This window comes from Arthrobacter sp. StoSoilB13 (assembly GCF_019977255.1).
Taxonomy (GTDB): domain Bacteria; phylum Actinomycetota; class Actinomycetes; order Actinomycetales; family Micrococcaceae; genus Arthrobacter.
Genome location: NZ_AP024649.1, coordinates 172660 through 229102 on the forward strand (window position 1 = coordinate 172660; position 56443 = coordinate 229102).

56 protein-coding genes, 1 tRNA gene and 3 pseudogenes (2 of these 60 running past the window's edge) are annotated in these 56443 nt (G+C 62.2%); 36 read left to right on the plus strand and 24 right to left on the minus strand.

Annotation, left to right across the window (positions count from 1 at the left end):
* The 4 genes from pstS to pstB all read left to right on the plus strand — a co-directional run.
* Nucleotides 1-950, plus strand: the 3' portion of a protein-coding gene (gene pstS, locus LDP01_RS19295; RefSeq protein ID WP_224094649.1) for a phosphate ABC transporter substrate-binding protein PstS. 172 nt of this gene lie to the left of the window's left edge; 950 of the gene's 1122 nt are visible here — the last part of the coding sequence; the start codon falls outside the window, past its left edge; it ends in the stop codon at nt 948-950.
* Nucleotides 951-1086: 136 nt separating this feature from the next.
* Nucleotides 1087-2019 (plus strand): phosphate ABC transporter permease subunit PstC, encoded by a 933-nt coding sequence (gene pstC, locus LDP01_RS19300; RefSeq protein ID WP_224094651.1) that lies wholly within the window; start codon nt 1087-1089, stop codon nt 2017-2019.
* The gene (gene pstA / locus LDP01_RS19305) at nt 2020-3123 is read left to right on the plus strand and encodes a phosphate ABC transporter permease PstA (RefSeq protein ID WP_224094653.1); all 1104 of its coding nucleotides are present in this window, start codon (nt 2020-2022) and stop codon (nt 3121-3123) included. It abuts the gene before it with no gap.
* A gap of 62 nt (nt 3124-3185) precedes the next feature.
* On the plus strand, nt 3186-3965 hold the full coding sequence (gene pstB, locus LDP01_RS19310; protein ID WP_224094655.1) for a phosphate ABC transporter ATP-binding protein PstB: 780 nt from the start codon (nt 3186-3188) through the stop codon (nt 3963-3965).
* Nucleotides 3966-4120: 155 nt separating this feature from the next.
* On the opposite strand, the gene LDP01_RS19315 is transcribed toward pstB, so the two are convergent.
* The 3 genes from LDP01_RS19315 to LDP01_RS19325 form a co-directional block, all read right to left on the minus strand.
* Nucleotides 4121-5137: an inorganic phosphate transporter gene (locus tag LDP01_RS19315; RefSeq protein WP_224094657.1), complete on the minus strand. Its 1017-nt coding sequence runs from the start codon at nt 5135-5137 to the stop codon at nt 4121-4123.
* Between the two features lies 1 nt (nt 5138).
* Nucleotides 5139-5756, minus strand: coding sequence for a DUF47 domain-containing protein (locus tag LDP01_RS19320; protein WP_224094658.1), 618 nt, complete (start codon nt 5754-5756; stop codon nt 5139-5141).
* 333 nt (nt 5757-6089) lie between these two features.
* A complete protein-coding gene (locus LDP01_RS19325) occupies nt 6090-6749 on the minus strand; it encodes a hypothetical protein (RefSeq protein WP_216922681.1) in 660 nt (219 codons plus the stop codon).
* 239 nt (nt 6750-6988) lie between these two features.
* Here LDP01_RS19325 and LDP01_RS19330 point away from each other — a divergent pair.
* Nucleotides 6989-7061: transfer RNA gene (locus LDP01_RS19330), tRNA-Lys, on the plus strand.
* Nucleotides 7062-7149: 88 nt separating this feature from the next.
* Here the strand turns inward: LDP01_RS19330 and LDP01_RS19335 are convergent.
* The 5 genes from LDP01_RS19335 to LDP01_RS19360 all read right to left on the minus strand — a co-directional run bounded on the left by LDP01_RS19335 (nt 7150) and on the right by LDP01_RS19360 (nt 10672).
* Nucleotides 7150-7539, minus strand: a complete 390-nt coding sequence (locus tag LDP01_RS19335) for a hypothetical protein (RefSeq protein WP_224094660.1) — start codon at nt 7537-7539, stop codon at nt 7150-7152.
* Nucleotides 7540-7650: 111 nt separating this feature from the next.
* Nucleotides 7651-8736 (minus strand): GAF domain-containing protein, encoded by a 1086-nt coding sequence (locus LDP01_RS24010; protein WP_527249106.1) that lies wholly within the window; start codon nt 8734-8736, stop codon nt 7651-7653.
* A gap of 127 nt (nt 8737-8863) precedes the next feature.
* Complete coding sequence (locus LDP01_RS19350) at nt 8864-9205, minus strand: ANTAR domain-containing response regulator (protein ID WP_224094662.1); 342 nt, start codon at nt 9203-9205, stop codon at nt 8864-8866.
* Between the two features lie 446 nt (nt 9206-9651).
* Complete coding sequence (locus LDP01_RS19355; RefSeq protein ID WP_224094663.1) at nt 9652-9894, minus strand: hypothetical protein; 243 nt, start codon at nt 9892-9894, stop codon at nt 9652-9654.
* A 58-nt stretch (nt 9895-9952) separates the two neighbouring features.
* On the minus strand, nt 9953-10672 hold the full coding sequence (locus LDP01_RS19360) for a GAF and ANTAR domain-containing protein (RefSeq protein WP_224094664.1): 720 nt from the start codon (nt 10670-10672) through the stop codon (nt 9953-9955).
* A 229-nt stretch (nt 10673-10901) separates the two neighbouring features.
* Between LDP01_RS19360 and LDP01_RS19365 the strand changes: the two genes are divergently transcribed.
* A complete protein-coding gene (locus tag LDP01_RS19365; RefSeq protein ID WP_224094665.1) occupies nt 10902-12005 on the plus strand; it encodes a D-TA family PLP-dependent enzyme in 1104 nt (367 codons plus the stop codon).
* Between the two features lie 62 nt (nt 12006-12067).
* Here the strand turns inward: LDP01_RS19365 and LDP01_RS19370 are convergent.
* Both LDP01_RS19370 and LDP01_RS19375 read right to left on the minus strand, forming a co-directional pair.
* Nucleotides 12068-13028, minus strand: a pseudogene (locus LDP01_RS19370) (2-hydroxyacid dehydrogenase).
* The gene (locus LDP01_RS19375; RefSeq protein ID WP_224094666.1) at nt 13025-14224 is read right to left on the minus strand and encodes a pyridoxal phosphate-dependent aminotransferase; all 1200 of its coding nucleotides are present in this window, start codon (nt 14222-14224) and stop codon (nt 13025-13027) included. The pseudogene LDP01_RS19370 and the gene LDP01_RS19375 overlap by 4 nt, the downstream one beginning before the upstream one ends.
* Before the next feature lie 157 nt (nt 14225-14381).
* Between LDP01_RS19375 and LDP01_RS19380 the strand changes: the two genes are divergently transcribed.
* From LDP01_RS19380 to LDP01_RS19420, 9 genes are all read left to right on the plus strand, one after another.
* Nucleotides 14382-15002 (plus strand): DedA family protein, encoded by a 621-nt coding sequence (locus LDP01_RS19380; RefSeq protein ID WP_224094667.1) that lies wholly within the window; start codon nt 14382-14384, stop codon nt 15000-15002.
* A gap of 95 nt (nt 15003-15097) precedes the next feature.
* The gene (locus tag LDP01_RS19385; RefSeq protein WP_224094669.1) at nt 15098-15400 is read left to right on the plus strand and encodes an urease subunit gamma; all 303 of its coding nucleotides are present in this window, start codon (nt 15098-15100) and stop codon (nt 15398-15400) included.
* A gap of 9 nt (nt 15401-15409) precedes the next feature.
* Nucleotides 15410-15778: an urease subunit beta gene (locus LDP01_RS19390; protein ID WP_224094672.1), complete on the plus strand. Its 369-nt coding sequence runs from the start codon at nt 15410-15412 to the stop codon at nt 15776-15778.
* Entirely contained in the window at nt 15775-17505 is a 1731-nt protein-coding gene (ureC, locus tag LDP01_RS19395; protein ID WP_224094674.1) for an urease subunit alpha, read from the plus strand. The genes LDP01_RS19390 and ureC overlap by 4 nt, the downstream gene beginning before the upstream one ends.
* Nucleotides 17506-17512: 7 nt before the next feature.
* Nucleotides 17513-17986: an urease accessory protein UreE gene (ureE, locus tag LDP01_RS19400; RefSeq protein WP_224094676.1), complete on the plus strand. Its 474-nt coding sequence runs from the start codon at nt 17513-17515 to the stop codon at nt 17984-17986.
* A gap of 142 nt (nt 17987-18128) precedes the next feature.
* Nucleotides 18129-18800: an urease accessory protein UreF gene (locus LDP01_RS19405; RefSeq protein ID WP_224094679.1), complete on the plus strand. Its 672-nt coding sequence runs from the start codon at nt 18129-18131 to the stop codon at nt 18798-18800.
* Nucleotides 18801-18815: 15 nt separating this feature from the next.
* The gene (gene ureG, locus LDP01_RS19410; RefSeq protein WP_224094681.1) at nt 18816-19433 is read left to right on the plus strand and encodes an urease accessory protein UreG; all 618 of its coding nucleotides are present in this window, start codon (nt 18816-18818) and stop codon (nt 19431-19433) included.
* Nucleotides 19430-20335, plus strand: coding sequence for an urease accessory protein UreD (locus tag LDP01_RS19415; RefSeq protein ID WP_224094683.1), 906 nt, complete (start codon nt 19430-19432; stop codon nt 20333-20335). The genes ureG and LDP01_RS19415 overlap by 4 nt, the downstream gene beginning before the upstream one ends.
* Nucleotides 20335-21444, plus strand: a complete 1110-nt coding sequence (locus tag LDP01_RS19420; RefSeq protein ID WP_224094685.1) for a HoxN/HupN/NixA family nickel/cobalt transporter — start codon at nt 20335-20337, stop codon at nt 21442-21444. Before LDP01_RS19415 ends, LDP01_RS19420 begins: the two co-directional genes overlap by 1 nt.
* On the opposite strand, the gene LDP01_RS19425 is transcribed toward LDP01_RS19420, so the two are convergent.
* Nucleotides 21422-22399 (minus strand): serine hydrolase domain-containing protein, encoded by a 978-nt coding sequence (locus LDP01_RS19425; protein WP_224094687.1) that lies wholly within the window; start codon nt 22397-22399, stop codon nt 21422-21424. The genes LDP01_RS19420 and LDP01_RS19425 overlap by 23 nt on opposite strands.
* Before the next feature lie 137 nt (nt 22400-22536).
* On the opposite strand from LDP01_RS19425, the gene LDP01_RS19430 reads away from it, so the two are divergent.
* Complete coding sequence (locus LDP01_RS19430; protein WP_224094688.1) at nt 22537-23046, plus strand: RNA polymerase sigma factor; 510 nt, start codon at nt 22537-22539, stop codon at nt 23044-23046.
* A 1-nt stretch (nt 23047) separates the two neighbouring features.
* On the plus strand, nt 23048-23995 hold the full coding sequence (locus tag LDP01_RS19435; protein ID WP_224095174.1) for a hypothetical protein: 948 nt from the start codon (nt 23048-23050) through the stop codon (nt 23993-23995).
* Between the two features lie 119 nt (nt 23996-24114).
* On the opposite strand, the gene LDP01_RS19440 is transcribed toward LDP01_RS19435, so the two are convergent.
* Nucleotides 24115-26880 (minus strand): alpha-amylase family glycosyl hydrolase, encoded by a 2766-nt coding sequence (locus LDP01_RS19440; RefSeq protein ID WP_224094689.1) that lies wholly within the window; start codon nt 26878-26880, stop codon nt 24115-24117.
* A 321-nt stretch (nt 26881-27201) separates the two neighbouring features.
* Between LDP01_RS19440 and LDP01_RS19445 the strand changes: the two genes are divergently transcribed.
* Together LDP01_RS19445 and LDP01_RS19450 are read left to right on the plus strand one after the other, a co-directional pair.
* Nucleotides 27202-27399: a hypothetical protein gene (locus LDP01_RS19445; RefSeq protein ID WP_224094690.1), complete on the plus strand. Its 198-nt coding sequence runs from the start codon at nt 27202-27204 to the stop codon at nt 27397-27399.
* On the plus strand, nt 27396-27626 hold the full coding sequence (locus tag LDP01_RS19450; protein ID WP_224094691.1) for a hypothetical protein: 231 nt from the start codon (nt 27396-27398) through the stop codon (nt 27624-27626). Before LDP01_RS19445 ends, LDP01_RS19450 begins: the two co-directional genes overlap by 4 nt.
* Here the strand turns inward: LDP01_RS19450 and LDP01_RS19455 are convergent.
* The 5 genes and pseudogenes from LDP01_RS19455 to LDP01_RS19475 form a co-directional block, all read right to left on the minus strand.
* Nucleotides 27623-28673: pseudogene (locus tag LDP01_RS19455) on the minus strand (lactonase family protein). The gene LDP01_RS19450 and the pseudogene LDP01_RS19455 sit on opposite strands and share 4 nt — an antisense overlap.
* A gap of 33 nt (nt 28674-28706) precedes the next feature.
* Nucleotides 28707-29537 carry an aldo/keto reductase gene (locus LDP01_RS19460; protein ID WP_224094692.1) on the minus strand — a complete coding sequence of 277 codons (831 nt, stop codon included), beginning with the start codon at nt 29535-29537 and terminating at the stop codon, nt 28707-28709.
* A 115-nt stretch (nt 29538-29652) separates the two neighbouring features.
* A complete protein-coding gene (locus tag LDP01_RS19465) occupies nt 29653-30687 on the minus strand; it encodes an NAD-dependent epimerase/dehydratase family protein (RefSeq protein ID WP_224094693.1) in 1035 nt (344 codons plus the stop codon).
* Nucleotides 30684-31656 (minus strand): annotated as a pseudogene (locus tag LDP01_RS19470) (aldo/keto reductase). Before LDP01_RS19470 ends, LDP01_RS19465 begins: the two are co-directional and overlap by 4 nt.
* A gap of 37 nt (nt 31657-31693) precedes the next feature.
* Nucleotides 31694-32515 carry an aldo/keto reductase gene (locus LDP01_RS19475; protein ID WP_224094694.1) on the minus strand — a complete coding sequence of 274 codons (822 nt, stop codon included), beginning with the start codon at nt 32513-32515 and terminating at the stop codon, nt 31694-31696.
* A 231-nt stretch (nt 32516-32746) separates the two neighbouring features.
* Between LDP01_RS19475 and LDP01_RS19480 the strand changes: the two genes are divergently transcribed.
* Entirely contained in the window at nt 32747-33631 is an 885-nt protein-coding gene (locus LDP01_RS19480; RefSeq protein ID WP_224094695.1) for a helix-turn-helix transcriptional regulator, read from the plus strand.
* 54 nt (nt 33632-33685) lie between these two features.
* Here the strand turns inward: LDP01_RS19480 and LDP01_RS19485 are convergent, their stop codons facing one another.
* Both LDP01_RS19485 and LDP01_RS19490 read right to left on the minus strand, forming a co-directional pair.
* Nucleotides 33686-33895 (minus strand): dodecin, encoded by a 210-nt coding sequence (locus tag LDP01_RS19485; RefSeq protein WP_224094697.1) that lies wholly within the window; start codon nt 33893-33895, stop codon nt 33686-33688.
* 107 nt (nt 33896-34002) lie between these two features.
* Complete coding sequence (locus LDP01_RS19490) at nt 34003-34809, minus strand: SDR family oxidoreductase (protein WP_224094699.1); 807 nt, start codon at nt 34807-34809, stop codon at nt 34003-34005.
* 174 nt (nt 34810-34983) lie between these two features.
* On the opposite strand from LDP01_RS19490, the gene LDP01_RS19495 reads away from it, so the two are divergent.
* The gene (locus LDP01_RS19495; RefSeq protein ID WP_224094701.1) at nt 34984-35412 is read left to right on the plus strand and encodes a universal stress protein; all 429 of its coding nucleotides are present in this window, start codon (nt 34984-34986) and stop codon (nt 35410-35412) included.
* 71 nt (nt 35413-35483) lie between these two features.
* Here the strand turns inward: LDP01_RS19495 and LDP01_RS19500 are convergent, their stop codons facing one another.
* Nucleotides 35484-36185: a FadR/GntR family transcriptional regulator gene (locus tag LDP01_RS19500; protein ID WP_224095093.1), complete on the minus strand. Its 702-nt coding sequence runs from the start codon at nt 36183-36185 to the stop codon at nt 35484-35486.
* A 79-nt stretch (nt 36186-36264) separates the two neighbouring features.
* Nucleotides 36265-37068: an alpha/beta fold hydrolase gene (locus tag LDP01_RS19505; protein WP_224094703.1), complete on the minus strand. Its 804-nt coding sequence runs from the start codon at nt 37066-37068 to the stop codon at nt 36265-36267.
* A gap of 131 nt (nt 37069-37199) precedes the next feature.
* Here LDP01_RS19505 and LDP01_RS19510 point away from each other — a divergent pair, with 131 nt between their 5' ends.
* From LDP01_RS19510 to LDP01_RS19525, 4 genes are all read left to right on the plus strand, one after another.
* Entirely contained in the window at nt 37200-38699 is a 1500-nt protein-coding gene (locus LDP01_RS19510; protein WP_224094705.1) for a four-carbon acid sugar kinase family protein, read from the plus strand.
* Nucleotides 38700-38778: 79 nt separating this feature from the next.
* Complete coding sequence (locus LDP01_RS19515) at nt 38779-39681, plus strand: NAD(P)-dependent oxidoreductase (protein WP_224094706.1); 903 nt, start codon at nt 38779-38781, stop codon at nt 39679-39681.
* A gap of 98 nt (nt 39682-39779) precedes the next feature.
* Nucleotides 39780-41246, plus strand: a complete 1467-nt coding sequence (locus tag LDP01_RS19520; RefSeq protein WP_224094707.1) for a GntP family transporter — start codon at nt 39780-39782, stop codon at nt 41244-41246.
* Nucleotides 41246-42121, plus strand: coding sequence for a class II fructose-bisphosphate aldolase (locus LDP01_RS19525; protein ID WP_224094708.1), 876 nt, complete (start codon nt 41246-41248; stop codon nt 42119-42121). Before LDP01_RS19520 ends, LDP01_RS19525 begins: the two co-directional genes overlap by 1 nt.
* A gap of 54 nt (nt 42122-42175) precedes the next feature.
* Here LDP01_RS19525 and LDP01_RS19530 read toward each other — a convergent pair whose 3' ends face one another.
* On the minus strand, nt 42176-43813 hold the full coding sequence (locus tag LDP01_RS19530; RefSeq protein WP_224094709.1) for a purine-cytosine permease family protein: 1638 nt from the start codon (nt 43811-43813) through the stop codon (nt 42176-42178).
* Between the two features lie 259 nt (nt 43814-44072).
* On the opposite strand from LDP01_RS19530, the gene LDP01_RS19535 reads away from it, so the two are divergent.
* The 5 genes from LDP01_RS19535 (at nt 44073) to LDP01_RS19555 (ending at nt 48175) form a co-directional block, all read left to right on the plus strand.
* Entirely contained in the window at nt 44073-44567 is a 495-nt protein-coding gene (locus tag LDP01_RS19535) for a RidA family protein (RefSeq protein WP_224094710.1), read from the plus strand.
* Between the two features lie 134 nt (nt 44568-44701).
* Complete coding sequence (locus LDP01_RS19540; protein WP_263433803.1) at nt 44702-45382, plus strand: FadR/GntR family transcriptional regulator; 681 nt, start codon at nt 44702-44704, stop codon at nt 45380-45382.
* Nucleotides 45379-47004 (plus strand): gamma-glutamyltransferase family protein, encoded by a 1626-nt coding sequence (locus tag LDP01_RS19545; RefSeq protein ID WP_224094712.1) that lies wholly within the window; start codon nt 45379-45381, stop codon nt 47002-47004. The genes LDP01_RS19540 and LDP01_RS19545 overlap by 4 nt, the downstream gene beginning before the upstream one ends.
* A 34-nt stretch (nt 47005-47038) precedes the next feature.
* Nucleotides 47039-47716, plus strand: coding sequence for a YoaK family protein (locus tag LDP01_RS19550; protein ID WP_224094714.1), 678 nt, complete (start codon nt 47039-47041; stop codon nt 47714-47716).
* Nucleotides 47717-47788: 72 nt separating this feature from the next.
* Entirely contained in the window at nt 47789-48175 is a 387-nt protein-coding gene (locus tag LDP01_RS19555) for a DUF1304 domain-containing protein (protein WP_224094716.1), read from the plus strand.
* Nucleotides 48176-48202: 27 nt separating this feature from the next.
* Here LDP01_RS19555 and LDP01_RS19560 read toward each other — a convergent pair whose 3' ends face one another.
* Together LDP01_RS19560 and LDP01_RS19565 are read right to left on the minus strand one after the other, a co-directional pair.
* Nucleotides 48203-48529: a VOC family protein gene (locus LDP01_RS19560; RefSeq protein ID WP_224094718.1), complete on the minus strand. Its 327-nt coding sequence runs from the start codon at nt 48527-48529 to the stop codon at nt 48203-48205.
* Complete coding sequence (locus LDP01_RS19565; RefSeq protein WP_224094720.1) at nt 48468-49487, minus strand: Lrp/AsnC family transcriptional regulator; 1020 nt, start codon at nt 49485-49487, stop codon at nt 48468-48470. The genes LDP01_RS19560 and LDP01_RS19565 overlap by 62 nt, the downstream gene beginning before the upstream one ends.
* Nucleotides 49488-49608: 121 nt before the next feature.
* Here LDP01_RS19565 and LDP01_RS19570 point away from each other — a divergent pair, with 121 nt between their 5' ends.
* The 6 genes from LDP01_RS19570 to LDP01_RS19595 all read left to right on the plus strand — a co-directional run.
* Nucleotides 49609-51027 carry an MFS transporter gene (locus LDP01_RS19570; protein WP_224094722.1) on the plus strand — a complete coding sequence of 473 codons (1419 nt, stop codon included), beginning with the start codon at nt 49609-49611 and terminating at the stop codon, nt 51025-51027.
* A complete protein-coding gene (locus LDP01_RS19575; RefSeq protein ID WP_224094724.1) occupies nt 51024-52235 on the plus strand; it encodes a M20 family metallopeptidase in 1212 nt (403 codons plus the stop codon). The genes LDP01_RS19570 and LDP01_RS19575 overlap by 4 nt, the downstream gene beginning before the upstream one ends.
* A 122-nt stretch (nt 52236-52357) precedes the next feature.
* Nucleotides 52358-53791, plus strand: coding sequence for an acyltransferase family protein (locus tag LDP01_RS19580; protein ID WP_224094726.1), 1434 nt, complete (start codon nt 52358-52360; stop codon nt 53789-53791).
* Nucleotides 53788-54144: a GNAT family N-acetyltransferase gene (locus tag LDP01_RS19585; protein ID WP_224094728.1), complete on the plus strand. Its 357-nt coding sequence runs from the start codon at nt 53788-53790 to the stop codon at nt 54142-54144. The genes LDP01_RS19580 and LDP01_RS19585 overlap by 4 nt, the downstream gene beginning before the upstream one ends.
* Nucleotides 54145-54338: 194 nt before the next feature.
* Nucleotides 54339-55901: a sigma-70 family RNA polymerase sigma factor gene (locus LDP01_RS19590; protein WP_224094730.1), complete on the plus strand. Its 1563-nt coding sequence runs from the start codon at nt 54339-54341 to the stop codon at nt 55899-55901.
* 215 nt (nt 55902-56116) lie between these two features.
* On the plus strand, nt 56117-56443 hold the 5' portion of the coding sequence (locus LDP01_RS19595; protein ID WP_224094732.1) for a hypothetical protein. It continues 249 nt past the right edge of the window; only the first 327 of its 576 coding nucleotides appear in the window; it begins with the start codon at nt 56117-56119; its stop codon lies off the right edge, out of view.

The window sequence follows — 56443 nt, forward strand, 5'->3', positions numbered from 1 at the left end:
CCGGCGCTGCCATGGACGCCTGGAAGGCCGGCTTTGCCAGTGCAAACCAGGGCGCGACCGTGCAGTACTCCCCGGACGGTTCCGGCGCAGGCCGCAAGGCCATCATCGACGGCTCGGCACAGTTCGCCGGCTCGGACGCTTACCTGAAGGACGAAGAGCTCGAGAGCTCCAAAGCCAAGTGCGGCCCTGAAGGCGCCATCAACATCCCGGTGTACATCTCGCCGATCGCCGTCGCTTTCAACGTTCCGGGCGTCACGGACCTGAAGCTCGACGCCGCGACGGTCGCCAAGATTTTCCGCGGCGAAATCGCCAACTGGAATGACCCCGCAATCGCGGCCCTGAACGCCGGCGTTACCCTGCCGGACCTCAAGGTCACCCCGGTGAACCGCTCTGACGATTCCGGAACCACCACCAACTTCACCGACTACCTCGCAGCTGCTGCTCCCGAGGTCTGGACGGACAAGGCCGCAGGCATCTGGCCGGCAAGCCTGAAGGGCGAGAACGCCAAGGGCACCTCCGGCGTCGTCAAGACCGTCACCGACACCCCGGGCGCCGTGACCTACGCCGATGACTCCGCTGTCTCCGGCAAGCTGGGCACCGCATCCATCAAGGTCGGCGAGGAATTCGTCAAGATCTCCGCTGACGCTGCTTCCAAGGCTGTCGAGGCCGGCAAGCCTGTTGACGGCCGCGCCGCCAACGACGTTGCCATCAAGCTGGACCGCAAGACCACTGTCTCCGGCGCCTACCCGGTAGTGCTCGTTTCCTACCACGTCGTATGCACCACGTACGAGACCAAGGCAGTCGCTGACCTGGTCAAGGCCTTCGAAAGCTACGTAGTTTCAGACGAAGGACAGAAGACCGCCGCTGACGCTGCCAAGTCCGCACCGCTCTCCAAGACGCTGCAGGACAAGGCCAAGGCCGCCATCGAAACCATCAAGGCCAAGGCCTAGGATTTCCGGCGGGTTTGCCTGAACCCGGCTAAACACTGAAGTTCCCTGTCCTGCGCGGAGTGGCTGAAAGGCCGTTCCCGCGGGATAGGGAACTTAGCCATGTAAGACCAGTTCACTGAGACTGAAGGATCGTGAAGTGACCACCAACTCCCTGACAACCTCCCAAGGCGCAGGACGCGCCGGGGACAAGGTTTTCTCCGGGGCCGCCATGGCCGCAGGGTGCCTGATTCTCGCGGTTCTCTTCGGAGTCGCCCTGTTCCTCGTGGTGCAGGCAATCCCTGCGCTCGTCGCACCGCCTGCGGACATCCAGGGCGGCCACGGCTTCGTCGCCTACATCGCCCCGATCGTGGTGGGCACGCTCATCGCCGCCGTGATCGCGCTCGTCATCGCGACCCCCGTGGCAATCGGGGTGGCCCTGTTCATCTCGCACTACGCCCCGCGCCGGCTGGCTTCGGGGCTCGGCTACGTTGTGGACCTGCTGGCCGCCATCCCCTCCGTCGTCTACGGTGCGTGGGGCGCGGCTTTCCTGGCCAAGGAAATTTCCCCGGCCTACGACTGGCTCGCCAACAACCTCGGCTGGATCCCGATCTTCCAGGGACCGGCATCCGCCACCGGCAAGACCATCCTCACCGCCGGCATCGTCCTGTCCGTCATGGTCCTTCCCATCATCACCTCCCTGTCCCGCGAAATCTTCCTGCAGACCCCCAAGCTGCACGAAGAAGCTGCGCTCGCATTGGGAGCCACCCGCTGGGAAATGATCCGCATGGCCGTACTTCCGTTTGGTCGTCCGGGAATCGTGAGCGCCATCATGCTGGGTCTGGGCCGTGCCCTTGGCGAGACAATGGCGGTTGCGCTGGTGCTGTCCTCGGGAGTCTTGACTGCAAGCCTCATCCAGTCCGGCAACCAGACCATCGCCGCCGAAATTGCGCTGAACTTCCCGGAAGCCAGCGGGCTCAAGGTCAATACGTTGATCGCCGCAGGCCTGGTGCTGTTCGTCATCACCCTTGGCGTGAACATGATTGCCCGCTGGATCATCACCAAGCACAAAGAATTCTCGGGAGCCAACTAAATGACCGCCACCGTAGTCCGCAAGCGCTCGGCGCTCACCAAGGGCCAACTGCCCAAGTTCGCTCCTTACATTGTCCTGGCCGTCGCCCTGATCGTGGGCGCAGCCATCCTGGCCCTTATCGGGTTCAACGCCTTCGGCTGGGGCCTTGTCTCCGCCGTCCTGTTCACCCTCGGCCTGGTGGCATGGAGCGGCGCCGTCGAAGGCGCCCGCAAGGCCAAGGACAAGCTGGCCACGTGCTTGATTGTCGGGGCTTTCCTGATTGCCCTCCTGCCGTTGATCTCCGTCATCTGGACCGTGTTGGTGAACGGCATTCCCGGTCTGGTAACCCCCGGATTCCTTGGTACGTCCATGAACGGCGTCACCGGTGCCTTCGATAACAAGGCAGCCGAGGAAGGCGGGAAGGTCCTCGGCGGCATCTATCACGCGCTGTTGGGCACCCTCCAGATCACACTCCTGGCCACCGTCATCTCCGTGCCGGTCGGCCTGCTGACCGCCATCTACCTGGTGGAATACGGCAACGACCGTCCCCTGGCCCGAGCCATTACGTTCTTCGTGGATGTCATGACCGGCATTCCCTCCATCGTTGCCGGCCTCTTCGCGGCAGCATTTTTCTTCGCGGTTGTCGGCCCCGGCACCAAGACCGGTGCGGTAGCCGCCGTCGCGCTTTCCGTACTGATGATCCCGGTAGTGGTCCGCTCCAGCGAGGAAATGCTCAAGATCGTCCCGAACGAGCTCCGCGAGGCGTCGTACGCGCTCGGCGTGCGTAAATGGCGCACCATCACCAAGGTGGTTATTCCGACGGCGATCTCCGGCATTGCGTCCGGCGTTACCTTGGCGATCGCCCGGGTAATCGGCGAGACCGCTCCCATCCTGGTCACTGCAGGCTTCGCGACCACTATCAACAACAACGTCTTTGGCGGTTGGATGGCCTCGCTGCCCACGTTCATCTACACCCAGATCCTGAACCCGACGTCGCCGTCCAACCCTGGCCCCTCGGACCAGCGGGCATGGGGCGCCGCTTTGGTGCTGATCATCCTGGTGATGCTCCTGAACCTCGGAGCCCGCCTCATCGCCCGCCTGTTCGCGCCCAAAACGGGACGCTAGGCCGCGACGGTTTTTCGGCCCCAACCAACACTTCCATAAACCCCCAAGGAATAAGGAACACCATGTCCAAGCGCATCGACGTCAAAGACTTGAATGTCTACTACGGCAGCTTCCTGGCTGTCGAGGACGTCAACATCAACATTGAAGCCAAGTCCGTCACGGCCTTCATTGGCCCGTCCGGTTGTGGCAAGTCCACCTTCCTCCGAACGCTGAACCGCATGCACGAGGTCCTTCCCGGTGCTCGCGTCGAGGGTGAGGTCCTGCTCGACGGCGACAACCTTTACGACCCCGGCGTTGACCCGGTGACCGTCCGCACGCAGGTCGGCATGGTTTTCCAGCGCCCCAACCCGTTCCCCACGATGTCGATCCGGGACAATGTCCTGGCCGGCGTGAAGCTGAACAACAAGAAGATCTCCAAGGGCGAAGCCGATGCACTGGTGGAGAAGTCGTTGATTGGAGCCAACCTGTGGAATGAGGTCAAGGACCGCTTGGACAAGCCAGGTTCCGGCCTTTCGGGCGGCCAGCAGCAGCGCCTCTGCATTGCCCGTGCAATTGCTGTTGAGCCCCAGGTGATCCTCATGGACGAGCCTTGCTCGGCTCTGGACCCCATCTCCACGCTGGCGGTCGAGGACCTCATCAATGAGCTCAAGGACCAGTACACCGTGGTGATCGTTACCCACAACATGCAGCAGGCCGCCCGTGTGTCCGACAAGACTGCGTTCTTCAACATCGCCGGCACCGGCAAGCCCGGCAAGCTCATCGAGTTCGCTGACACCACCAGCATCTTCAACAACCCTTCCCAGAAGGCCACGGAAGACTACGTCTCCGGCCGCTTCGGATAAGGGTCTGCAGGTTCCGGCTTTCTTGGGGAGCCGGCAATGAACGACGGCGGCCGTCGCCTTGGGGGTACGGCCGCCGTCACTTTTTTGTACCCAACTACGTCGCAATTGTGCGCGTTTTGACCCCTCAAAACGCGCTTAAGTGCGACTCAGACGGGTCAGAGGTCCGCCAGGGGTGAGAACGCCAACTCAAGGACGAAGGCCATTGCGGCCGTGACGAGCGGCGTGGCAACCCAAAACAGGAGAATCCTGCGCACAAGACGCCTGTTGGTGATGGCGAAGCGCTGGTTGGTGCCTGCTCCCAGTACGGATGCGGTCAGCGTATGGGTTGTGGATAGTGGTAGCTGCAGGCCGATGGCGCCAATGAAGAGCATCATGGAAGTCAGGGTTTGGGCCACAAACCCTCGCAGAGGGTCAACGCGGATCAACTTGTGACCCAGCGTGTGCGAGATCCTCCAGCCACCAAACATGGTGCCCGCTGTGAGCATGATCGCGGTCAGAACGAGGATCCACAGGGGCAATTCGCCCCCACTTGACAGTCCCGCCGCTACCAACGCCAACAGGAGAACGGCAGCGGTACGCTGCCCATCCTGGAGCCCATGGCCAAAAGCCACGGCCGCAGCAGAGACAGCTTGCGCCCGGCGGAAACGCCTGTTGATGACATTCGGCTGCGTATAGCGCGCAGCCCAGGTCACCGGCCAAACGAGCAGATAGGCAGCCACAAAAGCGATCACAGGTGACAGGACCAGTGGCAAAGCGACCTGGGTCAGGAGGACGTTGTCCACTCCGTTGATGGAGTGCCCGCCCACCAGCACGCTCGCAGCGCCCGCGCCGATCAATCCGCCCACGAGTGAGTTGGTGGAAGACAACGGGATGCCGCGCCACCACGCGTATACGCCCCAGATGATGGATGCGGCGAGGGCAGACGTCAGCATTGTTAGCCCGCCAATGCCGTTGGGCAGGATGATCCAGGACTGCGTAAACGCGAGGACGAAGCTGCCGCTGAGCATGGCGCCGATGAAGTTGAAAACAGCTGCCAGGAGGACCGCCACGGATGGCGTGAGGGCTCGTGTCCTCGTGGAAAGTGCTACGGCATTGGAGACATCACGGAAGCCGTTGAGGAAAGCGAATCCTGAAGCCAAACCCACCACGAGGACCAGGAATGCAACGATCACGTCATGATTCCTTGACGATGATGCTGCCTACCTGCGTGGCGATCTTACGCATGTCCTTGGTGACTTCCACCAACTGGTTGGCGATGTCCCTGTGCCGGGCGTACTGCGTGGATTTCATATCCTTCAGCATCTCGGCCACCCATGTGCGGTGGGTTCGCTCTGCACGTTTCGCCAGCCTGAGGATCTCAATCCAGTAGTCTTCGAGTTCGTCGAGGTCCTCAAGCTTTCGCATGGCGTCCACCGTCAGCTCGGCTTGGCGGCTGATGATCTCCAGCTGGTCGGCCGCGCGCTTGGGCAGGCGTTCCAGCTTGTAGAGCGCAACCAACTCGCCCGCGGCGTCGAGCTTCTCCATGGCCTCGTTGAGGTGGCGGGACAGCGTGTACATGTCCTCGCGGGGGAGCGGGTTCACGAAGCTGGTGCGCATGTGCGTCAGGAGCGCAAAGTGCAGGTCCAGGGATTTCGACTCGTGCTCGTGGAGTTCCTCGGTCAAGCGTTCGTGCTCACTGGCCTGGGCGCCGAGGATCTCTGAGAGCGTTCCGGTGGCGGCCACAATGACGCCGGCCATCTGCGCGAGCAGTACGAGCCCGGCAGGTTCCTGGGGGAAAAGGCGCAGCTTCATATCGCTTCCGGGCCGGGGACGGATGGGCTGCGGGCTGCTTGACTTGACGCTTCCCGCTTCGGCCCCAACTTTACCTGTACGACGACGGCCACCGCTAAGTCTGCGGGTGTGGCAGCGGCTCACATTCAGGGGTGGCTAGCCCTGATCCGGGCCTGGGCATAAAAATGGTGCCGAACCGGATACGCCTCTCGGCGGTAGGCCGCTCGGAGCGGCTATAAGTTGAAGCCCGGGGGTTTCGCGGTTCGGCACCAGTTTCAGTGTTCTACGTCGGTGCGGCTAAGTCAACATTGACAGGCAAGGCCCGACGTGGGTAAATTCAGGGGTTTTTGGGCCCTAATCCAGCTCTCCCAAGCGCCATGCATTGGCGGCGTGTTCGAGGTCCTCGGCGGTCTTTACCAGCTGGTGCGAGTTGCGTGTGAGCTTGCTTGCATGGCTTTCATTGCTGTGCTCCGCCCCGTCCGCCAGGGTTGCCTGGCCGAGCGCCACAACCCGGCAGAACGCAGCGGAACGTTCCAGCGCGACGTCGAAATCGCCGTCGAACGCTCCGGACAAAATGGCATCTGCCATGGTCTTCATTTCGTCGGCTCCGGGTGGTTCCGCGGCCCCCGCAACCACGTTGGATACCTGGGCGGTGTCGCGGCCTGCCCTGAAGTACACAGAAATGCGTTCGGGGTTCTGGATGGTGGCGGCGCGGAGGGCGTAGAGCCTCCACAAAGCACCGGGCAGGGAACGGGCGGGGCTTTCGGCCCACATCTCGGCGATGGCTTCGAGGCCCTGCTCGTCGGCCAGCTTCACCAGGCGACGGGTGACTTTGGGGTCGTCGCTGTCACGGCCACGTTTTACGAGCGCCTGGGCGGCCAGGTGGGCAGCCTCGGAGACGCGGGCGGGATCTGCCCCGCCGGCGAACGGTTCGAAATCGATGGGCGCGAAGGGCTTGGGCTTGTGGTGCCTGTTCGCTCCGCCGTACGCACGTGATCCTGGCTGTTCGCTCATGAGTTCACCGTACTCCTGTGCTCTGATGGGGTCGAGTAACGGTTTCTTTGGCTGCTTTCTTGCTGTCCGTGCGCCTTCCCGACCTACTTTGCCGCGGGAGGTGGGCCGACAGGCCGCTGCCGGCGCGCGCCGTCGTCGGCTGTTCGCTCAAGAGAGGTCACGACGCCGCGTTGCAGGGCCCGTTCCTCGACTGGCTTGACGTTGAGGTACAGTATTCATGGCTGTTTCAACAGCTGGAGGGGCCTTTAGCTCAGTTGGTAGAGCATCGGACTTTTAATCCGTGGGTCGTGGGTTCGATCCCCACAGGGCCCACCCTTTCTGCAGGCCGGAGACGTTGAGTCTCCGGCCTGTTTTTGTTCCCGGCGTGGGGTTCCGTGTTGAGCCCACGATGCCGGGCTTCCTAGGCGATTGCCTGTGATCCGTCCTGGAATATCGGATACAGCGAAATAGGTGTGACCGTCGCTTCTGACGGAGCGTCCTGCAAAGTTTCTGGCGCCTTTGTTGCTGGCGTAGCAGCCGGTTGCCCCGCGGCGACAATTTCCAGTGATTCCATATCCAGCAGTCGTCGGCTCCCGGTTTCTGCATCCTGGAGCCAGAACAGATCGGTACCCGCGATTGTCTTGAGCACCGTGCCCCGGTGGTAAAGGCGGCCGTTGTGCCACGCCTCTATGTATTCGCCTGGGCTGAGAGCGTGTGGCTCCTCCTTGCTGCCCGGCAAGGTGCCAAAGGCCTGCGCCAGGCTGGCCTGCGTTTTCAGCGCCTGGAATAGATCCCTGTTTGCAGTGCTCATGTTTGCTCCCCTCAGCCGGCTGTTGCCATCTTTGGCCGGTTGGCCTTGTGGCTCCAGCCTTTCGCATTCATGTTGCAGGGGCGTTGCAGGCGGATGAGCGCTGTGTGACAGCTAGTGGGGATCGGCTTCGTCGCCTGGAGCGTCCATGCCGGAACCCGTCCCTGGAGCCGGGTCGGAGCCAGGCTCGGAACCGTTCGAATCCGAGTTGGGAAGCTCGTCAGCGTACGGTGCGTGGGGACCGGGTTGGTTATTCAGGAGCTCGTTCGCCGCCATTGCCAGGAGGTCCCTTTCCAGTTCCGGAACGGACAGCATTCCCTGCAGGTACGCCTCCACTTCGTACTCACCCACGGACCCGCCGATGCTGAAGTACTGCAGCCACAGGGTGCCCGTGCTGATCCGCGCAGCGGAGAGGGCTTCCAGGAGCCTTCGGCGTTGCTCGGGTTCTTTACGTTCGAAGCCCATATCCGGCGGCCTTAGTTGTGGTCTGCCGGAATCCCGGCTACAAGCTCGGCGCTGACTTCCTGCAGGATTCTGCTTTGGTCGCGGGCGTTCCCTATCAGTTGCTGCAGTGCCCGTTCGTGAGTGATCTTGTGGCGTTCCATCAATATCCCGCAGGCCCGGTTGACCAGATCGCGACTGTGCAGGGCGGGCCTGCAGTCCTTCACTGATGCGCTGGGGTGTCTCGGTGCTTTGAATGTGGGAAAGAAGGGTGGCAGCAGGGGAAGCGAAGAGCTCCATCAGAGTGACTGTGCCTGCATCAAAGACGGCAGGTTCCGGCGCGTAGATCTTAATAGCGCCAATGCTGCGTCCGTTTGCTATCAGGGGTGCGCTGACCACTGACCTGATGGGAAGGGAGCTGACGGCAGTACGCCATTCCGGCCAGCGCGTGTCCGTGCCTAGGTCTTCGATCAGCACGCTTTCTTCCGAGGCCCACGCCGTCAGGCAGGGACCCTGGCCCAGATCATATTGTAGGAAGTCCGCCTGCTCCACGATGTTGTCGGTGAATCCAGTGCTGGTCCTCCGTGCCTGCGAATCCAGGATGGAGACGCCTGCGCCAAGTGTGCCGGGTACGGACTCCTTGATGGCCAGCGACAGGCTTTGAACGGCTTGGTCAACCTTTTCCTCGGTCAACAGGAGGCCAAGAATCCGGCCGATGGCGCCCGAGAGTTCGTCCAGAGGAAGGTGCTTCTTGGTCATGATCTTCTTCCCGGCCGTTCAGGTCGGCTGGCCGACTGAAACAATCTTTGAATCGCTGGACTCCCGTGTTCCAAATCCAGCCTAATGGGTTTTGGACCAGAAAAACCGCATGTAGCCAGGCTGCTTCCTATTCCTCAAAAGGTGCTGAGATCCTCCGATCCCCGGCAATGTGGGCGATGATCCCCTGGGCCACTGCCCGGAGTTTGATGTTGCGGTGGCTGGACGCGCTGACGAGGATTTGGAAGGCCGCGTCCCGGCTGCAGCGGTTCTGCGCCATGATGATTCCGACGGCGGTGTCTATGGTCGTGCGGGATTCGAGAGCGGCGGTGAGGTTCTCGCGCGCGTCCCGCAACTGGGCGATCTTCAAGGCCAGATGGAGGGCTTTGGCCGCAGTTGCAGTAACGCGCTCTGCCGACAATAAGTCCTCGTGGGAGAAGCCATGGGGGCGCTCGGAGTAGAGATTCACCACGGCCCTCCGCCGTGCTGTTCAATTCCATGGGAAAGGCCAGGATGGAGCCCACGTTGGAAGCCGCTGCGGCCCGCATGTACTCAGGCCAGCGATCTTCCTCATAAACGTTCGGGACGTGGCTGATCGTTCGTGTGCGAAGGGCCGATAGGCAAGGGCCATCGCCGAAACTGTTCTGGATCTCGTCCAGTTTGCGTGCCAGGGGATCGCTATCAGCCACGGCCACGGGTTTCTTCTGCCGAATGACGGTGACTCCGCAGGCAATCGTGTTTCCGTTCCTTGTGAGCTTCTGCGCGATCAACTCAGCGAGGTCCTGGAGGAATTCACGGATATCGGCATTTTCCACCAAGAGATCCTGCAGATGTTCAACGAAGTCCGTCAGATCCAGCCTGTCCTCATAATGACCAAGATAACTGGGAGGACTTGCGATGTGGCGCGATGGCTGGGTTTCAGTCATTACCGTTCCTTTGATATTCATCGGCACTATTGCCCGCCGGTTCTATCCGGCCGTCTGATGTGAGCTCCCTGAAAGCAGTATCTACGAGTTCCATCTGGCCTGGGGCAAGAACCAGAAGTCCGTTGAGGTAAGCGTCCAGCGCCAGCTCATCGGCATCCCCGCCAATCCCGAAATAGTAGATCCACAGACTGTTGAGGCTTACTGTTCCGTTTCGGAATCTATCGGCGGCGTGCATGCGCTGGTCATATTCATTGTCGTTTTCCGGTGCCCCCAGGGTTCGGAGTTCATAGAGCCTACCTACCCTCCTTATCCTCGTGACCGGCCCGTTTCAGGATGTCTTCGGCAATTTCGTGCAGCCGCTTATCGCTGTTGCGCGACGCCAACTGTATGAGCCTGACGGCAGCGTCCCGGCTGCAACGGTTCTGCATCATGATGAGGGAAATAGCCGCATCCACTATCGCCCGCGATTCCAACGCGGAACGCAGGTGCACAGGATATGGATCCGGTGTGTGCAGGCGCAGGGCGAGCCGGAGAATCCTGGACAAGGATTCTGCGTGCTTCACAATGGATGCCACGGTCTCTGGATCGAACGTTCCTGCTTCGGTGGAGTAGCAGTTCAGCGCGGCCCTTGAGTCGTCGTCGGTAGGGATCGGAACCGCCAACATGGTCGTGATAGCTTCCTGCGAAACAGCGTCGGCGTAGTGCTGCCAGCGGACGTTGGCCTGAAGGTCCTCAACCAAGACGGTCTGCCGTTGCCGGAGCGCGCTAAGGCATGGGCCGTCGTCGAACTCGTACTGTTTCTCGTCCAGGCGCTGAGCCGCCTCTGTGCTGCTCGCCACCGTGGACGGGCCCGCGTCCCGTTCTACGGTAATGGCACACAGCATGGGGACATCCCCGCCCAACAAGGAAGCCGAAATAGTGGTCAAACCAAGGAGGAATTCCGTGAATCCGGGGCTCTCCAACAGCAGGTCCTGCAACTGTTCCGCTGTGGGTACTGCATCGTTCTGGGCCATTCGGCCTCATTCCAGGCAATGCCAGAGCGATTGACTCCGGCTGGCGGCAGTGCGCTCGAGTTCGCGCACAACCCGGATAGTTAACTCCGGACCATTTGCCACACCCGAAATCTCCTACTACCGACACTACGCCTGGGCCATCCGGCGCAACAGTGCCGCATGGTCTGCAACGATGTATTCCAGCAACCCGGCGAGCGGATGCGGGCCGTAGGACGTTACTGTTCTAAGAATGAATCACGCAGTCCCGGACGGAATCGTCACACCAGCCATCATGATCGACGTCGATATCCTCGACCGGAATATTCAACGCATGGCATCGAGCATGCTGAGCAGGGGACTGAGGCTCCGCCCGCATGTGAAGACACACAAGACCCTGGAGATCGCAGCCAAGCAGCTCGCGGCTGGAGCAGTTGGGCTGACGGTTGCGACGATCGGGGAAGCCGAAGTCTTCGCAGCCGGCGGCGCCACGGATATCTTCATCGCCTACCCGCTGTGGGTTGAGGCGCACCACGCTGAGCGGCTGCGGAAGCTTGCCAGGACGTGCAGCATCGCGGTGGGCACCGATTCAGCGGAAAGCGCGACGGCGATGGGACGCCAGTTGGGCGCCGACGCCAGAAGCATCGATGTTCTGATCGAAGTGGACAGCGGGCATCACCGCAGCGGGGTCCTGCCCGGAGAAGTGGTGGAGGTTGCGCGGGCGGCTTCGGCAAACGGCTTGAACATTGCGGGCGTCTTCACATTCCCCGGACACAGTTACAAACCGGGAATGCCAAGGGATGCAGCGAGTAACGAGAATGAGGCCCTTGGCCGTGCTTCTGCCGCATTGGAGCACGCCGGTTTTGAGGTCCGCACCGTCAGCGGCGGCTCTACCCCGACCGCATTGCTCGACGCCGAAACCCTGGCCACTGAGCTCCGCCCGGGCGTCTATGTTTTCGGAGACGCCCAACAGCTTGAACTCGAACGGTGCACGTGGGATGACATCGCGCTGACTGTCGCTGCGACTGTGGTCAGCCGCCACGAGTCCGACGGCGGGAATGTCCGGCGGGTGGTGGTGGACGCAGGCAGCAAGATCCTGGGCAGCGACCGCCCCGACTGGGCCACCGGATACGGGCGTCTGCCGGAATACCGGGAGGCCAGGATTACGGCGCTCTCCGAACACCACGCCACAGTTGTTTGGCCGGACTCTGAGGAGCTTCCTGTCCTGGGCACGCGGCTCAGGCTGATCCCCAACCACGTTTGCCTGGCCATGAACCTCGTGGACGAGGTCACTGTGGTTCGTGAGGGGGCAGTGGTGGACACATGGAAGGTCGCAGCGCGCGGCAAGAATAACTAGTTGGGGTATGGGGCTGTGACGGCGGGGAAATTTACCCGCCGTCACAGCAACTGTCGTGTCCCTTAGCCGATGGGAGTCGGCGGTTGTTTCCCTCCGAGCACGGCGAGCGTGTTATCCGCCGCGAGTACTGCCATGGCAGTGCGCGTTTCGACGGTGGCGGAGCCGAGGTGCGGCACCAGCGTCACGTTTTCCAGCTCCAGCAACCACGGATGCACCTTGGGTTCTTGTTCAAACACATCAAGGCCTGCGCCTGCGATCTGTCCTTCGCGGAGGGCCAGGGCGAGTGCGGATTCGTCGATGATGGGTCCGCGGGCCGTGTTGACGAGGTAGGCGGAGTCCTTCATTGTGCTGAGTTGCTCGGCGCCGATCAGGTGGTGCGTGCCCGGCCCCGTACGGGCAGTGCAGTGAGACGACGTCGGAGATGGCAAGCAGTTCGTCGAGCTCCACCCGCCGTGCGCCGAGTTCTGCGGCGACGGCGGGGTCGATTTCGCTGCGGGACTGGTACACGATCTCCATGCCGAAGGCCTTGGCCCGGCGGGCTGTGGCTTGTCCGATGCCTCCCATTCCGACGATGCCCAGGGTCTTGCCCTGCAGGCTGGAGCCGAGCAGGAAGAACATGCCCCATTTCCATGGCTGACCGGCCCGGATGAGCCGTTCGCCCTCGCCGAGCCGACGGGTGGCCATGAGGATGAGTCCGAACGCGATGTCGGCTGTGGCTTCGGTAAGCACGCCCGGGGTGTTGGTGGCGGTGATGCCGCGTTCCGTGCAGGCAGGGACGTCGATATTGTCGTAACCCACGGCGACGTTGGAGACGACCTTCAGCTGCGGTCCGGCGGCGTCGAGCAGTTCAGCGTCGATGCGTTCGGTGAGCAGGCTGACGATCGCGTCGGCTCCGGCAACGCGGCGGAGGAGTTCCTCGCGGCTGATTGATTCGGAGCCTTCCCACGCGTCAACGTCGTGGGAAGCGCGGAGCTTTTCGAGTGCCGGCTGGGGCACGCGTCCTGTGACGACTACGCGGCTCACGCTGCCTCGATCCATTCGCGCAGGCGGCCCAGGCCCTCACGGATGGCGTCCGCTTCGATGCCGGAGTAGGCCAGGCGGATGTACTGCCGTTCCTCGCCTGGCAGTCGCCGGCCGAAGTGTTCACGGGTGCAGAAGGAAACGCCCGTCTTGTATAGGGCGTCGGAAGCGAAGTCGCCGACGGCGGTGTAGCCCAGCCGCTGCATGGCTTCGGTGACGTCGGGGAACAGGTAGAACGTGGACTGGGGCACGGCCACGCTCATGCCGGGGATGGCGTTGACAATGTCGCACGCGGCGTCCCGGCGTTCCTTCAGGATGTCCAGCATCTGCTGCACCGGTTCCTGGGGGCCGCGGAGTGCTTCGATGCCGGCCCACTGCACGTAGTGCGTGGTGCACGATTCATCGTTGGTGTTCAGGGTGCTGAGCACCTGCGCGATCTCGCGCGGGGCCACAGCACAGCCAAGGCGTGAGCCGGTCATGGCGAACTTCTTGCTGAACGTGTACAGGATCACGGTGCGTTCGGCCATGCCCGGAAGGGAAGCAATCGAGCTGGAGACACCTTCGTAGCGGGTTTCGAAATACGCTTCGTCGGATAGGACCCAGAGGTCGTGCTCGATCGCGATTTGGGCGATGGCTTCACGTTCGGCCGCCGTGGACTCGGCAGAGATGGGGTTCTGCAGGTCGTTGTAGATGATCGCGGCCGTGTTCGGAGTGATGGACGCACGGACCTGGTCAAGGTCGATCGCGAAGCCCTTGCTCGTGGGCACGTAACGGTACGGGACGGCCGTCCCGCCGAGGTATTCGATCTGCGACTCGTAGATCGGGAAGCCGGGATTGGGGTAGAGCACTTCCTGGCCGGGGTTCATGACCGCCTGCAGGAACTTGGTGATCACTGGCTTGCCGCCGGTCATCACCACAACGTTCTCCGGAGAGAACTCCATGCCACGCCGTGACCCTAGGTCCTCGGCCAGGGCTTCCCGGAGCTGGGGGATGCCAGGACCCGGGCAGTAGCCCGTGTACCCGTCGGCAATGGCCTTGTTCATGGCCTCAACGATGTGCGGGGCCGTCGGGATATTGATATCGCCGAGGTGGAAGGGATACACCAGGTTTCCCTTCGACTTCCAAGCGGCAGCGGCCTGCGCGACGCTGAAAGCAGTTTCGGTGCCCAGACGTTCGAGCCGGTGTGCGAGTTTCTGCATCTGCTGTTTAACTCCTCATCGAGCTGATCACGGTCTCACGTGAAGTACTCAACTAGTATATTAGTGATGTATTAGACTGTCTATGGATAAGCCGTCACTAAAAACAGAGCGCGAAAACGACTCCCGCCGGACCCGCTGACCTGACACACTCAAGCCCATGCAGTCGTTGTTCGACGGACTCCTTCACGCCAGCCCGCTGGTAGTGATGTGCATCGTGTTCGCACTGGTCTTTGCCGAGGACGCGTTGTTTATCGGCTTCGTGATCCCAGGCGAAACGGCGGCCGTGGTGGGGGGAGTCTTTGCCAGCCGTGGTGACCTTCCGCTGTGGAGCATGATCATGATCGTCATCTCGGCAGCCATCCTGGGTGACACTGTGGGCTACGAGATCGGCAAACACCTGGGTCCACGGATTATGGCCCTGAAACTCCTGGATAAGAGACGGGCCCAGCTGCAGAAAGCCGAGGATTTCCTCGCCCGCCGTGGCGGCCTCGCCGTATTCCTCGGCCGCTTCACCGCCTTTTTCCGCGCCGTCATGCCGGCGCTCGCCGGGCTCAGCCGGATGCCCTACCGCCGCTTCGCCATCTGGAACTTCACAGGTGGCATCATCTGGGGTGCACTGTTCGTGACCCTGGGATTCATCGCCGGGAACTCCTACGAAGAACTAGCCCATGCAGTGGGGCGCGGTGCCGCAGTGGTGGTGGGCGTCGTCGTGGTTGTCATGCTCGGCGTGTGGCAGGTCCGAAAGCATCGAACGGCGGCAAAACCCACAGCTGACTGAGACCCTCTGGAAACGTGGCGGAAACGTCCAGTCCTTACGCTGATCACAAACTGTCCCTTAGTGTGCACCCAGGTAGCGGCTTTTGAGGAGAATTGATGCATCTTTTGCCCCGTGAGCAGGAAAAACTCATGATCGTGGTGGCTGCCGATCTGGCCAGGCGAAGGCAGGCGCGCGGATTGAAGCTGAACTACCCGGAAGCCATAGCGATCATCAGCTACGAGCTCATCGAGGGCGCGCGGGACGGCAAATCCGTCGCGGAGCTCATGAGTTACGGAACCACGTTGCTGAGCCGCGAGGACGTGATGGAAGGCGTGCCGGAGATGATCCACGACGTCCAAATCGAAGCCACCTTCACCGATGGCACAAAGCTCGTCACAGTCCACAACCCCATCCGATAGGAGCCACCCATGATCCCCGGTGAATACAGGCTGCGCCCCGAGCCAATCGCGTGCAACAACGGCCGTGAGGCGATCGCCGTCGAGGTTGTCAATCGAGGCGACCGTCCAGTCCAGATCGGTTCGCACTACCACTTCGCGGAGGCCAACCGTGCCCTGGAGTTCGACCGTGAAGCCGCGTACGGCCGCCGCTTGGACATCCCCGCCGGCACAGCAGCCCGCTTTGAACCGGGCGACAAGAAGACCGTGCACCTGGTGGAGCTGGCAGGTTCCCGCGAAGTTTTCGGCCTGAGTAACGCCGTCAATGGAATGCTCGACGGCGGCACCCGCCCCGGCGGGACCGCTCGCCCGGGTGTTGCTATGGAAGGAGATGCGAAGTGAGCTTCGAGCTTCCCCGCCGGCAATACGCCGAGCTGTACGGCCCAACGACAGGTGACGCAATCCGCCTGGCGGACACGGAACTGTTCCTCGAAATTGAGAACGACTACACCGTCTACGGCGAAGAAGTGGTCTTCGGGGGCGGCAAAGTCATCCGCGACGGCATGGGCCAAAACGGCCAGGCGACGCGCTCCGAGGACATCCCCGACACTGTCATCACCAACGTCATCGTCCTGGACTACTCAGGGATCTACAAGGCCGACGTCGCCCTGAAGGACGGGCACATTTTCAAGATCGGCAAAGCCGGCAACCCGCAGATCATGGACGGCGTGGACATCGTGATCGGCGCCAGCACCGAGATCATCGCCGGGGAACGCAAAATCCTGACAGCCGGCGGCATCGACACACACATCCATTTCATTTCCCCCGAACAGGTTCCCACTGCACTCTGCAGCGGCGTGACCACAATGGTGGGCGGGGGCACGGGACCTGCGGAAGGAACCAAAGCCACCACCATCACGCCCGGATCCTGGCACATCTCGCGCATGCTCCAGGCTGCCGAAGGGCTCCCCATCAACATCGGCCTGCTTGGCAAAGGCCACGCGTCCGCCGTCGAGCCCCTCGCAGAGCAGATCCGCGCCGGTGCCGTAGGCCTGAAAGTCCATGAGGACTGGGGCTCCACCACGTCCTCCATAGACATGTCCCTGCGGGTGGCCGACGAATACGACATCCAGGTCGCCATCCACACAGACACCCTCAACGAATGCGGCTTCGTGGAAGACACCATCAACGCAATCGACGGCCGGGTCATCCACACCTTCCACACAGAGGGCGCCGGCGGCGGCCACGCCCCGGACATCATCAAGATCGCCGGGCTGCCCAACGTGCTACCCGCCTCCACCAACCCCACGCTGCCATACACCAAAAACACCATAGAAGAGCACCTGGACATGCTCATGGTCTGCCACCACCTCAACCCGGACATCCCGGAAGACGTGGCCTTCGCCGACTCCCGCATCCGTGCCGAAACCATCGCAGCCGAGGACGTCCTGCACGATCTCGGCATCTTCGCCATCACGTCCTCGGACTCCCAGGCAATGGGCCGCGTAGGCGAGGTGATCACCCGGACCTGGCAAGTGGCCGATGCCATGAAACGGCAGCGCGGCATGCTGAAGGACCCAACCGGCGCGCCGCACGGCTCAGCAGAAAGCGACAACTTCCGGCTCAAACGGTACATAGCCAAATACACCATCAACCCCGCCATCGCACAGGGCATGGCAGACGTCATTGGCTCCGTCGAAGAAGGAAAATTCGCGGACCTGGTGTTGTGGGACCCCGCCTTCTTCGGAGTGAAACCCGAGCTCGTCATCAAAGGCGGACAGATCGCCTACGCACTCATGGGCGACTCCAACGCCTCCATTCCCACGCCGCAGCCCCGCACCATGCGGCCCATGTTCGCCACCTACGGAAGAGCGCTCCAACACACGTCCATCACGTTCCTCTCCAAAGCCGCGATCGACGCCGGCGTGCCGGCCGAGCTTGGCCTCGAACGCCTCATCCGGCCCGTCACCGGCATCAGGAACCTGCGCAAAGCCGACCTCAAGTTCAACGGCGAAACCCCGGACATCGTCGTCGACCCCGAAACCTACAAGGTGACAGTTGACGGCGTCGAAGCCACCTGCGAACCCTCCGACGTGCTGCCCATGGCGCAGCGCTACCACCTCTTCTAGGCCCCTCATGATCATCGAAAAAATCCTGGGCAACCTCCACGAACAGCCCGACGCCTACGCCGGCCGCCACAAAGAAAAAGTGATCCTGCCCAGCGCCCTGCTCGTCAAACGCATCCAACGCGTCACCACCGACCACGGCAAAGAACTCGGCATCCGGCTCCCCACCGGATCCGGCGACCTGCGCGACGGCGACATCCTCGCCGCCGACGACGCCAACCTCATCGTCATCTCCGTGCTGCCAACAGACGTCCTCGTCATAGCTCCGCGCAGCATCCACGAAATGGGGGTCGTCGCACACTCCCTCGGCAACCGGCACCTGCAGGCACAATTCTTCGACACCTCATCCGAATACGGGGCCGACGTCATGGTTTGCCAATATGACCACACGGTCGAGGACTACCTGAAGAGCGTCGGCGTCCCCTACGACAGGCAAGAGCGGGTCATGCCGGTGCCCTTCCGCCATGCTGAGCATTCGCACTAAAGCGCTGCGCTGCGTCAGGTTGGGTGCGCGCGCTTGCGCTCCACTGGGAAGGGGGGCCGTGCCCGCTCCGCGATGCCCGCCACGCCGCGGCCCCCTTCCCAGCTCCGCTCCAGCGCGCAGCCCTCACCTCGGGCGGTGCGCTTTGAGTGCGACATATCAGCTGGCTCTTCAGCAGTTGGTCGACTCTGCGTTGCCTACGGGGGCGTTTGCTCATTCTTTGGGGTTTGAGAGCTACATCCACCGTGGGCTTGTTGGTGATGAGGGGGCGTTCGGGGTTTGGCTTTCTGCGTTTGTTGGCCAGCAGTTGACTTACTCGGATGGGTTGGCTGTGCGGTTTTTGTATGAGGGGGTGGATGTTGGCTTGTTGGATTCTGTGTTGTCCGGGCAGTTGTTGGCTCGGGAAGTGCGGGAGGCTTCTTTGAAGATGGGTGGGCGGTTGCTCGAGATTGGCGGGGAGGTATTTCCGTCGGCTGAGTTGGATCGCTATCGGGATCTGGTTCGTGAGGGGAGCGCTGGGGGGCATCAACCGTTGGTTTTTGGGGTGATTGCTCGGTCACTGCAGGTTCCGTACGAGGAGGCTGTTTCTGCGTATTTGTTTGCCACCGTCACTTCCCTGACCCAGAACGCCGTGCGCGCCATACCGCTTGGGCAGAACGCAGGGCAGCGGGTACTTCGGCACGCGCACGACGCCGTCGCTGCCGCCGTCCGGGATATAGCACAACTGTGCTGGGACGACTTTGGGGCCGTCAGCCCCGGACTTGAAATTTCACAAATGCGGCACGAGCGCCAACGCGCCCGCATGTTCATGAGCTAACCCAGGAGGACACACATGTCTGAACCCATCAAAATCGGCGTCGGCGGACCCGTGGGAGCCGGTAAGACCCAACTCGTCGAACGCATCACGCGCCACATGAGCCGCGACATTTCCATGGCCGCCATCACCAACGACATCTACACCATCGAAGACGCCAAAATCCTCGCAGCCAACGGCATCCTGCCCGAAGACCGCATCATCGGCGTCGAAACCGGCGGCTGCCCCCACACCGCAATCCGTGAAGACACCTCCATGAACACAGCAGCCATCGAAGAACTCAAAACCCGGCACCCCGACCTTCAAGTCATCTTCGTCGAATCCGGCGGCGACAACCTCTCCGCCACGTTCAGCCCCGAACTCGTCGACTTCTCGATCTACATCATCGACGTAGCCCAAGGCGAAAAGATCCCCCGCAAAGCCGGCCAAGGCATGATCAAGTCCGACCTCTTCATCATCAACAAAACGGACCTCGCGCCGTTTGTGGGGGCGGACCTCGCGGTAATGGAGCGGGACTCCAAGGAATTCCGCGGCAACAAACCCTTCTGCTTCACCAACCTGAGGACCGATGAAGGGTTGGACGCCGTCCTGGAGTGGATCCGCCGAGACGTCCTGATGCTCGACCTGGCCGTATGACCCCGCCCAAGTCCACTCTCATCTCACCAGGGGCGGCGCCCGGCTCAGCCGCCTCAGCGTTTAGGACGCCGAGGGGCGAACTCCAATTGCGCGTCGCCGAGCGTGCTGGCCGATCCGTTGCCATCCATCAGTTTCATGAGGGCGCCTTGCGGGTTTTGCGGCCTCATTACTTGGATGGGTCCGGGCAGGTTTGCTACGTCATCGTGAATCCTGGCGGGGCGTATCTTGGGGCGGACTTGTTTGTTGTTGACGTGGAGGTCGAGGCTGGGGCGGAGCTGTTGTTGACTACGCAGTCTGCCACCAAGGTTTATCGGACTCCGGGCTCGTTTGCTGAGCAGCGGATGCGTGTGCGGCTGGGGGAGGGGGCGCGGTTGGAGTTCGTGCCCGACCAGTTGATTGCTTATCGGGAGGCGAGTTATCGGCAGAATTCGCGCATCAGCCTCCACCCGACGTCGAGCCTTGTCATGGCTGAGGTCATCACGCCAGGGTGGTCGCCGGACGGCGCATCCTTCAAGTACGAAGAACTGCGACTGCGGAACGAGATCTGGATCGAAGACGAAAACGGAGCGAAACTGCTGGCTCTCGACAACCTCCTGATTCTCCCACCCGTCAACGATGTGGCAGGCATGGGGTTCATGGAGGGCTTCAGTCACCTGGGGTCGTTGATCGTGGTGGATCAGAAAGTGGATCAGGAGCTTGCCGATGAGCTGCACGAGCTCACCCGCCACCTCGACGCCCACACGGGCGTTTCCCTGACCCAAAGTGCTGGCGGCACGACGGGGCTTGTGCTGAGATCCTTGTCAAACAGCACCGACGAACTCAATCATCTGCTGGGCTCTTGCACCGGCGTTCTCCGTAAACGCTGGCACGGGCAGGAGCCCTTGAACCTGAGGAAGTATTAATGACTGCGCTGACCGGGTTCGCCGCCATGTACCGGGACCGGGAGAAGCTGCCATTGCGCACCCGGCTGCTTTTCACGTTCGGCGCGGTCGCCGCCCTGCACATTGCCGCCGTCGTGCTTTTGCTGCTGGGTTCGCTTTCACTGCAGGGTTTGGTGGCGGCCCAGCCGCTTGCGTTCGGCTTGGTGATCACCGCGTACGTGGCCGGAATCAAGCACAGCTACGACTGGGACCACATCGCTGCAATCGATAACTCCACGCGCAAGTTCGTCGCGCAGCACAAGGATCCGGTGAGCGTCGGCTTCGCATTCAGCCTGGGCCACAGTTCCGTGGTGATCCTGGCGGGGCTCCTCGTAGTGGCGGGCGCCACGTTGATAGGCCAATTCATGGAGGACGGCACGGCGGGCAACAAGGTGCTGGGCCTGATCGGAAGCGGAGTGTCCGGTTTGTTCCTCCTGGGGATGGGGCTCTTCAACGGCTCGGCATTCATGCGTGCCACGCAGGTGTACTGGAGCGTCAAGGCCGGTGCGGCGATCAGTGCAGAAGACCTCGAGGCCAAAGGATTTGTTGCCCGGTTGCTGGCCAAGCCCCTGTCAAAGGTGGAGCGGCCGCGGAACATCTACGTGATCGGTTTCCTCTTCGGGCTCGGCTTCGATACGGCCACCACCATCGGACTACTGGTTATCACCACGACGGCGTCAATCGCCGGAGTCTCACCGCTCGCCTTGATGGCGCTGCCGTTCGCGTTCGCCGCGGCCATGACATTGTGCGATTCCATCAACGGCGTGGCCATGATGAAAATGTACAACTCCGCCATCAACGACCCCCAGCGCAAGCTCGGCTTCAACGTGGTGATCACCGGAATTTCGGCTGTGTCGGCGCTGTTCATCTCCGTGATCACGCTCGGGGGATTCGTCAACGCGGCGTTTGAACTCGAAGACCCGCTGACTACGTGGCTTGGAGGGATCGACCTTGGCGACGCAGGCCTGTTCCTTGTGGGCCTGTTCCTGATCGCATGGGCTGTTTCCGCGTGGCGTGCCCGCTCAGCTCGAAGCGCGCGCTTGGAACCAGGACAGTTGGAGCCAGGGCTCAGGAGGCAGCCACCGCGTTGAAAAGCTCATTGGTGTCCACGCCAAGGTCCGGTGTGTCCAGGACATTCGTCAGGAACACGACGCACCGGTCCTGCTCCGGGAACATCCACCATTCCGTGCCCGACCACCCGGGGTGACCGTAGATCCCCTGGGCAAGCAGCTCGGATTCGTTGGCTGGCATCTGGAAACCAAGGCCGGTGTGCCGCAAGGGCTTGGGCCGGACACTGATGTGGGAAATCCCGGTGGTCCTTGGCCGGCGCATGGCCGCAAGCGTGGCGGGCCGCACGGCCTTGCCGGAATTGCGCAGCAACTCGGTGCCGAGATTGAGCAGATCCGTGGCGGTGCCGAACAGCCCGGCGCCGGGGTGCCTCTTCTTGTACATCCCCTCAACGTCCAGCCCCTGCTCTTCTGCGCCACGGACTGTGTGCGGATTGCAGTCCGTGTGGAACGTGAGGCCTTTCGCGCCGGTGTCGGTGGCCAATGAACTGAGCTGCTCTTCAAACGGGCGACCATCGGCCCATTCAGCCATCGCCGCGGCACCCTCAAAAGCCACATTGCAGTACTGGACCAGCGATCCCGCATAGAAGGCTTGCTCGGCCGTGGTGAGGTCTTCGCGGAGGGGCGTGCCGCCGTCGAGCTGTGTATCCATGATTCCCGAGCGGTGACTCAACAGGTGTTCGAGGGTCACCGTGTCCGTGCGGCCGGCGCCGAAGCCGGGGAGCGCGTCCGTCAATGAATTGCCGAGCGACAATTTCCCCAGCTCAACCTGGCGCATCACCGTCAGTGCGCTGATGGGTTTCGTGACTGAGAACAGCGCAAAGTGGTCATCGGTGGTTGCCTTCCGGCCGTCGTCGTGCCCAAAGGCGACAACGTCGGAGATGCCGTGGCTCGATCCAATTCCCAGCACGGCCACCGGCACGCGCCCCTGATCCACCTGTTTGCGGGCCCAGTCTGCTGCGGGACCTGATTCCACCATGTGACTTCCACGCTTTCGGTCGGGTTCGGTGGGACGAATCTATCGAAAATTCTCCAAGCCGCGTGTAACCGTGGGACGTCGGCCGGAAACTATAGAAGTATCCTGCAGTTCAGGACACTACTTTCAGGGGGAAAATCGTGCTTTCCGAGCGCGAACTGGCGTTTATCGCCATTCACAAAAACAGCTATCCATCCGTTTTCAGATTTGTCCGCCGCAGGGTGGAATCGGCGGAAATTGCCGAAGAAATCGCGGCGGACGTTTTCCGCGTCGTGTGGCAAAAATGGGACGACAACTCCCAACCCGATATCCCGTACCTGCTCACTGTTGCGCGCAATCTCGTCGGCAATGCCTACAGGAGCCGTGACCGCCAACAGGCACTGCAGGAAAAGCTACGCACGACGGCGGTAGAGCGTTTCGGGGACGACTCCGAGAACGTCGTGGTACAGGATGCCATGGCCCGGCTCCGCGAACAGGATCGGGACATCCTCCAGCTGGCGTATTGGGACGGTTTGGGTTCCACCGAAATCGCGCGCGTACTCAACTGCAGTGAATCCGCGGCGAAGGTCCGCTTGCACCGCGCACGTGGTGCTTTCCGGAAACAGATGCCTGCAGATGTCGAAACGACTACACACAAGATGGGAGTCTGAGATGGACCAGATCAAGAGCCAGATTTCCTCGATCGACCCTCTTGCCCACGAACCAGAGGCCGAAATCAACGGCGAAGAAGCCTTGGCCCGTATGCTGACAGGTCCTCGGGTTTTCAGTGACACTGTGCCGGCTGGAGTCAGCTCGCTCCAAGAGCGCAGGAACCGGAGGGTCCGGATTGCCGGAGCGTTGTTGCTGGGAGCTGCCGCTGTCACTGCCGGTGTCCTCGTGGCGGCCAACTTCGGGCCAATAAGCTCAACGCCGGCGCCGGCAGTCACCGTCACCACCCCTGAGCCAACGCCAACGCCAACGCCGAGCGTGTCCGCCACTCCTTCGCCAATAGCAACGCCAACTGCGACTCCGACGCCGGATGCCAGTCAGGCGCCGACCCCCACCGCACCAGCTGCGACCACCACTGCACCCGTGGCGCCGCCGGTCCAGGTGCCCACGATCCAGACATTCACCTTCCCTGATGGGCACGTCTCGTTCAGGTACCCCGCCGGTTGGACTGTTCGACCGGAACAAGGTCCTTCCGACGGAGTCACCGTTCTGGACAGCACGGGCGCTGAAGTCGCCTTTATGAGCAGCGGTTTCTACGGCGACGGTACTGCCGGGCTGGTGGACCGGACAGTTCTGGACCGTGCCGTGGTTCCTGGAGTAACGGATACAGCAGGAAACCAGGTGGAATTCGGTTTCTCCCTGAACTACATCATGAACATCGACTACAACTCCGGTAGCGGAGGGATGCCCACGGCTAGTGGGCGTTCCGACTCTCCTCCGGTCTACGTCATGGACATCCGGCTGTCCTCCGAGCTTCAATCCGGGCAGACCTCATCCGGCACAAACCAGATCAGGATGCCCAACGGGTTCATGATCGCATACGTGAAATTTGATCTCGACAAGCAGCCCACGTTCGCCACCCCTGAAGCAGCGAAGGGCCTGGATGGGTAGCGAACAGTACTCACAGCTGAAGGCCATGCTCCTGAGCGTGAGCTACAACTAGGCCCATCTGAGTAGCAGCAGTGCGCGTTTTGAGCGCTCAAAACGCGCACTGCTGCTACCTACTTGGGCTAGCGGGTGGTGAGTAGATGGCTGGCGGGGTCGTACCGGAAGGTGACCGGTCCGCCGTCGTGCTTCAGGGCTATGTTGCTGCCGTTCGGGGCGCCGCCCAAACCGTAGTTCTCAGCCCAGGAGCCGTTGATCGCTGCCTTGAACTCGTAGCTACCCGCTGCCAGATCCGGCACGGAAAGCTTCCAGATGCCATCCACAGGGTCCAGGGCAAGCTGGGCCTGAGGGCAATCAGGCATCCAATCGCCGGCACAACCGAGCTCGGAGTTCAGGCTACCGGGAACGGATACAGCGGCGGGTTGCGGGCCGGCGGTCACGGCGCTGATCACGTTGGTTGCGTGGTCGTAGAGGAACGTGACGGCGCCACCTGAGTGCTGGAACACGATATTGGGGCCGTCCAGGACTCCGCCCACACCGTAGTTCTCGTCCCACGAGCCGTTGAGGGCAGCCTTGAATCCGTACGTCCCGGCCGGCAGGTTCGGGACGTTCAGCTGCCACAGACGGTGCGTCGGTTCGTAAGTCATCGATGCCTGCTCGCACGACGGCTGCCAGTCTTCCGTGCAACCGAGCTCGGTGTTGAGGCTGCCGGCCACGGTGACGGTTTCGGGCTGGGCCGGCTCGCCCACCACGCCGCTGCGCGGCTCACTCGCCGACGTGTGGCCGGCATTGTCCAGCACCACGGCACGGTACTCCACCGACGCGCCGGACTGCATCGCGGATACGTCGTGGAAGACCTGGTACGGCGCGTTATCGTCCGTGCCGATCGACTCCCATTCCCCGCCCGCGGTCCGCGCCTGGAAAGTGACTTCGTAGAACGAATTACCGTCGACGTCGGCCGTTACCTTCATGCGCGTAGCGTCACCAGCAGCGGTGACCGGCTTCTTGACGACGACGCCGGGTGCCGCCTTGGATTGTGCGAGTCGCCCCGCTGCTTGGTACACCACGGTGGAAAGCGGAGGAACTGAAACGGTCAATTTCGCCTGCGTGTTAGTCTTTACGTCGGCTGCAGCGTTGCCGTAAACGAGGTTGAACGGCTGCTTCGCCTCGTACGTGGGGATCTCCGCTGTTTGCGCACTCTCGCTGTTGTTCACGGCAACCACGTACTCACGTTGCTCTTTGGCGTCGATACGCGAGAAGGCGTAAATCCCCGGGGCGTCGGCGGCGTAGCGGTTCTGCTGCGCGCCGCTGCGGAGGGTGGGGTGCTCGGCGGTGAGTGCAGCAAGTTCGCTGATCTTCCTGTACAGCGGGTGCCCGGTATCGAAGTTGTCTGCTGCATGCGTCGCGCTTGTGCCCAGAAGGTCGTCATCAAGGTATTCCTGAACCTGGCTGGCGAACATGGATTGCCGTGAGTCCTGGTCCCCACCTGCCCCCGTGAATCCTTGCTCGTCGCCGTAGTAGACAACCGGGTTGCCGCGCGAGAAGTACATCAGCTCGTGGGCGAGTTCATCACGCTCGACGAGTTCGGCGTCTGACGCCCCGGCGTTGTCCTGGGCGATGAACGTGCCGATACGGCCCATGTCGTGGTTCCCCAGGAAGGTGGGCAGTTGGTACACGTTGGAGTCGGCGTCGGTGTACCAGTCATCTCCATTGAAGAACTCGGCCAAACCACTGGCCTTGCTGCTCTGGGAAGCGAAGCTGCGCGCAGCTCCCTGGAAACCGAAGTCGAGAACAGCCTGCATCTTGTTTCTGGTGGTGAACTTGGACGTGACGCTCTTGGAGGTATCGAAGACCTCGCCAAACATGAAGAATTCGTCCTTGCCCTGCTCCTTGGCGTAGCTCAGGACCTGCGGGCCAAACTGCTGCCAGAATTCATCGTTGACGTGCTTCATGGTGTCGATGCGGAAGCCGTCGATCCCGAAGTCGCGGATCCAACTCTTGTAGATATCAACAAATCCGTTGACCACGCGGGGATTCTCCGTGAACAGATCGTCCAAGCCGAAGAAGTCGCCGTAGAGCGCGTCCTCGCCGGAAAAGGTGGTGTTGCCACGGTTGTGATACAGCGTGGAGTCGTTGAGCCACGCGGGAACCTTGACGTCCTTCTCGGCTTCGGGGACCACCGGTGTGTAGGGGAAGGACGTTGATGGATCCAGTGCAGGAAAGTCCTGTGTGCCGGCATAGTCGTGGTCATCGAAGGCCTCGCCCGCTACCGTGCGGTACGGCTCTGTTTCCTTGGAAATGTACGGCGCTGACTCGGACTCCTGATACTGGATCACGTCCGCCGTGTGGTTGGTGATGATGTCGAAATAGACCTTCATGCCGCGTGCATGGGCGGCATCGATCAGCGTCTTCAGTTCAGCATTCGTGCCCAGATGGGGATCGATCTGCGTGAAATCCGTGACCCAGTACCCGTGGTAACCCGCGGAGCTGTTCTCCACTGACCCGTCACCTTGGACGGCCTTGTTCTTGAAGCTCGGTGTAAGCCAGAGGGCATTCGTTCCCAAACCCTGGATGTAGTCCAGACGGTCCTGGAGGCCTTTCAGGTCACCACCGTTGTAGAAGCCCTTGCGGGAGGGGTCGTAGCCGGACACCATCGGATCCGCACCCAGCCCGCCGTCGTCGTTGGCTTTTGTGCCGTTGTTGAAGCGGTCAGCCATGACGAAGTAGAAGTTCTGATCACTGACGCCGCCGCGGACTGAGTGTTGGCCGGCGGGATCAGGCGGCGTTTTCTTGGTGGTGGCGGCGCTCGCGGGAAGAACGGTGGAAGCCGTCACCACTGCGGTGGCGAGTACGACGGCGGGGACAATGGATCTATAGCTGCGAGATAGCAAGTGATGAAACCTTCCGCTAAGCGACTCTGCTGTGTGGCAACTCACAACTGTAAGCGCTTGCGCGGATTTGATCCATAGAAATAGATGTTTTTCTGAGAGTGAAGCGCTGTTGCGGGTTCAATACTGGAAGCGCTTGCAGGACTTTTAGTCCAGATTGAGCCAAAATCCTATTGTTCGCCTGCATGACACTGTGCGGAAATGCTATGCAATTGCCTATAACGAACCGTCCATGACTTGCATAGGGTTGAGGAGATCTGCTTCACACCAGGCCCTGCTTCACAGCATGCAGCGCCCTGAACTACCCAAGGATGAGTTTCAACGATGAAGAGCATCGCCCTCCTGCGCGAACGAGCCACCCGTGTCATGCCCACCGGTTCCCACTGCCCGGCCTCGGGTTTGTGGAGCCCGGACTCTGAGCCTGACGCCGTCCAGGTGTTCGCGGAAGGTCACGTCCTACCGGCGCACAACGGAGTGCCCACTGTCTGGCGGCGCCGGACCGCTGGCGACATCACAGCATGACCAGCTCCATCCTGAACCGGCCCAGCGACTACCGGCACGTGCCGGCAGCGCAGTGGACTGAGCTCAGCGTCGGCGATCGCGTCTGGATCTACGACGTCGCCTGGGGCGCCGGCACGGGCTGTGTCGACGACGTTTCCCACCATCAGGAACTGCTGTGGGTGGTCCTTGAACCCACTGGCCGCAAGCTGTTCTGCGGAACGGACGACGTCCAGGTCTGGGCGGCCTAACCCGCCGGGACCAGAACGCTCGGGGACCCCGTCGCCAGCCGGCCTACGGGTCCGTCGGGCAGGCCGGTTTCGGGGTCGAGCCTGAAAGTCAGGACGTCATTGGAACCTTCATGGGCCACCAAGAGCCAGCCGTCGTGGACCAGGTGGTGCCGTGGCCAGTCGCCCCCGCTTGGCACATCGGCCAGGGGAGTGACGTCCGTGCCCTGGGCGCCCACCTTCAGGACGCAGATCCGGTTGGAGCCCCGGACGCCCACATAGACGAACCGACCGTCAGCGGACATTGCAATCTCCGCGGCGGAGTCGCCGTCGAACGCTTTGTTGACACTGGCGGGAACCACGGCCGTGAGTTCGTAGACCCCCTGGGGTTCGGCCCTGACAGCTGCAACCTCAATCGAGTATTCCGTATCGATGAAAACCGTACCGCTGGGATGCCGCACCATATGACGCGGGGCCGGAGTCCTTGGGCAGGATCACGTGGTGGTCGGGCAACAGGCCCTGGCCCGGCTCGTACCGCCAAACCCTCACAAGATCGTGCCCGAGGTCCGTGGTCATCACGCGACCATCGGGAAGCATGAGGCTTGAATGTGCGCGGCTTGGACGCGGCTCATCGGTGGGTCCGGTCTGATGGGGGTCGACGGCGGCTTCCGCGCTGGTCCGCGAGGTGATGGCGCCGTCGTGGTCCAGTTCGTAGAGAATGACCTGGCCGTCACCCCAGCAGGTGACGACAATGAAACGTCCCTGTGGATCCGTCGCGACGTGGCAAGCAGCCTCCCCTGCCGGCCATGGTTCACCCATCTCTTCCAGCTCAGCGGTGCCGGTACGGCTGTACGCCCGTACCATCTTGCCTTCCTCGGCAACGGCATAGAGCACAGGGAGGGTTGGATGAATGGCGAGGAAGGACGGCGAGTTCGCCGCCGCAGCCAAGCCAAGCGAAGTAAGGTTCCCGTCCGCATCCACGGTGATGGCGCCGATACCTTCGCCATTTCCATTCCGGTCCGCAGTGTAGGACCCGGTCCAGATCAATGTTTCTGCGCCTGCTGCTTCCATATTCAGTTCCCCCACGTTTAGTGTTCCCGTCCCCTAGTGTCCCTGAACGTCCGAGTCGACGCCGGCATCAGGACCGGCGTCGAGGGTTTGTAGTCTTCTGAGGTCATCCTGGTCCAGCTCGAAGCCGAAGACGTCAAGGTTCTCCCGCATCCTTTGCGGGTTGGCGGTCTTCGGGATGGCAACCAGGCCCTGCTGGACATGCCAACGCAGGACCACCTGGCCGGGCGTCTTTCCATGCTTGTTGCCGATGCTCGCCAGAACCGGGGCATTCAGGAGGTCGCTGCTGGCGCCCAGTGGACTGTACGACTCCGTGACAATCCCGTGCTGCTCGTTGAACGCGATGGCAACAGGACGCGGGATGGCGGGATTGACCTGGATCTGGTTGACCGCTGGAACAACATCCGTTTCCCGGAACAGCCGGTCAAGGTGCGAAGGCTTGAAATTGGAAACGCCGATGGATCGTACCTTGCCCGAGGCCTGCAGTTCCTCGAACGTCTTCCACGTGGAAACGAACTCGCCGCGGCGGGGGAGCGGCCAATGGATCAGCAGCAGGTCAACATAGTCCAGCCCGAGTCGTTGCAGGGAGCCATCGAGCCCAGCGGTTGCCTTGCCCGAGCCTTGGAATCCGCCGTCGAGCTTGGTAGTGATGAAGAGCTCGCTCCGGTCCACACCGCAGGCACGGATACCATTACCGACTCCTTCCTCATTCCCATATTTGACCGCCGTATCAATGTGTCGGTAGCCGCAGGAAACAGCCTCCACCACGGCATCGGCAACCTGGGCATCATCCAGGGGCCACGTACCTAAGCCCAGTTGCGGGATCTTGTAGCCGTCGTTGAGTTCAATGAGCGGGGCAAGTGTCATGAGCATGATCTCCTCTTATGCTTGAATCTCGACCGGCGGGTCTCTTTGCTGTTCTACGCTGGCCACTGGCTGCTTGGCAACAGCTGCCGCCGCTATCACTCATCGAGCAGACCACTCATCTTGCCGTCCACTCATAGAGCCGATCGCTCAGTTCCATGAAGTCTTCCGCAACTACCTGCAGTCCGGGATGCTGATCGTGCCAGTCGATGATCTCCCTCGCACCGTCCGCGAAAGGGATGGTTGCCTGGTAATCCGGCACGAGTGCCTTGATCTTGGAGTTGTCGAACACCACGGAGTGCGAGCGGTCCCCCAAAAGGTTGGGGCCAAGCTCTTTGCTATGGGCGGCGATGGTCTCGGAGGAAACATGAAACAGCTCGGGTTCAGGAACCCCGGCTGCCCGGGCGAAGAGACGGTAGATCTGGTTCCATGGCAGGAACTCGTCGGAAGTAATGGTGTAGCTCTCACCGACAGCCTGTGGCCTTCCCAAGAGCCCAACGAAGGCCTTGGCGAAATCACGGCTGTGTGTCAGCGTCCACAGGGAGGTCCCGTCCCCATGAACCAACACGGGCATTCCGGCGCGCATGCGGTGAATGTCAGTCCAACCGCCCACCAGCGCGATCTTGGTCCGGTCGTAGGTGTGGGATGGCCGGACCACAGTCACAGGGAAGTCCTGCTCGCGGTATGCCTCAAACAACATCTCTTCACAGGCAATCTTGTCCTGCGAGTACTTCCAAAAGGGGTTCTTCAAAGGAGTCGATTCCCTAATGGGCAGGGTGCTGGGTGGCTTTTGGTACGCCGAGGCGGAACTAATGAAAACGTACTGGCCCGTTTTCCCCCGGAACATCTCCAAGCCGGCCCGCGCATGAGCCGGAGTGAACGAGATGAAGTCCGCTACGGCGTCGTACTCCTTTCCCCGAAGCACCTCCCGCACAGCCCCGCTGTCACGGATGTCTGCATGGAGCACCTCAGCGCCCTCGGGAACCGGCCGACCGGCTGACCGTCCCCTGTTGAGGATGGTCAGCCGGTGGCCCAGCGCAACGGCGCGGTCAGCCGCCGCCGCACTGATGACCCCGGTCCCGCCGATGAACAGGATGTTCCGCGGCGAGACCGTGTCCGCTGTTCCGGGACCGACGGGGAGGAGGCTGCTCACCAGGCGTAGTCCTCCGGGGCGGGGCGGTGTCCCGGGAAAATGTCATCCAGCCGTTTGAGGGCATCCTCGTTGAGGGTCACATCCAAGGCCCGGATTGCGGCGTCCAGTTGCTCCTGGGTGCGTGGCCCAACGATGGGCGCCGTCACGGCAGGCTGATGAAGAAGCCAAGCCAGGGCAACGTCCCCGGGCTTCTGCCCGAGTTCGTCCGCGAAATCCTCGTACTGACGGATCTGGTCCTCATGCTTGCGCAGCGTCTCAAGCGCACGGCCTTCCGCGCGGCGGACGCCCTGCTCCTCCTTCTTCAGCACGCCACCCAGCAGGCCGCCCTGCAGCGGAGACCACGGGATCAAGCCGAGGCCGTACTGTTGCGCTGCGGGAATGACTTCAAGCTCCAGCTCGCGCCGGAAGAGGTTGTAGATGGACTGCTCGCTGACCAGGCCGGTGTAATTGCGCCTGCGGGCGGCTTCCTGGGGCCTGGGCAATGTGCCAGCCGGCAAAGTTGCTGCTGCCCGAATACAGGATCTTGCCCTGCTGCACGGCCACCTCGATTGCCTGCCAAATCTCATCCCACGGTGTCTGGCGGTCGATGTGATGGAACTGGTAGATGTCGATGTAGTCCGTCTGCAACCGCTTCAAGCTGGCATCCAGGGCACGACGGATGTTCAGGGCGGAGAGCTTGGACTCATTGGGACGGTCCGTCATGGTGCCGTACAGCTTGGTGGCCAGCACTGTCCGTTCCCGGCGCTCGCCGCCCTTTGCGAACCAGCGCCCGATGATTTCTTCGGTCCATCCCCGGTGGCCCGAGCCGCCATAAACGTTGGCGGTATCGAAGAAGTTGATGCCGGAATCCAGTGCGGAATCCATGATGGAGTGCGCGGTGGCTTCGTCCGTCTGGGGGCCGAAGTTCATGGTGCCGAGGCAGAGGCGTGAAACTTTCAGGCCGGAACGGCCAAGGTGGGTGTACTGCATGCTGTTGTGTCCTTTTGTCTAGAACTACGTTGTCTGTTTAGAACTGGGTAAAAGCCGCGACGGCGGGATCGGAACCTATGCGGGCTCCGGCCTCCAGGGCGGTGATGGCAGCCAGTTCGGATTGGGTAAGGGTGAGATCGGCGGCGCCGAGGTTTTCCCGCATCCTGGCAGAGTCGGCGGACTTGGGGATCACGATGGTTCCCTGCGCGAGGTGCCACGCCAGAATTACCTGTGCCGGAGTTGTTTCATGTGCAGCGGCCACCAAGGCCACTACCTCGGCGTTCAGGTCCTTGCCCTGTCCCAGCGGGCTGTAGGCCTCCACGGCGATGCCGAGATCGCGGCACTTGTTTGCCAGATCGCCTTGTTGGTACGTGGGGTGCAGTTCGATCTGGTTTACGGCGGGCACTATGTCTGCTTCCCGCAGCAAGGTATCCAGATGGTCTGTGAGGAAGTTGGAGACGCCGATGGCCCGGATCTGCTTGTCCTGGTAGAGCTTCTCCATCTCCTTCCAAGCCTGGGTGTACAGCCCCTGCGAAGGTACGGGCCAGTGGATCAGGTACAGGTCCACTGCTTCCAGGCCAAGGGCATCGCGGCTGCGCTGGAAGGCGTCGTACGCCTCACCCTGCTCGCCGTTGCGGAGCTTGGTGGTGATGAAGAGGTCTTCCCTGGGAAGGCCCGAGGCGGCGATGGCAGCACCCACGCCTGCCTCGTTACGGTAGGCAGCTGCGGTATCGATGTGCCGGTACCCTGCCTCCAAGGCGTCTTCCACCACCTTCTGTGTTTCTTCCGGAGGCACCTGGAAAACACCGAATCCGAGCTGGGGAATGGTGACGCCATTGTTTAGGGTCAGCTCTGGCATGAGGTCTCCTTCGAGGTAGATATTTCTGGGCCTGGCCGCTGCTTCCTGTGGGTTCGGCTGCTGCGCCGGTTGCCAGAAAGCGTTTTCGGGAGGCTCTGTACCGAGCCTATTCAGTTTTCGTCGCAGAGTCAGCAATCCAGACTGATCCTGTTTTTCCTAGGTCTGGTAGTCCTACCCAAAATGGTGGTCCTGCTCTGGTCCTGCCAGCTGCGATGACGGCAGAATGGACGGATGGGTCAAAGCGCCGAGTTCGGAAAATTCCTCAAAGTCATGCGTGCCCGCCTCTCGCCCGAGGACGCCGGGGCTCCGCAGTCCAACGGCTCCCGCAGAGTTCCGGGCCTCCGCCGCGAAGAGGTGGCCAGGCTCTCCGGTGTGAGCACCGACTACTACACACGCCTGGAGCAGGGCCGGAACATCCATCCGTCCAAGGCCGTCCTCGATTCCGTTGCGAGGGCATTGCGCCTGGACGCGGGGGAGCATGCGCACATGTTGGACCTGCTGGAGCACTGCGCCAGTTCGGCCGGCAATCCGGGCCCCGCCCAAAAGGTGCGCCCTGCCTTGCGGCAGCTGCTGGACGCCGTCGGGGATGTTCCCTCAATGGTCCTGGGGCGACGCGCTGACGTTTTGGCCGGAAACCGGATGGCGCATCTTCTGTTCACGGATTTCACAGCACTACCCGCGGCCGAACGGAACCTGACCCGCTGGATCATTCTGGATCCTGCGGCCAAGGACCTGTTCAGGGACTGGAAAACCGTTGCCGCCGAGGCAGTGGGCGCCTTGCGGATGGACGTGGGCAGGCACCCCAACGATCCCCAGACCAACCAGCTCGTGGGCGAACTTGCGGTGCACAGTGAGCATTTCCGTCAATGGTGGGCGGGACACAGGGTGGCCACACGGTCTGCCGGGATTGTCCGCCTGCACCACCCTGTGGTGGGCGACCTTGAACTGAACTTTGAAACCCTGGGCCTCCCGGACGACCCCGACCAGCACCTGAGGGTCTATTCCGCGAAGGTGGGTTCGCCGTCGTCGGACGCCTTGACGCTGCTCAGCAGCTTTGGCGAGGTATCGGCGGAGACCATCCCGGCCCCCGAACCAGCCCGCCGGCATGACAGTTAATGCCAATGTTCGTCTGAAACATTGGCATTAACTGTCATCTCGCGGAGGAAGGGATCAGCGCTCCAAGCGGAAGCCAAGCTTGATGGTTACTTGCCAGTCGGCAATTGCGCCGTTCTCCAGGTGGCCGCGGATCTCCTTCACCTCGAACCAGTCGAGGTTACGCAACGTCTGGGCGGCAGCGGCGATGCCATTCCTGACGGCCGCATCGACGCCCTCGGAAGAAGTGCCAACAATTTCGGAAACGCTATATGTGTGGTCAGCCATGGTGCTCCTCATCATCGTCCCTGAATCTTGAAAATGCTGGCCCGCTCGGCAGGCCGTTCATGCAGACTAGCCCACGGACGTCCGTGCGGGCCAGAGGTCCGGCAGGCTCAGCTTTCGCGCCAGTCGTTGCCTGTGATGTGCGATCCCGCATGCGGTCCCATTTGGAGCATTCCGCCGTCCACAGGCCACGAGGCGCCAGTGACGTAGCTGGAATCCGGAGAGGCCAGGAAAGCGATGACGGCCGCAATTTCGCGTGCGTCACCGGGACGGCCCAGCGGCACGCCAGGCCGCTCCTTCTGCCTTGGGTCCTCGTCCGTTTGCCCGGTCATGGGTGTTGCGATCTCGCCGGGAGCAACGTTGTTGGCAGTAATGCCGAACTCTGCGAGCTCCAGCGCCATGGTCTTGATGAGTCCGCCAAGGCCGTGTTTGGAGGCATCGTAGGCAGAGGCTCCGACCCGCGGCTGGAACTCGTGCACGCTGGTGACGGCGATGATGCGTCCGCCGCGGCCAGCGTTGACCATGCGTTTGGCAGCTGCCTGCATGGCCACGAAGGCGCCGTTGAGGTTGGTGTCCAAAGTGGACATCCAGGTGTCGTAATCCAGGTCCAGGAACTTGGTGCCATCGCCCGTTCCGGAGTTGTTGACGAACACGTCCAGGCCGCCGAGCTCCTTGGCCAGCTTGTCAATGCTGGCAGCGGTTTCGGAGACGTTCGTGGTGTCCAGATGGTGTACCACCGCCTTGCGGCCCAGGCCGCGGACCTCTTCCGCAGTGTCCTCGGCACCCTGCTGGTCCGTGTGCCAGGTGATGCCGACATCCATGCCTGCCTTGGCCAGGGCAACCGCCGTGGCACGTCCAATCCCTGAGTCAGATCCTGTGACGATGGCGGTTTGCGGGGAAAATGATGCCTCGCTCATGTCCTTGCCTTTCGGTCGCGTGATGGTTCCGATGACTTATCCCTACCCGGACACGCCGGATCGTAAACACGGAGGCTGGAAGATGCCGGTTCTTCCCGGATCCCGGCGGCGGATGGTGATGGAGTGTAGATTTTTAGCAGCACCACCAGTGAATTCCCACAACCAGGAGTACTCATGTCTGAAGTTATTGTCGTCGGCGTTGACAGCAGCGAAACGGCCAAGCGCGCAGCCGTGGCAGCAGCGAAGCTTGCCACAGCCCTTGGCGCCGAGTTGCATGTCATCAGCGGGTTCTCCGATGACCGCATTGAAGAATTTGGCAGCGGCAGCGACAGGATCACGGTTTCTTCGGCCGACTCCGCAGAATACGTGGCCCGCAAGGTCTCCGAGGAACTTGATGTTCCCAGCGGCAACATCAAGTACTTCGCCGCCCGGGGTACGCCGGCCAACGCGCTCATCAACTACGCCGAGACCAACAACGCCTCGCTGATCGTGGTGGGAAACAAGCGGATGAAGGGCCTGGGCCGTGTCCTTGGCAGCATCGCCAACAGCGTGGCACACGGTGCTCCGTGCGATGTCTACATCGTGAACACGGACGTCGACTAAACCTGACTCAACGGGGGACAGTAGACGTACCTATGGGCTTCCATTGGTACGGTTGCTGTCCCCTGCCTGGGTTAAGCCTCCAGGACGTACGTCTTCAGGTCGTCCAGGGTTTGCTGCATGTGGGCGTCCATGGCCAGCCGGGCCTCGTGCGGATTCCGCGACTCCAGGGCCGCCGCAATTTTCCGGTGATGGCCGATCGCGTGCTCCTGGATGTCAGCGAAAGCTGAGGTCTGCGTCCGCCGTGCCTCGAGTACACGATGCAGCGGCTCGAACAGTACGGCCACGAACACGTTGCCCGACGCATGGAGGATGACATCGTGGAAAGCGAGATCGGCTTCCACGAAGGCGGTCACGTCATTGACCTCGTGTGCGGCCTGCATCTTTTCAACATGCTCTTTGAGGGTGATCAGCTCGTTGTCGGAGATACGTTCCGCTGCGAGTTCGCAGGCGCCGGTCTCCAGCATCCGGCGTAGCTCAATGAGCTGGATGGCAGCAGCCGCGTCTTTTGTTCCTTCGGAAGCGGCACGCAGGACGGCCTCCAGGGATGCCCACTGGTTCAGCGGATTCACAAATGTTCCGCGGCCACGTTCCACGCTGAGGATCCGCTGCGCCTCGAGGGTTTTCATGGCTTCGCGCACGGTCATGCGGCTCACCTCGTGCCGGGCGCTGAGCTCCAGTTCGCCCGGAACAATTGTCCCGGGCGGAAACTCGCCTGCGATGATCCGGTCCAGCAGCTCATCAGCAACGACGCCCACCAGCGACTTGCGTGCCATGTATCCCCATTTCCTGTAATTCAGACCCTCCGGCACCTCATGGATGTTTTCCTCCAGGCGCGGATGGTTGTCAGACATCTTACGCTGGCGGTGGCCAGCTCGTTTTCCAAAATTCACACAACGTCGTGACGCATTCTTCCGGCCGCTCCCAGTGGACGTTGTGACCGGCGTCGGCAATGGCCTTCAGGGTGCGCCGCGGGCTTGCCGCCACGAACGCAGTCATCTGCTCGATTGACCGCACGCGGTCGCCCGTTCCAGCGATGACCAGCAGCGGCGCCTGAACGCGGCTGGGCACTGAAGGTTCGACGCCGGTCATGGCCGCCCAGGCGCTGGCGGACAGAATCCGGAACGGCGTATCGAATCCTTTGCTGAGCAACTCCATGTCTTCCGGGGAGAGGTGCCCGTACCAGGCGTTCATGAGGCTCAGCTTGGTGCCCGCGTCGAAGTATCCCTGCTCCAGCTGTGACACCAGGAGGTTCTTGAAAGCCTCGTTTGGAGGTGCCGGAACCATGCCTACCAGCGTCACTGTTGCCACTAGTTCCGGATGGGTTGCCGCCAAGGTCAGTGACACGCTGCCGCCCATTGAATGCCCCACCAGGTGCGCCGGCCCTTTCGTGCGGGCGCGGATCGCTGCTGCAACGGAAGCGGCGGCAGAGTCCAGCGTCCACTCGAAGTCCGGTGGCGTGTCCTCGCCGGGGTGATAGCCGGGGAGGTCGAGGATCCACACTTCGCGTCCGGCGTCGAGCAGTAGCTTTGCCAGCGGCTCCCAGTACACGGATCCCGAAGCCCAGCCGTGGATGAGCACAACGGGGATTTGCCCGCCGGGGGAAGGCGAGGGGGTTCTCACGTCCACGAAGGGGAGTGGAATTGCGGTGCCGGCCATGACTCCAGACTAGTGACGCACGGCATCTTGCGCGGTGAAGAGTGCTGTGTCACACTGGCTATGAAATGATAGATGTCTGACATCTTACATTCACTAAACCGCTACACAGATTTCCCACGATGGAGTGCACCGTGACCCTTGAAGCAGACGTTCTGGCCGCTTTCCCGGCGGAGGTCCAGATTCCGGCCCGGCTGGTTGCTGACGCCGTTGCCGCGTCCTCGGCGATGTCCCCCCGCATCCTGGTGGTCCTCGACGACGACCCCACGGGCACGCAGTCGGTCGCGGATCTCGCTGTCCTCACCCGTTGGGACGTCGCGGACTTCACCTGGGCCTTCAATCACATTCGCGAGAGCCAGACCAAGCCCGCCGTCTACGTCCTCACCAACACCCGCAGCTTGGACCCTGCAGAAGCAGCGGCGCGGAACGAGGAAATCGTCCGGAATGCGCTGGCAGCAGCGGCCGGGAAGGTCAGCCTTGGCTTCGTCAGCCGCAGCGACTCCACCCTGCGTGGCCACTACCCACTCGAGCCGGACGTCATCGCCGCTACGGTCGCCGCCGAAACCGGTGAGGTCACCGACGGCGTCGTCATCGTTCCGGCATTCCCCGACGCCGGTCGCGTCACCATCGGCGGTGTGCACTACATGCGCGGCACCGGGGAAGGAGCCGGCACCCTAACCCCGGTGTCCGAGACGGAATTCGCGAAGGACGCGTCCTTCGGTTTCGCCAACTCGGAGATGGCCAAGTATGTGGAGGAGAAGTCGAAGGGCCGGTTCCCGGCAAGCGATGTAATCGTCCTTGACCTCAACATCATCCGTGCCGGCGCATCGGCCCAGGACCCGGCCATTTCCGCGAAAGCCATCGCTGACGCCATTGATTCCGCTACCAACTCCACGCCGATCGTGGCCGACATCGTCACCGAGAACGACTTCCGTGCTCTTGCCCTGGGCCTCGAAGAAGCTGAACGACGCGGCAAGAAGCTCCTCTACCGCGTGGGCCCGCCGTTCGTCCGTGGCCGCATCGGCCAGGAAATCCGCACCGCTCTCACCTCCGAAGAGGCCTACGCCGGCAACACTCCCTCCACAGCCGGCGGCCTGATCGTGGTTGGCTCGCACGTTGGCGTCACCACCCGCCAGCTCAACGCACTCACGGCAGAGCACAGCTCGGCGCGGATCATCGAGATCGACGTCGAGAAGCTCCTCGCAGCCGAAACCGAAGCGGAAGCCGACGCTTACATCGCAACGGTTGTGTCCGACGTCGTCGACGCACTCCGCCAGGGCGACGTGATCGTCCACACCAGCCGCCTGCTCATCAAGACCGAGGACGCCGCCGCGAGCCTGAAGATCGCACGTACCGTCTCGGCCGCCGTCGTCAATGTAGTGAACCGGACGCTGAAAACCTTCCCGCCGCGGTTCGTCATCGCCAAGGGTGGCATCACGTCCTCGGATGTTGCGGCCCACGGACTGGAGATCCGGCACGCGATCGTCCGCGGACCGATGCTGCCGGGCATCGTCTCGCTCTGGGAACCGGTGGATGGCCCCGCGAAGGGCATCCCGTACATCGTGTTCGCCGGCAATGTGGGCGATGACCAGTCCCTCGCCCAGGTCACCCGCAAACTCAGCGCCACTTTCTAACCCATCCCCACTGCCCCCTAACCTCGCAAGCTCGGCCAGGGAACCCGGCAAGCGTGGCCCCTATTTATCGGAGAACACCATGACCAGCAGCAACTACACCATCACCGTTCTGGGCCTCGGAGCCATGGGCCTGCCCATGGCCACCCGCCTCGCGTCCGAGTTGACCGTCCACGGTTTCGATATCGCCGAGCCCCGATTGGAGCTCGCTGCGGCAGCCGGTATCAAGACTTTTGCTTCTGCCCGCGAAGCCTCGCAGGACGCCGACGCGCTGCTCCTGGCCGTTCGCAACGGTGAGCAGCTCAACGATGTCCTGTTCGGCGAAAACGGCGTTGCCTCGGTTCTGAAGCCGGGCGCAGTCGTGATCCTCGGCAGCACGGTGGGCACCGAAGCCATCCCCGCCACGGTCGAAAAACTGGCCGGGTACGGTGTTTCACTCGTGGACGCGCCACTGTCCGGTGGACCGAAGCGTGCCGGTGAAGGCGATCTGCTCATCGTCGTTGGTGCCGAGCCGGAGGCGCTTGAAAAGGCCCGGCCCGCGCTGGAACTGTTGGCTTCCACCCTGAGCATTGTTGGCGATAAGCCCGGCGACGGCCAAGCACTCAAAACCGTCAACCAGTTGCTCTGCGGCGTGCACATCGCCGCAGCTGCAGAGGCCATGGCCCTTGCCGACGCCCTCGGCCTCGATCAGGCCAAGACCCTCGCCGCGCTGGAAGCCGGAGCTGCCGGTTCCTTCATGCTGTCCAACCGCGGCCCCCGCATCCTGGAGGCCTACACCGAGGACGGAGCCGAGGTCCTCAGCCGCCTGGACATCTTCGTCAAAGACATGGGCATCGTCGGCAAAGCCACCCGCGCTGCCGGCCTTGCCGCACCCGTTGCCGCCGCTGCAGAACAGCTTTACCTCCTCGGCCAGGCCCAGGGCCTCGCCGCCGCCGACGACTCCGCCGTCATCAAGGTTGTCGCGCCCACAAAGCGCACCAACTAACCCAATAAAAACCCGCGACGACGGCGGTCCCCCCTTCGCCGTCGTCGCCACCTCCCGCCGGTCTTCTCTAGACTGGTATGTCAAAGGAGACACCCCCAATGAATCCCCTCATCAACTCCTTGGTGGTCCGGGCTGCTGATGCCCCCGCCATCAAACCGGCAGTGGAACTGGGAACACCCCTGTTGCTGACTATCGCTGCTGCGGGCATTGCCCTGCTGCTCGTGCTGATTATCCGCTTCAAGATCCAGGCCTTCGTTGCCCTGTTGGCTGTCAGCATCCTGGTAGGCGTGGCAGCCCAGATTCCGCTCAAGGACATCTTCACCGTGGTGGCCAACGGCGTTGGCAGCACCATGGGCAAGGTTGCTTTGTTGATTGCCCTCGGCGCCATTCTTGGCCGCATGATCGAGGTATCCGGCGGCGTGCAATCGCTGGCCACCCATTTCACTGAGAAGCTGGGCGCCAAGCGTGTTGCCATCGCCTTGACGGCCGTGGGCTTCCTCGTGGCGATTCCCGTGTTCTTCGAGGTGGGCGTCATCGTCCTCGTCCCGATTGTCTATGCCTTCGCCAAGATCGCGAACGTTCACCCCATCAAATTCGGCCTGCCCATGGCCGGCATCATGCTGTCCATCCACGTGGCTGTCCCGCCGCACCCGGGAATCGTTGCAGGCGCCGGCGTCTTCGGCGCTGACATCGGCCTCATTACCCTGATCTCGCTGATCATCTGCGTGCCGCTTGGCTTCCTGTCCTACTGGGTTGCCAGCATCATGAACCGCAAGGACTACGAACTGCTCCCGGGCGTCAAGGCGCAGGTGGACGAATTCGGTTCCGAGTCCCTGGTCCACGTGGGCTCTGACGGTCCCGGCGCCCGCGCCATCGCCCCTCCGCGTCCCGGCCTGATCATTTTCCTGATCGCCGCTCCGATCGTCCAAATCCTCGTAGGCACGCTGGGGACGCTGACCATTGCCAAGGACAACTACTGGTACGGCGTGGCCGCGTTCATCGGCAACCCGTTCTTCGCGCTCCTCGTGGCGGTAGCCCTTTCCTTCTTCCTGCTGGCGGTCCGCCGCAACTGGTCACTCAAGGAAACCGGCGAGATCTTCGAAGGCGCCCTTCCTCCCATTGCGTCCATCCTCATGGTTGTCGCCGCGGGCGGCGTGTTCGGTGAAGTCCTCCGCACCTCCGGCATCGGCGCAGCCCTGTCCCACACCCTGGACAGCCTGGGCCTGCCGGTGATCGTTCTCGGCTTCGTTATCTCCCTTGCACTGCGCGCCGCCCAGGGCTCGGCCACCGTTGCCATTGTCACGACTACCGGCCTGCTCACTTCCGCAGTGATGGAAGGCGGCTACACGCCCGCCCAGATCGCCGTGATCGTGATCGCCATCGGATTCGGCGCGTTGGGGTTGTCCCACGTGACGGACGCAGGATTCTGGACCGTGATCCGGTACTACGGCCTTACTGTCACCGACGGCCTCAAGACCTGGACCGTCCTCACCACCATCCTCGGCCTGGCCGGCTTCGCACTCACGTACGTTGCCTGGATCCTGGTGGGAGGCCTGGCCCACTAATGCGCGCCAAACTGGATCAGTTGGTCATTTCCGCGCTCGCTGACGGCTCTGCTGTTCCGGCCTTCACCTGCTACGACTTCACGACCGCGCTGGCCGTTGTTTCGGCGGCGGAGGAAGCCCGGCTCGGCGTGATCCTGCTCGTAGCTCCGAAGACGGCTTCCACCCCCAACGGGCTCAGGCTCATCGCAGCACTTCGCGGCCTCGCCGACGACGCCAGCATTCCCGTGTCCGTCCAACTGGACCACGCATCGGACCTGCAGGTCATCCGCGACTCCGTGGCTGCCGGTGCCGATGCCGTGCTGGCGGATGGTTCGTCCTTGCCGTTCGAGGACAACATCGCCTTGGTCCGCGAAGTCCGTGCCGCGCTGGATGCGCAAGGTGCGTCCGACGTCGTAATCGAGGCAGAGCTGGGTGGCCTGGCGGGCGACGAGGACAAGGCATTCGGTACCGAAGATTCAGCGCACGACGCCGGTACTTCAGTCGCCGGCCTCACTGACCCGGCGCAGGTGGCCGAGTTCGTTGCGCGGACCGGAGCGCAACTGCTCGCCGTTGCGGTGGGTAACGTCCACGGAAAGTACAAGGGCGAGCCCAACATCCGCTGGGATGTACTCCAGGAAGTTGCTGCACGGACGGAGGTTCCTTTGGTGCTGCACGGCGCCTCCGGCATCCCCGCTGAACAGCTTTCAAAGGCTCCTTCCATGCAGGTTGGCAAGGTGAACTTCAATACCGAGCTGCGCACCGGAATCCTGGCTACCCTCGAAGCGGAAACCGCCGCCCACCGGGCCGACGGTGAGAACCTCCAAGGCTTGCTGGCGCGATGGAACGGTTCTGCGTGGTCCTTCGCAGGCGCGACACTTGCCATGCTGAGTGACTGACAAGGGCTGGACATAAGTTGACGACGGCGGGTTTTCCCGCCGTCGTCAACTTATTTAACGCAGTCCCTGAACGGGCTGCCGAGCTGGATCGGCTGCGGCGATACCGCCGCTCAAGTGCTCATTCCGGCAGGCCGCGAGGTACTCCTTGCTAAGTCCAGCGCAGGCGGTGCAAATGGCAGGCTGACCTGTTTGGCTCGGGTCCCTGTCCATCTCCACCGCAATGTAGCTGTGGTCGCACGCATGGCAGCGGATGCGGGCCTCCCAGATGTCCTCCACCTCATCGCGGGGATCGTTGGCCCGGCGGAGCAGGGCTGCCCGCGACTGTGCTTTGAAGGCAGCGGCGTAAAGCAAGGCGCCAAGCGCGAAGGTGAGCGGTGTCGACCAGGTGGCTCCGAATGCGCCACCGAATTGGTAGAAGAGCGCGCCCAGCACCGAGCTTCCAATCCAGACCCAAGCACCCAAGGTGAACCGGGCCAGGCGTCCCGGCCGGAATTCCGGCAAATCGTTCTTGTCGCCCCCAGCACTGAAGATGATGTGGACCAACATGATGCTGACCCACGATGCAATGAAGGCACCCTGCCAAGCCAGCGCAACAAGCAAGTAGCTGAGGACGTCAGTGAGCATGAAGACGTAGGTGATGGCGCCGCACAGCAGCACGGCCCAAACGCGTGGGAGCCTGGTGCGGAAGAGGCGCGTCCAGAGTGCTTCCATGTTGGTTGAGGCGACGTAGAAGTTCGCGGTGTTGATGCGGGCTTGGGTCACCCACACCAGGAACAGTCCCCAACCGCCCAAAAGGGTGACGATGAAGTCCACGATTGCGGTGGACGAAATACCTCCGGCCAAGCCTGCGGCGTAGGCGATGAAGATGCCGATCAGGCCGTTGGCCAGGTAGACGAAGACATAGAACACTGGCCCGAACGTCGCGATTCCGTTGATCTTGGTGTCGCGGGGTTTGCCGAAGCGGGCAAAGTCCATGGTGAACATCATGAGAACCAGTACGCCCAGGTAAATGAAGAAGGCGTAGAGCCAGCCCGGGGCGGCGAGACTTGCAGCCTGCTGGGGCGTGTGGGCCAACCATGCGGAGGTGTCCATTCGCGTGGCAGCAAGAATGATGACCAGAATAAGGCCGCCCCAATAAACGGGGAGCAGCGCTGCGTTGTACTTGTCCATCCAGCGCCGGATCCCACCCATAACCAGGGGAAGGTTCATGACGACAGCGATCGCATACCAGACACGGATATCCAGGCCGCCGATGGAGGCGGAGAACGCATGGGCGATCATGGAGCTTTCGAACACCGCGTAGTAGATGGACGTTGCGGCCAGAATGAGCGGCGCAACGATGGACCCCGACGCACCGAACAGGCGTTGCGATATCAGGGCGACAGTCAGGCCGGTCTTGGCGGCGTAGCCGGAGAAGATGTAGCCAAGAGCACCGAACGCGACGCAAGCCAGGACAATGCCGATCAGCGTGTCCACGGTTCCGACGACTGCGGCCAGTGTTGCGGCGGTGACCAGATAGAACATGCCGCTGACCAACGAGTACCAGGACATGGAGAGTGACTTCTTGCTGCTGCGCCATGAAAGCGGAACAACGTGCGTGGTGTAGTCCTCGGTTGCGGCTTCCTTTACAACACGGGGGTCGTCGGCATAGCTGACGTGGAGCGGGTCCAGTGAGCGGTCCAGAGTGGACATAACGGGTTCCTTTGCAAGTGATGTGCCGGTTCAGGAGCCGGCTGTTGGGGTGTAATCACTTGGTTGGCAGGGCGGCGGCGAATCGCCCATAACTGGAGTTTGTCCGACCTTCAGACCGAAGTCAACAGTTTTTTATGAATGACGTTCATTTTTTATTTTCGTCTTGACGGTAGCCCCCCGAGTGACTACTGTCATAGCAACTTGGTTGGACCATTGGACTAACTGCCGTGGCTCGGCAGGACAGATAAGGAGCAAGACCTTGGCTACGAGCTATGAAGACCGCGTACGTGAATTGGGTCTGGAGATTCCGGACTTCAGCGTTGACGGTTACTACGGTGCCGACACCTACGGGAGCATGAAGCCCCACCATATTGTGGGCAACGTCCTGTACCTGAGTGGCCACACGCCGGACAAAAGTGATGGCACGGTCCGTTACCCAGGGCGCCTTGGCGCCAACCTGACTGTGGAGGAAGGCTACGAAGCCGCCCGCTTGACCGCGTTGAACTGCCTTGGCGGAATCCGGCTGGCCCTGGGTTCCCTCGACCGCGTCAAAGGGATCATCCGGTCTCTGTGCTTCGTGACCTCCACCATGGATTTCACCGAGGTCCACAAGGTGTCCTCGGGTGCCACTGATCTTTTTGTTGAGGTGTTCGGACCCGAGGTGGGTTTGGGCGGTCGCGCCACTATCGGCGTCATGAGCCTTGCGGGCGGCAGCTGCTTTGAAAACTGGGTGACGGTGGAAATCCTCGAGTAAAAGACTGGCCGACCCCAGCGGCTGGTAGGTTTGTCGAACCAACTTCAGCGGAGGTTTTAGACGTGTCGTCCTTGTACAGCATTTCCGTAGCCAGCGGTCCCCTTTCGGAGCAATTGAGCGAAAGGCTGATCCGCATGATCACCAACGGTGAGCTCAACGCAGGCGACAAACTTCCCAACGAACGCGAGCTCGCAGAGACTGCAGGAATATCGCGCACATCAGTGCGGGAGGCCCTGCGCGAACTCGAACTTCGGGGGCTCATCAGCCGGAAACCCGGCCGCGGAACCATCGTCGAAGCACAAACCCGCCCCGAACTTCACGCGGGGATGCTCGGATCGATGGAATCCTCACAAAGGATGCTCCGCGAAGTCATGGACCTCCGTGCTGTGATCGAACCTCCGATGGCTGAGCGCGCCGCACTTCGGGGCCGGGCTACTGAATTGGGTGCCCTGCTCCATCCTCTGGAATTGGCCGAGGCGGAACTCCGCCGGGACGAGCCGTCCATGCAGCTCTTGGTGAGGCTGGACGTCGAGTTCCACGCAGGTGTTGCCAGACTCACCCAGAACCCCATGCTGGTCAGGCTCCTCGATGTCGCCAACGAATGGATGGCGCCTTCCAGGGAGACCGCCCACCAGACCATGACACGAATCGAAAAGTCCGTTGCTGCGCATCGGAGAATATACGAGGCCATCCGTGGTCATCAGGCTGATGACGCACGCGAGGCCATGTCCGGTCACATCCACGAGGTTGCGATGGCTATTGGCATTGACGCCTGGGACCCGGATTCATTAAGCAGAAAGCACAACAAGCCATGAGCCAAAAATTCACCGGCGCGGCCGCAACGCCACACTCAGCTGCGACGGCTGCAGCCCACACAGCATTCGCCAATGGCGGCAATGCCGTGGACGCCGCACTGGCTGCAGCAGCCATGCTTACGGTGGTCTATCCGAATCAATGCACTATCGGCGGTGACGTCATCGCCATGGTGGGATCCGATAACCGGAACGTCACAGTGGTCAACGGCAGCGGACGATCTGCCCGATCGTTGAACCCCGCCGACTACGCAGGCGCAGACGGGTTCGTCCCAGTATCCGGTGCGAAAAGCGTCACCGTGCCCGGGCTTCTTGGTGCCTGGGAGGTTCTCGCTGAGACCTGGGGGATGTTGCCCCTTTCTGAGGCGCTTCTTCCCGCGGCTTCAGCCGCCGCAGCCGGAGTGCCAGTGGCTCCAGGGGTCGCCCGGGACCTCATCCGGGAAGAGCATCTCCTGGCCCAAGACCCGGGATGCCGCGAGGTCTTCTTCCGGGATGGAGCACTCCTGCGTGAAGGCGAGACCCTGAAGCTGGATCGTCTGGCAGAAACCCTGGCAGCCATCGCGGAGCACGGGACCGAAGTGTTTTACCGCGGTTCCATTGGGCGAAGCATCGTGGAGACCCTTCGCGGGCAAGGCGGTGACCTCACCCTGGATGATTTCGCAGCCTACGAAGCCACGGTTGAAACGCCGGTCTCCGTGATGTTCGCGGGCTCTGAATACCTCAGTGCGGCCGGCAACAGCCAAGGCACGTTCTTCCTGCAAGGCTTGGCCGCTCTTAACGTCGTAGCCCAGGAACTTGGCCACGTTCCTGACCCGGATGGCGCCGAGGCCGGCATTGTGGCGTCCGTGCTGGCGGCTGCTGCGAAGGACCGTGACCGCTACCTTGGCGACCCGGAACACACCGAAATCCCTGTTGCTGGACTGCTCTCCGCGAAGTCTGCCGAGGCATTGGCCCTCGGCGCCATCGCAGGCAAGGAACCTGCTTCTTCCCACGGCCGGGCATACGGCCGACGAACCGGTGACACAGTAGCGATCGTCACGGCCGACTCCGACGGCAACTGGGTCTCCCTCATCCAAAGCGCATTCCACGCTTTCGGATCGTGCGTGGTGGATCCGGCAACGGGCGTTCTCCTGCATAACCGCGGGGCATCCTTTAGCCTGACGCAGGGTGCCGCGAATGAGCTCGCTCCGGGACGGAAGCCAGCCCACACCCTTATGCCGGTGCTTGTCCGTCGGGACGGGCAACTCATCGGGGCTCACGGCACCATGGGGGGTCGGGCCCAACCCCAGGTCCACACACACCTTGCCCTGAACCTTGCGTTGGGTATGTCTCCGGCCGAGGCAACAGCCCGACCGCGTTGGATCGTTGGACAGATGGAAGCCGGAGCTGCTGCGCCGGACGACGCCACCACGATTTCGGTGGAGCATGGAGTCTCGACGACTGCCGTCCTGAACCTTCTCGACGCCGGCTTCCACACGAAAGAGCTGGAAGCACTGGACGACGCCGCAGGGCACCTCCAGGTGGTTCGGCAGGAAGAGACGCCAGGCGCCTTCGCTGTTGGTTCAGATCCGCGCTCCGATGGACTGTCGATCGCGTCACAGCGCCCGACGAGCGACGGGAAGTAGGCGCGTGCTTCATCCACGCTTATCGTTCTGGCTGATGATCGCGCTGAGTTTCGGCACCGGGACCCTCGATGCCGCAACCTATCTGGGTATGGACCGTGTCTTCGGAGCAAACATGACCGGCAACGTCATCCTGATCGGCCTCTCCCTCGCGGGTTCGGAACACGTTCCACTTCTGGGGCCGTTGTCAGCACTCGGCGGCTTCGCAGCTGGTTCCTGGGTCCTCGGGTTGATCCTGCGGCGCGTTCCCTTTGCTGGCGGACGCGACGCGTCGCTGGTTCCGGTTTTCTGGACTGCGGCGTGTGGAATGCTGGCTGTTACCGGGGTGCTGGCGTTCCTCCCCATGAACGATCTCCTGATCCACACCGTGACTCTCGCAATCGGGATCATGATGGGTTTCCAAGCCATTGCGGCTCGCAGAGTCGGCGTCCCCGACGTTTCCACCGTAGTCATTACGTCCACGCTGTCCTTGCTGTTCAGTGAAGCCGGACGCTTTTGGGGTGGGGCCACGACGACGGCCACCATGCGCAGGTTTGCGGCCGTGGCGTCGATGTTCCTGGGCGCCATGTGCGGCGCCCTCCTTCTGCAGCTCGGTTTGTGGTGCGCAATGCTGGTCCCGGCAATGGTCCTGATCAGCGTGGCCGTGGCATTCACGGTTATTCAACATCCATCAAGGAGGGTAACCGAAGACGCCCGGACCCTCGTGTCTGCCTGACTGCTGGCGCCACGCCCGAGTTGCCCAGCTCCCGACACCTGCGCCAGATCATGGGGAGGCTAGGATCAGACCATGATCCTGGCCTCCCTGATTTTCGCCCTGCTTGCGGCGTTGCTCCACGTGTACATCTTCACCATGGAATCCATCACGTGGACCAAGCCAGCTACATGGAAACGATTCAGCGTGACATCACAGGCCGACGCCGAAACCACCAAGCCACTTGCCTACAACCAGGGTTTCTACAACCTCTTCCTGGCCATCGGCGCGTTGATAGGCATCATCGCTGTGGCCATGGGCGCTCCGCAGGTGGGCTGGACCCTCGTCTTCAGCTGCTGCGGTTCCATGCTTCTTGCGGCACTGGTGCTCGCAGCGAGTGGCAAAAAGTACCTCCGCCCTGCGGTTCTCCAGGGGACAACGCCGCTGCTCGCCGTCGTGCTTGGCGTGCTTGCTGTCCTTTAGGGCGCTCTTGCTTAGTGCTCCGGTTGCTTAGTGCTCCGGCGGGCCGCTCTGCGCTGCGGCCTGGTCCATCCACACAACTTCCCAGTGGTGGCCGTCGAGGTCACGGAACGCCCTGCTGTACATGAACCCGAGGTCCTTGGGGTCGTACGTCTCGGAACCTCCGGCCTCGACCGCCTTAGCGGCCAGGGCATCAACACCTTCGCGGCTGTCGGCAGAGATGGCAACAATTGCCCCGACCGAGTTCCGGGTGTCCGCGATGGGCTGATCGGTGAACTGACTCTGTGGATAACGCTTACGAAGTCTCCCTCCATAGCGGCAGGGGCACCACGCTGCGACTGCGACCCGCTTCGTCAAGGACGTGGCCCAACCGCTTGAAGGTCCGCACCACCGCCTGCCTTGAGATGACTGCACTTCCTGGAGCCCGCTGGGCAAGTTCGCGTTCGTAGGCCTGGACCTCCAGATAGTCCCGGACCCACAAAGTGACCAGCAGGTTCTGGGCGCCAAGGACTTGGGCGCTCAACCGGCAATTGGGCAACGCCGCGAAGAAGCTGCCCACACCGTCAACGAACTCAGCTGGAACGTTCAGGACGAGCGTCACTTCCCTCAGGCCCTGCTGAGCGGAGCTGGACGCATCGCACCTCAGCGTCATGTAGCCGGTTGCCAGGAACCGTTCCACCCGCCGTCGGGCTGTTTGGGGCGAAACGCGGCAGGCGGCACCCAGTTCCGCCCAGCTCGCCCTGCCATCCTTGGCGAGCTCCTCCAACAACGCTGCATCAAGCCGGTCCGGCGCGTAGGCCGACTGCTCGGGCAGGGGTTCCGCTGACACGAGCCTTGCGCGCGCTGGTTCCAGCGTGCCGCTGCGCCATTCTGAGGCCTGCCGATACAACTTGGTGACGAATACGACCTCACGATGGGTGACGCCGGGCAGCCTTGGAAAGGCGCCGGTGACGATATCCATCAACTCTTCATGGCTGGATGCAAAGCAGTCAATGAAGAGATCGTGCGCACCTGTCACCAAAGAAACTGTGCCGAATGCAGGTTCGGAGCACAGCTGCTCAATCAGTGCCTCGCTCTCGCTGGGCGAGGATGACAGATGGATGAAGGCGGACCACCCGGCACTGAGATATCGCTGTCCGGGGGCAGGTGTGATCCAAGCCTGGCCTTGGCCGGCGAGGGCGCTCCATCGCCTTGCCACTGTGGGCGCAGACAGCTCAAGGGCGTCGGCAATCCGGCTCCACTCTGCCCGCGGATTGATTTGGAGGGCATTCAGGATTTCGAGGTCCAGCTCGGAAATTATGGCTGATTCGTTCACTGAAGCCTTCCTTGTGTCTATTTCAAACAATTTCCCAGCCAGTCTAAACGAGGGCAATATCGTCGTGACTCGCATCACTAATCGGCGGTACCCTCAACAGGCCAAGACCACAAGGAAGCACATGGGAAGCAAGACAGCACCAGCGGCGGCGTCAGGAACGACGCGCCGGTCCATTGCGGGAATGATCTTCGCAATGGCATTGATTGAATCACTGAGCGGGGTCACCCAGGGGTACTTGAACCCCATCCTCCCCGCGCTCGGACCCGTCTTCGAGATTGACGACCCCACCATCAACGGCATCTTCCTGATCTACAACGTGAGCTTTGCAGTCCTCACTCCGATCATTTCAAGGCTTGGAGACAGCTACGGGTACAGGCTGGTGCTGCGCTGGTCCACAGGGGTTGTGACGGCAGGAGTCCTTCAGATGGCCTTGTGGCCCTCGCTGTGGACGGTGACGATCGGCGTGGTCATGCTTACGTGCGTGGTGGGCTTCATCCCCCTCATGATGGGCATCCTGCGCGTTAGCAGCCCTGGGCATACGCGCACTGGCGTGAGCGTCATGATCGGGATGCTCATGATCATGGTGGGAGCGGGCGGGCTTTTTGCCGGAATCGTTGGGGTCACCAGCCCGACGCTCGGTTTCTGGGTGGCTGTTCCTTTCGCGGTGGTCGCGTTCATTTCTTCCTTCTTACTGCCCGACGCCGGTGTGCCGACCCGCGAGGGCATCGCCCTTGGGCCGTTGCTGGCTTGCTCGCTCGGTCTCATTGGTTTTGTTGTGGCGCTCTCGATGGCGCCCGAATGGGGTTGGCTGGATGCCCGCACCTTGGCCGCTGGCCTGCTGGGAGTATCCCTGCTGGCCTACTGGGCCAAGCGTGATTACAGCGCAAACCAGGGTAAGCGCTTCATGGACCTGCGGATGCTGGCCATTCCGCGGATCCGCTCCATCTCACTGGCTACTTTCTTCTTTGGCTTCGCGTCCATCAGCTACTTCGGCACCAACGGGATATTCCTGCACTCCAATCCTGAAAAGACGGGTTACGGATTTGCCCTGAGCCCCCTGATGATCGCCATTGTCCTGGCCTTGGCTTCCGTGCTGTCCCTTTTGTCCTCGCTGCTCACGGCCCGGGCTTTGCGAAAATTCGGTGAGCGGGCCACGCTCGTGTTTGCCGGTGTCTTGCTCGCAGTCGGATTCCTGGTCATGATGCTTGCCCACAGTTCCCTCGCCGGTTATTGCCTGGGCTTTGCGATGTTCAACCTAAGCCTGGGAATGTACCAGGCCGGAACCCGCGCATTGTCCGTGGAAGGAGTCCCATTGGAGGAAACTTCAACTGCTGCCGGGCTCAATGAGCTCGCGTTGTCCGTCGGGATCGCGGTGGGCGCGGCCGTGGTGAAGCTGATCTCCTCCGCGTCCGTGGAGTCCGGGCACATTTCAGAGTCCGGGCTGCAGGGCATCTGGGGAACCCTTGCTGTGGCCGCACTCGTCGCGGCGGCCGCAAGCGCCCGCTACCCAAAGAGCGAAAACGCCGGGGTGTCCGCATGACCGCCACTGGACTTAACAGCCTAAGCCGCGGGGCCGCCGTCGTACGCGTATCCCAAAGCGACATCGAGGCCAGGCTGAAGGCTGCCACAGAGCGGTGGAAACCGGACCTGCTGGACCTCAGCCACGCCATCCACGCCGATCCTGAGCTCGGCGGACAGGAGTTCCGTGCAGTCAAGCGGATCAGGCGGCTACTCCACGCGGCGGGCTTCCGCTTCGATGATCGCCAGCCACTACAACCCACCGCCTTTAGTGCGCGGCTGGGAACCGGAGACCTGGTTGTGGCGCTGTGCGTTGAGTACGACGCCTTGCCCGCCATTGGCCACGCATGCGGACACAACGTGAACGCGGCCAGCGCTGTGGGAGCAGCGCTGGCTCTAGCGGCAGTCGCTGACGAACTCGGCATCACTGTCAAGGTGCTCGGAACGCCGGCGGAGGAGACCACGGGTGGAAAAGTGGACCTGATCGCGGAAGGGTTCTTCGACGACGTGTCCCTGGCAATGATGGCCCATGCCGCGGCGAAGGACGTGGTGGGCGGTTCGTCGCTGGCGATGTCCATGTGGGACGTGTTGTTCGAAGGCAGGCCGGCCCACGCCGCTGCCGCCCCGATGGAAGGAGTCAACGCCCTGGACGCACTTGTCGTCGCCCAGACGGCTGTCGCGCTGGCCAGGCAACAGCTCCCGATCGGGTCGATCATTTCGCTGATCGTCACCGAAGGCGGAAGCGCCGTCAACGTCATCCCCGAGCGCGCAAGGGCGAGCATTGAGATGCGGGCTCCGAGCATCGAAAAGCTGCGCATCATCCAGGACAAGGTGCGGCGCTGCCTCGAAGCAGGCGCCCACGCCAGCGGTTGCACCCTGGATGTCACGCCAGCGGGCAATGACTACGCCGAACTCCGACAAGACCCGTTCCTGTCGGATGCCTACCGGGCAGCCATGACGGCCATCGGACGGGACGTGGTCTTCAATTCCGAGCCAGTGGCCTCCACGGACATGGGCAACGTCTCCCAACTGGTGCCAACCATCCACCCCATGGTTGGCTACGACGTCCGTGGCGCAGCCCATCACACAGCAGAGTTCGCGGCCTTCGGCGCTTCGGCCGGCGCCGACAAGGCAGTACTTGACGGATCGTACGGCCTGGCCGCGGCAGCGTGCGCCGGTGCCTTGGACCCGGAGGAACGAGGGCGGTTACTGGCCAGGGCGCGCCACTAGCACCTGCCAACGCCCGCATCGGCCAACGCCAGTACCGGCCAACGCCGGCACCGCTGGTCCCCGTGGCACCCGGGGCGGACAATGGAGTCAACACGCAGGAGCGTGTATTCGTGGGGAGGGCCATGCAGCGGGGAAAGCCGGTTCATCCAGGCGGCAGCCGAAGCACGGCTGTGCCGGCGGCTTCGGCTGCGCGGCTGGAACCGGCTGTCCAGCGTGAACCGGCTGTCCAGCGTGAACCGGGTGTGCAGCGTGATCCAGCGATCGACCTCGTCCGCTTCATCTGCCTGCTCCTGGTGGTCGCGGCCCACTGCATGATGGTCAGTCCCGTCCTGCACAGGGATGGGAAAGTCACCACGGAAAACACCCTCATGGAGCAAAGCTGGTTCACGCCCGTGGTTTGGGTGCTCATGATCGTGCCGTTGTTCTTCGTCCTGGGCGGCGTCACCGGGTTGCAGTCGTGGCGACGCCTGCAAGCACGCGGCGGCACAGGCTTCGACTTCGCCCAGCTGAGACTGCTGCGTCTGGTCAGGCCAGCCATGGCCCTGCTCGCCATCATGTGGGCGGGGCTCTGGCTGGCTCTGCTCAGCGGCGTTGACCCCCAGGTGATCCAGTTGATGACCACCGGGGCTGCGATGCCACTCTGGTTCCTTGCTGCCTACCTCACGGCTCAGCTCAGCATCCCGCTCATGGCCCGGCTTCATCAACGTGCCCCGCTGCCCACGTTGGGCGTCCTCGTGGCGCTGATCATTACGGTCGACTCCCTCCGCGGCGCGCTCCCGGTTCTTGCCTTCGTCAACATGGTGTTTGTCTGGTGCGCAGTCCAGCAGCTCGGCTTCCTCATGGCGGACGGCTTTTTTGAGCATCGCAGCAGAACCTGGCTGGTAGGGGCGATCATAGTCAGCAACGTGTTGCTCGGGCTGGTGACCGGCGTGGCCGTATATCCGGGCAACATGGTGGTGAACATCAACCCACCCAACCTTTGCCTGCTCCTGCTGGCGATTTCACAGACTGCCACCCTCCAACTTCTGGGCAAAGGCATACGCTGGATCGCCTCTGTCCGCTGGGTCCAGGCGTCAATTGCGGTGGCGGGCCGCCGGTCCATGACCGTCTACCTCTGGCATCTTCCTCTCCTGGTGGGCATGTCCGGACTCCTCTTGCTCACCGACTTTCCCAAACCGGCCGACGGCACAGCGGAATGGTGGTGGGCGCGCATCCCCGTCTTCTTCGCCGTCGTAGCCCTGCTGCTGCCGGTCGTGCTGCTCCTCGGTCGCCTTGAGGACCGTCCGACGGCGGCCAGCCACGCGCGGGGTCCCTCGCGCACCGCTGTGGTGACGGCCGCCGTCGTGGTCTTTGTCCCCGTTGCGGATGCCGCGTTCAACGGCCTGACGCTGGCGCTCCTGGGCGGGGGAGCGGCATGCTTCGCGCTCGCGGTACTGCTGCTTGGCAGGGTCCCGACGCCGGTGCTGCCGCCACCAGGACCGGATGGGGCGCAAACACGCGGGGGAAAACGGTCCACATTGCCAGCGCCCGGTTTACGTGCCAATCTCGAATCATGACCGAGCACACTGAATCATTGGCAGACTCATTCCGCGCTGGCGTCACTACAGTGCGCAACGATAAGTTCCACCGCTACGAACTCCGCGTAGACGGTGAGTTGGCGGTGATGTCCCAATTCATCGATCGGCCCGGTCACATCGATTTCACGCATACCGAGACAAAACCTCAGTTCAAAGGCCAAGGGCTGGCCAAGGTGCTGGCCCACTTCGCCTTGGACGATGTGGTGGCGTCCGGCAAGCGCATCATTCCGCATTGCCCATACATCGCGGCATACCTGCAGAAGCATGAGGGCTACGAGCAGGACGTCGACTGGCCCGCCGAGAAACCTGTAGGCGAACCGGACAACGAGTAGGGTTCGCGGGCCATTTGGGTAGGGTTTCGCGGGCTATTTTGGCGCCTCCAGGGCGGCCTGATACTCGACGCCTCCCAACTGATTAGTGCACGTTTCCGTCGGATCGTGTCGTGGAATTTCCAAGTAATTTAACCCCGTAGTCCTAAGTACCCTGCGATTCAAGTCATCCCGGAATTTGCTGTCACACTGGGCCTATGGGGAGCGATTTTGATACTGGTTCCAGCAGCGGAACCATCACCGCTGGACCTGTCAGCGATCAGGAAATCATTGCGGCGGTCCGAGGAGGTGACAACGAGGCCTTTGACTCGTTGTACCGGCGGCATCTGGCTGCTGCGCAATACGTCGCACGGGCGAATACCGATAACCCGAGTGACGCCGACGACATCGTTGCCGAGGCCTTCGCATCAGTGTTCCAGGCCCTTAGCGGCGGCAAAGGACCACGGGAATTCTTTCGTGCCTACCTGCTGACGGTCGTGCAGCGGACAGCGCATGCGCGGAACCGGAAAGCAAGGCTCACCCAGTCCGCCCCTGACGACGCGATGTTGGATACCGCCGTCGTGGACGCCGACCCCGTCTTGAGGGAATTCGAATCCTCGGCTGTGGCGTCGGCATTCAGGTCCCTTCCCGAGCGCTGGCAAGCGGTGCTTTGGCATGTGGACATTGAGGGCATGAAGCCGGCTGCTGCTGCGCCGTTCATCGGTGTCAGCCCCAATGGAGTGTCCTCGTTGCTGATCCGGGCAAGGGAGGGGCTCCGCCAGGCGTATCTGCAAAACCACGTGGTGGTTGCCCCCGACGATGAGTGTTCGGAGTATTCCGGCCAGTTGGGCAAATATGCACGGAACGCCCTGAAAAGGACCTCACGTGAAAAGGTCAGTGCGCATCTGGAGACCTGCTCCAAGTGCACTGCGCTTCTCTTTGAACTCAACCACATCGAAGGTGCCATGCGGGCGGCTCTCTTCCCCCTGGTGACGGGCATCGTGCTGACTCCTGGCGCGCTTGCGGGATTGCTCGCGGCATCGAATCCGTCCGGCGTCACCGGGCAGAGCCCTGCCACAGTTCGATCCCCCGGGCACATATGGAAGGTTGCTGCGGCGATCGCTGCAGGCGTGGCGATTTTTGGTCTTGCCGCGTGGTTCGGGCAGCCTGATGTGGAGGTCAGCAACGCCGGTGATGCTCCAAGTGCCTCGGCATCACCCCCGGCGTCCAGTGCTGCAGCTGACTTGCCCACCGTCCCCTCCCCAGCTCCGACTGCGGTGCAATTGCCGCAACCTTTTGCACCCGTACAGGTTCCGCCGCTTCCGGTCACCGAGGAAATTGCCAGGCAACGGGCAGCAGTTGTCACGAACTCGGGGACGATGTCCTCAACCACCGAGGCGACGCCTCCAACGGCTGCCCCGTCACAGACGGTCGAGGCTTTCTTTGGCATGGAAGCCGGCAGCGGGTTACTCGATCGCGATGTCAGTGTTGGCTTTTCACTCATCGGAGATCGGGCGCCAGGCTCCGGTGAAGCAATCTTCAGCCTGCCGGAGAATGCCACGTTCATCCCGGGGAAATTCTCGGCACCGGCCGGATGGTCGTGCTCGGATCCCGCTGCGGACAATCGATTGATCCGCTGCACCACGGCGTCCATCGAGCCAGCCGGCCTTGCATTCGAGCTCGGCGTTTTCCTTCGGAATACAGAAGCGGGCAGCACACTGAACTATCAGTTCAGCGGCCAATACATCCTTACCAAGTCCTTCGCCAGTAGTTTTCACTAGTCGCGCTGCCTTTCGCCTGCCGCTCCCGGCGCCGGCCAGCTCGAATAGGGCCTCAATCTTTTTCTGTTTTCTCCGTCACGATTCCGCTTTAGCCAACACTAAGAGGCTGACAATATCTGTGCGCATCGGCTTCCTTGGAAGCGGAAGCACCAAGCGCAACTGCCTGGGTCTTGAGCCTGGGGCGCTTGGGGACGATGGAAAGACAAGCAACAGCCGTGAAGAATTCTCTCCTGGCCAGAACTTTGGTGATACTGCTGTCCACCCTGGCTGCTACCTCGGCGGTGGGAGGCCTTCAACCTGCCCCTGCGCAGGCGACAACGCCGTCAACGCCACCTATGCCTCCAACATCCTCGACGCCTGATGCTACCCAGCCCGGCATTGTGGTGTTCTCGGAGAATTTCGAGCACGGCAGCCCCAACTCCGCCCTTGGCGCGCAGTCTTATTCGGCTCCCGGGTCAAAGCAGTACATTGGCAGGGGCGGCCAGGCGTACACAGGTTCTCCAGGTTGGATCGACGCTGCCAGGTGCAATGGCATCATCCTG

Coding starts and splice junctions, on each gene's coding strand:
- LDP01_RS19505 (WP_224094703.1), bottom strand. CDS start 37,068: ATGGCCGGCACCGCAATTCCACTCCCCTTCGTGGACGTGAGAACCCCC.
- ureE (WP_224094676.1), top strand. CDS start 17,513: ATGATCATCGAAAAAATCCTGGGCAACCTCCACGAACAGCCCGACGCC.
- LDP01_RS19530 (WP_224094709.1), bottom strand. CDS start 43,813: ATGTCCACTCTGGACCGCTCACTGGACCCGCTCCACGTCAGCTATGCC.
- LDP01_RS19385 (WP_224094669.1), top strand. CDS start 15,098: ATGCATCTTTTGCCCCGTGAGCAGGAAAAACTCATGATCGTGGTGGCT.
- LDP01_RS19380 (WP_224094667.1), top strand. CDS start 14,382: ATGCAGTCGTTGTTCGACGGACTCCTTCACGCCAGCCCGCTGGTAGTG.
- LDP01_RS19545 (WP_224094712.1), top strand. CDS start 45,379: ATGAGCCAAAAATTCACCGGCGCGGCCGCAACGCCACACTCAGCTGCG.
- LDP01_RS19325 (WP_216922681.1), bottom strand. CDS start 6,749: ATGAGCGAACAGCCAGGATCACGTGCGTACGGCGGAGCGAACAGGCAC.
- LDP01_RS19420 (WP_224094685.1), top strand. CDS start 20,335: ATGACTGCGCTGACCGGGTTCGCCGCCATGTACCGGGACCGGGAGAAG.
- LDP01_RS19550 (WP_224094714.1), top strand. CDS start 47,039: ATGATCGCGCTGAGTTTCGGCACCGGGACCCTCGATGCCGCAACCTAT.
- LDP01_RS19490 (WP_224094699.1), bottom strand. CDS start 34,809: ATGAGCGAGGCATCATTTTCCCCGCAAACCGCCATCGTCACAGGATCT.
- LDP01_RS19375 (WP_224094666.1), bottom strand. CDS start 14,224: ATGCAGAAACTCGCACACCGGCTCGAACGTCTGGGCACCGAAACTGCT.
- LDP01_RS19515 (WP_224094706.1), top strand. CDS start 38,779: ATGACCAGCAGCAACTACACCATCACCGTTCTGGGCCTCGGAGCCATG.
- LDP01_RS19585 (WP_224094728.1), top strand. CDS start 53,788: ATGACCGAGCACACTGAATCATTGGCAGACTCATTCCGCGCTGGCGTC.
- LDP01_RS19355 (WP_224094663.1), bottom strand. CDS start 9,894: ATGCACGCCGCCGATAGATTCCGAAACGGAACAGTAAGCCTCAACAGT.
- LDP01_RS19435 (WP_224095174.1), top strand. CDS start 23,048: ATGGACCAGATCAAGAGCCAGATTTCCTCGATCGACCCTCTTGCCCAC.
- LDP01_RS19520 (WP_224094707.1), top strand. CDS start 39,780: ATGAATCCCCTCATCAACTCCTTGGTGGTCCGGGCTGCTGATGCCCCC.
- LDP01_RS24010 (WP_527249106.1), bottom strand. CDS start 8,736: ATGACCAAGAAGCACCTTCCTCTGGACGAACTCTCGGGCGCCATCGGC.
- LDP01_RS19485 (WP_224094697.1), bottom strand. CDS start 33,895: ATGGCTGACCACACATATAGCGTTTCCGAAATTGTTGGCACTTCTTCC.
- LDP01_RS19415 (WP_224094683.1), top strand. CDS start 19,430: ATGACCCCGCCCAAGTCCACTCTCATCTCACCAGGGGCGGCGCCCGGC.
- LDP01_RS19525 (WP_224094708.1), top strand. CDS start 41,246: ATGCGCGCCAAACTGGATCAGTTGGTCATTTCCGCGCTCGCTGACGGC.
- LDP01_RS19450 (WP_224094691.1), top strand. CDS start 27,396: ATGACCAGCTCCATCCTGAACCGGCCCAGCGACTACCGGCACGTGCCG.
- LDP01_RS19460 (WP_224094692.1), bottom strand. CDS start 29,537: ATGACACTTGCCCCGCTCATTGAACTCAACGACGGCTACAAGATCCCG.
- LDP01_RS19425 (WP_224094687.1), bottom strand. CDS start 22,399: ATGGTGGAATCAGGTCCCGCAGCAGACTGGGCCCGCAAACAGGTGGAT.
- LDP01_RS19555 (WP_224094716.1), top strand. CDS start 47,789: ATGATCCTGGCCTCCCTGATTTTCGCCCTGCTTGCGGCGTTGCTCCAC.
- pstB (WP_224094655.1), top strand. CDS start 3,186: ATGTCCAAGCGCATCGACGTCAAAGACTTGAATGTCTACTACGGCAGC.
- LDP01_RS19540 (WP_263433803.1), top strand. CDS start 44,702: ATGATCACCAACGGTGAGCTCAACGCAGGCGACAAACTTCCCAACGAA.
- LDP01_RS19590 (WP_224094730.1), top strand. CDS start 54,339: ATGGGGAGCGATTTTGATACTGGTTCCAGCAGCGGAACCATCACCGCT.
- LDP01_RS19580 (WP_224094726.1), top strand. CDS start 52,358: ATGCAGCGGGGAAAGCCGGTTCATCCAGGCGGCAGCCGAAGCACGGCT.
- LDP01_RS19360 (WP_224094664.1), bottom strand. CDS start 10,672: ATGGCCCAGAACGATGCAGTACCCACAGCGGAACAGTTGCAGGACCTG.
- LDP01_RS19335 (WP_224094660.1), bottom strand. CDS start 7,539: ATGAGCACTGCAAACAGGGATCTATTCCAGGCGCTGAAAACGCAGGCC.
- LDP01_RS19495 (WP_224094701.1), top strand. CDS start 34,984: ATGTCTGAAGTTATTGTCGTCGGCGTTGACAGCAGCGAAACGGCCAAG.
- LDP01_RS19500 (WP_224095093.1), bottom strand. CDS start 36,185: ATGGCACGCAAGTCGCTGGTGGGCGTCGTTGCTGATGAGCTGCTGGAC.
- LDP01_RS19570 (WP_224094722.1), top strand. CDS start 49,609: ATGGGAAGCAAGACAGCACCAGCGGCGGCGTCAGGAACGACGCGCCGG.
- LDP01_RS19445 (WP_224094690.1), top strand. CDS start 27,202: ATGAAGAGCATCGCCCTCCTGCGCGAACGAGCCACCCGTGTCATGCCC.
- LDP01_RS19575 (WP_224094724.1), top strand. CDS start 51,024: ATGACCGCCACTGGACTTAACAGCCTAAGCCGCGGGGCCGCCGTCGTA.
- LDP01_RS19365 (WP_224094665.1), top strand. CDS start 10,902: ATGAATCACGCAGTCCCGGACGGAATCGTCACACCAGCCATCATGATC.
- LDP01_RS19475 (WP_224094694.1), bottom strand. CDS start 32,515: ATGCCAGAGCTGACCCTAAACAATGGCGTCACCATTCCCCAGCTCGGA.
- LDP01_RS19320 (WP_224094658.1), bottom strand. CDS start 5,756: ATGAAGCTGCGCCTTTTCCCCCAGGAACCTGCCGGGCTCGTACTGCTC.
- LDP01_RS19390 (WP_224094672.1), top strand. CDS start 15,410: ATGATCCCCGGTGAATACAGGCTGCGCCCCGAGCCAATCGCGTGCAAC.
- pstA (WP_224094653.1), top strand. CDS start 2,020: ATGACCGCCACCGTAGTCCGCAAGCGCTCGGCGCTCACCAAGGGCCAA.
- ureG (WP_224094681.1), top strand. CDS start 18,816: ATGTCTGAACCCATCAAAATCGGCGTCGGCGGACCCGTGGGAGCCGGT.
- LDP01_RS19480 (WP_224094695.1), top strand. CDS start 32,747: ATGGGTCAAAGCGCCGAGTTCGGAAAATTCCTCAAAGTCATGCGTGCC.